Raw genomic sequence first — 48,508 nt, forward strand, 5'->3', positions numbered from 1 at the left:
CCACTTCGAGCAGGTGTGCCGATACTGGACCGCGCGCCACGCCACGCCACGCCGCAACGGCTCGGCGCCACTCTGGTCAGCCGGGTCACCTCGGGCATCGTCAACGACCCGTCCGCCCGCGCCAGCCACCAACTCGACGTCGTCGCCTTCGGCTTTGACGACGACCAGGGGCGGGAACGTCTCCTGACGATCGGCGAGGCAAAATGGGGCGACACGATGGGCCTCGCCCACCTTGGTCGCCTCAGACGAATCCGGGACCTGCTGGGCGCCCAGGACCGCCCTGGCGCAGCCACCGCCCGCCTGGCCTGCTTCAGCGCCGCGGGCTTCAGCGAACCCCTGGTGACGGCGGCCAGCGAGTCACCGGACATCCTGCTCGTCGGTCCAGCCGATCTCTACGCAGCAGGCTGAGGGCATCTTGCGGCGAGAGATCATTCGCCGTGCCGTGCTGGAGCGTTACGAGCGGGCGGGCCTGAGGCCCGGGTGGCGGGCAGCGCGAATCGCATGATTACTCGGTGGGGGGACGTGCTCACTCGCCTGGGTACGGTGTGAATGCTGTCGAATATCTCGACCTGGAGGACCTGCTCGACTTCGTGCGCGGTCTTGGGACTGGCCCGGTTCGGGATGTCGGTCTTCTCGACGCGGCAGCTGCCCGCGCGTCCTCCAGCGCATTCGGTCAGGATGCGTATCAGACTCTGGCGTTGAAGGCGGCCGCGCTCCTGGACTCCGTCGTCCGAAGCCGCCCTCTGGTCGACGGCAACAAGCGCCTGGCCTGGCTCGCAGCCGTGGTGTTCCTCGACATCAACGGCTATACCACCGACCTCGTCAAGGAGGAAGCATTCGCGCTCGTCATGGATGCGGCGCAGGGGATCGCCGACGTCCAGCAATGGGACGCCTGATCGGTCGTCGGGGGTCCGACTCCGTGCTCAGCGTCCCATTGCGAGCTGGCCACCTCCGGCGCAGTCCAGCACGGTGCCGGTGACGTAGCCGTTGGTGGCCAGCGCGACGATCGCCGCCGCGATGTCGCCGGGCCGGCCGACGCGGCCGGCCGGAAGCCAGGTGGCGAAGGACTCGAAGGTCGCCGCCCGCATCTCGGGGCTCTGGCCGTCCCACCACGGGGTGTCGACGACTCCCGGGGAGACGGCGTTGACGCGCAACGGCGCGAGTTCGGCCGCGAGCGGACCGACCATCGCCTCCAACGCCCCGTTGATGGCCGCGAGCCCCGCCGTGCCGGGCAGCGCGACGTGGGCGGATCCGGCGGTGACCAGGACGATCGCGGCGTCGGGAGCCATCGCGTCGAGGCTGCGCTGGAGGGCCGTGAGCTGCGGCCAGAGCTTCCCTTCGAACCCGCCGCGCAGGTCGTCCAGGCCGAGGTGGCGGAACGGGCCGCCGCCCTGACCGCCGCTGAGCGCCAGGACGAGCACGTCGATCGGCGCGAGGCGGCGCGCCGTCGCCTCGACCGCGGCTGCGTCCGTTGCGTCGACGGCCTCGCCCTCGGCGCCGGCACCGAGCCGGGCCAGCGCCCCGTCGAGCCGGGTCTTGTCGCGGCCGGTGATCGTGACGCGGTCACCACGGTCCAGGAAGGCTCGGGCGGTGGCCTCGCCGATGCCGGAACTGCCGCCCATGATCAGAATGTTCATCGCCATCCGTCCCGATGTCGATTCATCGTGTCTCGATAAGGTTATCAGGACAGTCCGTCTCGACAACCATGGGATGATGACGAGATGGTCTCCCGTCCGCACACCGGCCGACGCCGCAACGAGGCCGCCCGCCGCGCCGTCCTCGCCGCCACCATCAGCCTGCTGCGCCGGTCCGAGATGAAGGACGTCACGATCGAGGCCATCGCGCGCGAGGCCCGGGTGGGTCGGCAGACCATTTATCGCTGGTGGCCGTCGCGGGCGGTGATCGTCCTGGAGGCCGCCGAGGACTACGCCGAGGCCACGGTCCCGGATCCGGGCGGCGCGGCCACGGACGACCTACGGACGTTCCTGCGGGCCACCTACGTCGGGGCAGCAAGCGACCGGACGGCGCCGATCCTGCGGGCCATCGCCGCGGAGGCGCTGGTGGACACCCAGTTCGCCGACGTGCTGCACCGATTCACCGCCGCGCGGCGCGCCGTCCTCCGCTCGATTCTGCAGCGGCACGGTGCGTCGCCGGAACTGTCCGAGTACCTGTCCGACGTGACCTACGGCCTGCTGTGGTACCGCCTCCTCGTCGGTCATGCCGCGCTCGACGAGACACTCGCCGACACCACCGCCGCCCTCGTCGTCGAGGCGATCGAGGCCGACCGCGAGCCGCGCCTGGCCCGGATGCCAGAACCGGGGCTCCCGTAGAGCCGGGCCTCCCGTGATCAGGACGGCGGTGTCCGCGCGTCGCCGCCCTCGTCCTGGCGATTGAGACCTGAGGGGGCTTCGCCTCAGCCCGACGGGCGCGCGGGCACCCGCGAGCACGGGGTCGTCCGGGGTCTCACACCGGGTTCGGGTGCCGGCGGGTGATGCGGTAGTGGAGGACGAGAAAAGGGATCCCGAAGAGAAAGAACGAGTGCTCGGCGCGTAGCTCGCCCTCGTTCCGGTAGACGTCGAGCTCCTCGGCGAAGCCGTGGACCGCCAGGGCGGTGAGGCTCCCGTCCGTCGGGTCGCGATAGGCGAGGTAGTGGCCGGGGTGATCCTGAGCGCTACGGCTGGTCAGGGTCAGCCCGCCGTCGGACCGGCCACGGGGCAGGAGCGTCGCCGTGAAACTTGCCTGCGGCAGCGGAAAACCGACGCTGACGTAGCCCCGGTCGTGGTCCCGGTAGGTGGTGTAGATGCCGACGTAGATGGGCTCGTCGGTATCGGCGAACGAGCGGATCCAGCCGCGAACCGCCACCGCCTCGGCGCCCGGCAGGGTGATGGTGTCGATGCGGCTGAGGATGCCGCGCTGGGTTTCCCGCTGGTTCATCGGCACGTTCGCCTGCCCCAGCGGGCGGGCCAGCGCGGTTCGATACAGCAGGTAGCCGGGACGCACCCATAGGCGCCATCGCGGCACGATGTCGAGGGTGAACCGGGTGGTGTGCTCGTAGAACTCGCGGACCAGCGGGTCGACGCCGGCGGGGTCGAGGTCCGGGCCGGCGAGGTCGTCCAGGGAGGCGACGATCCCCACGTCGGCGGCGTCGGCGACGTAGTGGCCGCCGAGCTCCTCGGCCAGCTCCCGGACGTAGCCGGTGCCGACCCGGCGCGAGCGGGCCTGCCGGGGGACGACGAAGGGCAGCTGCTGCGCGGGGACCCGTTCGGCGAGCAGGCTTACCTGCGGATCGCGGAAGACCAGCGGCGAGATACTCCGGTAGGCCGCCATCGTGATGCTGGCCGCCACCGCCGGCGGCACCGGTCGTCCGCGCGCCGCGAGCGCCGTGCCCACCGCCGCTCCGAACAGCGGCCCGAGCAGCACCTTCTGCGGCCTGAGCCCCAGCAGGCCGCCGACGCCTCCGGTCGCCGCGCCGACCGTGATGGGGCCGGCGCCGACCAACCGCCCGGCCGCCCACCCGGCGGGGGCGACGAGCGCCGCGCTGGTCGCTATCCGCTGCCACAGGGCGGGTATCTCGCCCGGTCGCCTAGCACGGGCGACCGCCTCGGAGGCCGCCAGCGCGACCGCTCCCAGGAGACCGCCCAGGCCGACCCCGCGTCGCCCTCGGTGAGCGCCGAGGGCCGCCCCGGCCACGCCCCCGATGACGGCGGCGGACAGGACGGCCGCCCGGACATCCGTGGAGGTCGTGCCCTGGTCCCGCACGCAAACAACCTATCTGTCGACCGGCGCGCCCTCGGCTGCCGGCGGACTCGGCCGGGCGCCGGCGGCTCAACCCGCACCCGCGGGGAATGACTTCGCTGCGTAGTTCTCTGGATGCCGAAAGTCGGTCTCGTCGTCGGGGTCGCAGGGTCCGCCTGACAGTAAACGCCCAGGTTGGCGGGATACGAAGGGGGCGAACGGAGAGGAGACGGGCAGTCGGGCAGTCCGGCAGTTCTGAGGGGAGCGTGGATGGCTGAGCACGGACACGACCCGGAACGCGCAGCGCCCCGCGCCGCAGCGGTGTCGCCCAGGCACTCGGCAGCGGCGGACCGCCGGATGGGCACCCTGCTGGCCGACCCGCCGTCGCGGCTGCCCGGCCAGCCACCGAGTCCCGGCCAGCCGCGGCCGGAGGTCCGGACGTCCGGTCCGACCAGGCCGGCCGCCGCCCAGGTGCGGGCCGCCCGGGCGGGCGGGGCGCCGAAGCGGGGCGGTGCCGGGCGCGGCGGCCGCAACCCCGCGCTGGACGGCGTCCGGGCGCTCGCGGTCCTGTGCGTGCTCGTGTTCCACATGGACTCGCTGCGCGGCGGCTACCTGGGCGTCGACGTGTTCTTCGTGCTCAGCGGTTTCCTGATCACCGGGCAGTTGCTGGCCGAATGGGACCGGACCGGTGGGGTGTCCCTCGCGCGGTTCTACCTGCGACGGGCCTACCGGCTGCTGCCCGCGTTCTGGCTGCTGGCCCTCGTCGGCCTCACGGCGGTCGTCCTGCTGGGGATCGGCACGGCCGGCGAGCGCAGCGAGTTCCTCGACAGCCTCGCCGCCTCGGCGCTGTACGTGAACAACTACTTCCAGGTGGTGCGGCAGAGTACGGGCGCCGGTTGGCTGGGGCGCACCTGGTCGCTGTCGCTGGAGGAGCAGTTTTACCTGCTGTGGCCGCTGGTGCTGGTGGCCCTGTGCCGCCTGCCGTGGCTGGCCCGCCGGCTGCCCGCGGTCCTGCTGGGCGGGGTGGCCGGCGTCGCGCTGTGGCGCAACGCGCTGGTCACGTCCGGGGCCCCGGGGACGCGGACGTACTTCGCCCTGGACACCCGCGCCGACGCGCTGCTGGTCGGCTGCGCGCTCGCTGCCTGGCTGCGGGCGGCGCGCCAGGGAGCGGCCGACGAGAGCGGCGCGGCCGGCGGGGCTGAAACGGCCGGCGGGGCTGGAGCGGCGCTGTGCTGGCGGCGGCGTCTCGACCGCGTCGGGGCCATCCTGCCGGTGGTCGGTCCGACCGCACTCGGGCTGCTGGCGGTGGCGACGGTGACCGCGCCGAGCGGCTGGGGCGAGGGGTCGGCCCTGCTGTCCCGCGGCGGTTACACGATGGTCGCCCTGCTTGCCGGCGCCCTCATCCTTACCCTGGAACAGGGCGCGACGACGAGCTGGCTGTTCCGGGCCCTCGCCGCCCGCCCGCTGGCCTGGCTCGGCCGGGTCTCCTACGGCTTCTACCTCTGGCACTTTCCCGTGGTCGCGCACTGGGGCCACGACCTGACCGCTGCGCTCGGCCGGTGGCCGGCGATCGTGGTGGTCGGCCTGATCTCGGTGGCCCTGGCGGCCGCGTCGTACTACCTGCTCGAACAGCCCATCCAGCGGCGCGCACGGTCGTGGTCTGCTCGGCCGGCCGGCGCGGTCACCGTGATACCCGGTGCGTGAGCACGTCCAGCAGGCGGCGCAGCACCCCCGCAGCATGCTGACGGATCTTCCCGTCCCGAGTGGAACAGCGTCGCACCCAGTGCGAGACCGATGTACAGGACGAAGACCGGCGCCAAGCTGACAACACACACGGTCACGCGAAGGTCGGTCGATGCCGGTCCTGCTCATAGGTCGGTCGGCAGTTGCCGGAAGTTCATGACAGTTTGCGGTGCCCGCAACCGTCATCAGGCTCCAGCAATTCTCGGCGCGACCGCTGGGGGCGGCAGGTTGTAGTGCGTGTGGGGGGGTGACGGCGTGGGCCGGGTCTGGACGGAGCATCGGCATGGGCCATGGATCCGCTCGGACCTGTGGCACGGTTTCGCGGAACATCAAGATCACCGGGGATCGCGGTGCGACGGATCGGATGTTCTTGCCGAGCTCTCCATAGCATGCTCGCATGGCTGGTGGTCGCGACGTGAGGCAGTTCAACGTCTACCTGCCGCCTGATCTGATCCGCGCAGTGAAGCATCACGCAGTCGACACCGAGCAGTCGCTGTCGGCAATCGTTGAGGTGGCGTTGGCCGAGTACCTCGAGCGCGTCGCCCGATCCCGAGGGGAGCGCCCGCATGGCGACTGAGGGAATCGAGGGATTCCACGTCACGACCCGCAACTATGGCGCGACGGCGGCGTTCTGGTCGTCGCTGGGTTTCGCGAACGTGTTCGAGACCGATCACGGATCCGGTCAGTGGGTCCATCCGGCCGGCGGCCCGTACATCCTCATCGTCGAGCGGCATGAGGGCGAGCTGGCGACGTACCCCGTCCTGCGGGTCGCGGACTCCACCGCCTTCGCACCGGACCGGGAACCCGACTTCGCCCAGCCGTTCACTGCCCGGCACTGGGGGGTGGTCGAGGCGCTCGTGCGGGATCCCGACGGCCGGACGGTCAGCCTCGAGGCTCCGCTGCCGGACGGGGTGGCCGCGTCCGACGCGTAGCCGCGACTCACCGCATCGAAAGGACTGGGCACATCATGCTGGATGAGCGGATATCGCAGGCCGACGGCACAGCGGTGCGGGTTGCGCTGTGGCGGGCCATGCATGCCGAGATCGATCCGCCGCCGCATGTGCTCGACGACCGGATCGGCCTGCGGCTGGCGGACCCGGACGTCGGCTGGCAGCGTCGTCCTGACATGGATCCGCAGGCCACCAGCCGGGTCCGGGCCACCGTCGTGGCGAGGGCCCGGTTCGTCGAGGATCTCATCGTGGCGCGGGCCGGCCTCGGGGCCGGCCAGCATGTCCTGCTCGGCGCCGGGCTGGACACCTTCGCTCAGCGTCAGCCGCGGATCGCCGCGGACCTGCGGGTGTTCGAGGTCGACCAGCCCGGCCCGCAGGCATGGAAGCGACGGCGGCTGGGTGAGCTCGGCTATGGCCCGCCGGCGTGGCTGCGGCTCGTGCCGATCGACTTCGAGACGGGCCAGTCCTGGTGGGAGGGGCTGGTCGCAGCCGGTTTCGACGCTGAGCGGCCGGCGGTCGTGGCCGCCAACGGCCTGTCCATGTACCTCACCTGCAGTGCGAACGCGGACCTGCTGCGCCAGGCCGCGGCTCTCGCCCCCGGCTCCACCCTGGTCATGACATTCCAGCTGCCGCTGGAGCTCGTCGACACGGACGAACGCCTGTCCCGTCAGGCGACGGAGCGGGCCGCCCGGACGGCCGGGACACCCTTCGTCAGCTTCTTTGCACCGTCCGAACTGGTGGCGTTGGCCCTCGACGCCGGCTCCGGGACGCCCGGCACGTCTCGGCGGGCGACCTCGCGACGCGCTATTTCGCCGGCCGGGCCGACGGTCTTCGTCCGTCCAGCGCGGAGCATCTGTTGGTGGCGACCACCTGAGCCGGCGCGGGAGCGGGAATCGGTGGCTACGGCGTCCAGGCCTACGCGCGTGCCGTCCGCCTGGCCGTCGGGCACGGCGAGGCGATCAGCCCACGGTGAAACCGGCCGCGAGGGTGCCGCTGAACGTCGGGGGCTGCCCGGTGGGGGAGGCGAGGAGGTAGCTGCCGGGGCGCAGCGTGGTCAAGCCGTAGGCCGGGGCGGATCCGGTGGGTTGGGCCACCGTGACGATGTCGGCGACGCTGCCGAGGTCGGTCTTGCCGGCACTCACGTCGGCCACGGTCGTGCTCTGGTCGGGGTGGAGCTTGCCGAGCAGCAGAATGAAGCCGGCCTTCGAGGCGTCAGCGCCGGTGTTGGTGAACTTCAGGACCATCGGGCCGGCCGGTAGCGTCGATGGCACGCCGGTCAGGACACCGCCGTTGTCGGTCACGTCCAGGGTGGTGTAGCCGCAGAAGTCGTGCACCCAGCCGTTCACCGCGGCGAGCGCGGCGTTCAGCGAGGCGTCGTCGGTGTTCACCGGCTTTCCGCCCTGGGCCCCCCGCACGGCCGCCGCCAGCACCTCGACCTGGCCCGTCAGGCTGGCCGGGACGCCGGCGCGCAGTGCGGTGAGATGGGTCTGGAGCGGTGTCGCCCACGCGGCCAACTGGGCGGCGGAGGCCGGCGGCCCGTCGGGATCGATCCCGGGAATGTTCACCCAGTCGCTGGCCAGCGCGGCGGCGCAGGCCGCGTGGGTGGCGGCGGCCGTGGCGGAGACCCTGACCGTGGCGGCGGGGACCGCCGACGCACCCGCCGCGCCGGCGGACCCGCCCGAGCTGGCGGAGCCGGAGCAGGCGGTGAGCAGAACGGCCGAGGGCGCCGGCGCCGGCGGTCCATCGACGGCGGCTCTGCCCGCCGGTGCTGCGGATCTTCATCGTTGTCTCCCGATCGGATCTCGGCCGGACCGGTCGGGCTGACCGGTCATCGCGGCCCACCGATCGTGCGGTCGCCTCGTTCCCGCTGACCCGGGTCGGGGTTCCCGTCCGGTCCGGGAGACAGTCCTGGCCTCCGCGGGATCTGGATGACCTCGTTTCCCGGGCTGGCCGGGAGGAATTCCCGGGTCGACGGGATCGGGCAGGCGCGACACTGGGCCCGTGCAGGAAAGTGATGTCGGGTCGGCGAACACGTCGCCGCTGGTCCCGGCCGTGCCCCGGTCCCCGTGGCGGATAGTCGCTCACGCCTGGGCGGCGCTCGTCGCGGCCCTGTTCGTCTTCGCCGTCGTGATGATGGTTCTCAACCGCCACACCGTGCTGACGCCGCCCACCGACGCGCGTAGCCAGGCCGCGAGTTCGGGGCCCCCGGCTGGTACCTGGCCGTTCGGCGGCCCGAGGTGCGCTTCGGCTGGCTCGCGCTCGCGGCGGCGCTCGGGCACGCGCTGGGCGCGGCCGGAACCGGCTGGTGCGTCCTGTCGCCGACCACAGGGCCACTGGCTGCCGGGGGCGGCGGTCGCCCTGTGGTCGGCGAGCTGGGGGGCGGCGACCGAGCCGCTGGCCCTCACCCTGATCTGGGCCACCTTCCCGGCCGGTCGCCTGCCCCGGGGCGGCGTGCGTTGGCTGGCGATCGTGAGCATCGGGCTGTGCGCGGTCGGACTGCTCTGGGGCGTGGTCGGCCCGCTCTCGCTGCCCGACAGCCCCGATGCCGACAGACTCGGCCGGCTCGCCAACCCCCTCGGCACCGAGTCGGTCGGCGTCGGCTCCCTGCTGCCGCAGTGGGTGCAGGTGCCGCTGTTCGCCGGCGGCCTGGTGCTCGCCGCGTTCACCATCGTGCTGCGGTGGCTGCGGGCCTCGGGGGAGGAGCGTCAGGTGCTGCGGTGGCTGGCCGTGGTCAACCTGGTCGGCATCGTGATCACTCCGATCGTCGTCGCGGTGCCCGCCGGTGATCTGATCGCCACGGTCGGAACGTTCGTCGAGCTGCTGGTGATCGCGGCCGTCGTACTGGGCTACCAGGTCTACGGCATCGACGTCGTGCTCAACCGCACCCTCGTCTACGTCCTGCTGACCGCGTTCGTCGCCGCCGTCTACGGCGCGGCCGTCGGGGTGATCACGCTGGCGGGGCAGAGCGTGGGCGGCCCGTGGACGGTGCTCGCCGCCCTGGGCGCCGCGTTCAGCCTCGCCCCGGCCCGCCGCCGGGTCCAACGCCTCGTGAACCGCTTCCTCTACAGCGAGCGCGACGAACCGTACGCGGTGGTCACCCAGGTGGCCGCGCGGGTGGAAGCGGCCGCCGACGCCGAGCAGCTGCTGCCGGGCCTGCTCGAGGCCCTCGTCGTGGCCCTGCGGCTGCCGTCGGCCAGCGTCGAGATGCGCGCCGAGGAGGGCAACGACCCGCCGCATCGTCCACCCCCTCTTCCCCGCGCCGGGTATGACGACCACGCCGACCGTCCGCTTCCCGCTCGTGCACCAGGGGCAGGACATCGGCGCCCTCGCCGTCGGCCTGCGCTCCGGCTAGGCCGCGCTGAACCCCCGCGAGACCCGGCTGCTCACCGACATCGCCCGGCAGGTCGCCGTGGCCGCCAGCAACGTCCTGCTCACCGAGGCGCTGGTGCGCTCGCGGGAGAGGATCGTCGCCGCGGCCGAGGAGGAACGCCGCCGCCTGCGCGCGGACCTGCACGACGGACTCGGCCCGGTCCTCACCGCCGCCGCGTCCAAGGTCGACGCCGCCCGCAACCTGACCGAGAAGGACCCGCCGCGGGCCTCCCAGCTGCTGGCCGCCGTCCGCACCGAACTGACCAGCGCGCTGGCCGACCTGCGCCGGCTGGTCTATGCACTGCGACCGCCTGTCCTCGACGAACTGGGGCTGCTGGCCGCCCTGCGCGAGCACCTCGATCACGCCGGGATACCCGTCGTACTCTCGGCGCCCGAGGAACTCCCGCCGCTGCCCGCCGCCGTCGAGATCGCCGCGTACCGGATCATCACGGAGGCCGTGAACAACGTGACGCGTCACTCCCGCGCATCCACCTGCGCCGTCGTCGTGGGCTGCGACAACCGCCTGACCGTCGAGATCCGCGACGACGGGCCGCCGGGCCGAAGCTGGACGCCCGGCGTCGGCCTGACCTCGATGCGTGAACGAGCCACCGCACTCGGCGGTACCTGGATCGCCGGTCCCACGCCCACGGGTGGGCAGGTCCACGTCACCCTGCCGCTCTCGCTGGCCACGGCCGTCCCCGCGCCCGGGGCGCTGCGGTCACCCGCACCGCACCCGACGCCAGCCTGGTCGCCGGTCCCGGTCGCGGGCCGCGCCATAGTCAGCATGATCGCGCCGGCCGGGAACGTGGAATGACCGCGCCGCCGCCTTCACCGCCGGCCGTCCGCGTCGTGGTCGTCGACGACCACCGCATCGTCCTCGAGGGTCTGACCGTGCTGCTCGACTCCGTGGACGGGATTGACGTCGTCGGCGAGGCGACGTCGGGCGAGGAAGCGGTCGAACGCGTCGCCGCCCTGCACCCCGACGTCGTCCTGATGGACATCGAGATGCCCGGCATCGGCGGCGTCGAGGCCACCCGGCGGATCAGCCGCGACCACCCCGACGTCGCCGTCGTCATGCTCACGATGTACGGCGAAGACGAGTTCGTCTTCGCCGCCCTGCGTGCCGGCGCACACGGCTACCTGCTCAAAGGAGCCCAGCAGGAAGACGTCGTACGTACCATCGGCGCCGTCGCTCGCGGCGACGCCGTCTTCGGACCCGACGTCGCCCGCCGCGTGCTACGCGCCTTCACCGACCCCGCCCCGCCGCCCACGCCGTTCCCCCAACTCACCGACCGAGAACGGGAAATCCTCAGCCTGATCGCCAACGGCTGGCCCAACACGCGGATCGCCAGTCACCTCGGCCTCACCACGAAGACCGTCGCCAACAACGTCTCCAGCATCCTGACCAAACTTCAGGTTCCCGACCGCGCGGCCGCCATCATCCACGCCCGCCGGGCCGGCCTCGGCGACATCTGACACCTATCCGCCCGAGCCGGGTCAGCTCTGGAGGAACCGTCTCAGAGCGCCAGGGTGGCGGCGAACTCGATGGTCCGGTCCTGCTCGGCGGCGCAGCCGCAGGGGATGACCTGCAGCTGCGTCACCCCGGCGGCCGCGAACCGGCTGATCTTGCGCTCCAGGGTGGTCTCGTCGCCGGCCAGAACCGTGTCCGCGGGACCGGCGACGCCTTCGCGGTCGAAGACGGCGCGGTAGCTCGGCAGGCACGAAGCCGCGCCGAACCGGTCGTGGACCCAGCTTCGCACCCCGTCGGGGTGGTGGGTGAGGCTCAGACAGACGCCGGCGACCACGGGCGGATAGCTTCGAACGGGAGGTCGGCCTTCGGCTGCTCGATCGTTCGTCGCGTCGAGTGCGGCTCACCCCGGACGGCGAACGGCTGCTGGTCGAGGCGCGGGCGGTGCTCGCAGCGGTGGATCGGGTCACCGCGGTGGCCGCGGAGCTGGCCGCGACGCCGTCCCGCGTCCTGCGGATCGGGATGAGCCCGGGCCTCGGTGCCCGACTCGCACGCGGGCTGGAAATGCTGCGACAGACCAACAGCGACCTCGACATCGAGCTGGAGCTGGTCGCGATACCCGTCGTCGAGCAGCTTGCCGCCGTCGCCCGCGGGGAGATGGACCTGGCGCTGCTGCGGGCAGCCCCCGCGGGCGAGGGTCTGCAGGTCCTCGAGCTGTGGCCGGAACCGGTGGCGGTGGCCCTGCCGGCGTCGCACCCGCTGGCCCGGCGGCCGGCGGTACGGCTGCGCGACCTGACCGACCTGCCGTTGCGCATCCCCGCGCGGGCCTGCGATCCGCCTTTCCATGACTTCGCTCTCGACGCGTGTCGAGCCGAGGGCTTCGAGCCGCGCCTGGGCCGCCCGGCCTGCGACGCGGCGGACACCCTCGTCGAGATCGGGAACGGACCGCCCGCGTGGGCGCTGATCTACGCCGACGCCGGATCCGTCGCCGGCCTCGACACCGAGACCTCGAAGGCGTCGGTCCGCCGGCTCGATCCGCCGCTGACCGCCCGCGGCTGCCTGGTGGTCTCCACCGCGAAGGCGCAGGCCTGCGTCCAGAGCCTCGCTGCCGCGTTCGGTTCGACCGGGCCGAAGGTGGGGGAGTGACGACGCCTCACCGCCCCTTGCGCACTCGCCGCCCGCGGGGGCCCCGGGGGCCACGCGGTCAGCGGGACGCCAGTTCGCCGAGCTCGCCACTGCGCCCGGCCGCCGACTCGGGTCCGGCTCCGGGTCCGGCTGCGCGTGCGGCGGCGCGTGCGGCGGCGCTGCGCGCGACCACCGACTGCAGCAGTTCACCGGCACGGACCGCGACGTTGGACAGCAGCGTCGAGGAGATTCCGTGCGAGTGTTCGGTGGCGCCGAGCACATACAGCTCGGCGCTGGCGGGCGGCCCGGTCATCAGCCGGTAGTCGCGGCCGAGTAGCGGGCGGCCGGCCGCGTCGTCGAGGCAGTGCTCGGACATGGTGCCGAGAATCTGCCGGGTGTCCCGGGAGCGATATCCGGTGGCGAAGACGATGAGGTCGGCCTCGATGGTCTCGCGCCGCCCGGTCGGCATGAACTCGACGTCGGCGGCGATGCCGTCGTCGAGCCGGCGCAGGTCCGTCAGTCGGGAGGCCCGCATGATGTGCAGGCGTTCCCGGCCGTGCACCTTCTCCTGATAGACGCGGCGGTACAGCTCGTCGATGAGGTCGATGTCGACCACCGAGTAGTTCGTGCTCCGGTGGTAGGCGTTGAGCATGTCCTTCACCGGGGGCGGGGAGTCATAGAAGTCGTCGACGGCGGCCGGGTCGAAGATCTGGTTTGCGAACGAGCTGTTGTCCGCCGGGCTGTATCCGTACCGGGCGAAGACGGCCATCACCTCGGCCTGCGGATACCGGGTGTGCAGGAACTCGGTGACCTCGGCAGCGCTCTGGCCGGCGCCGACGACGACGAACCGCTGGCGCACCGCGGGGGGGCATGGCGGCCACCCGGCCCAGCAGGTCGTGGTTGTGCCAGACCCGTTCACTCAGCTCGATGCCGGGTGGCAGGCTTGGTTCGAGCCCGAGGGCGATGACGACGTTGCGGGCACGGCGGACGACCGTCTCGCCGGTGTCGCCCCGCACGCTGACGACGTCGATCAGCGCGATCTCACCGTCGACCAGTACCGGCCGCAGGTCGACCACCCGGGTGTCGTACTCGACCACGTCGCCCACCCGGTGGGCCGCCCATTCAAGGTAGTCGTGGAATTCCTGGCGCAGCGGGAACATGGTTTTGTGGTTGATGAAGTCGACCAGCCGGTCCCGTTCGTGCAGGAAAGACAGATAGCTGAAGTCGCTGGTCGGATTGCGCAGCGTCACCAGGTCCTTGAGATAGGAGACCTGCATGGTGGCTCCCTCGAGGAGCATGCCACGGTGCCAGCCGAAGCGGGGTTGCCGCTCCAGAAACGACACGCGCAGTGCTGCCGCGGGGGGGGGCTCGCGTTGTATTCCCTCGCGGCGATCGCCAGAGCCAGGTTCGAAGGACCGAAACCGACTCCGACGATGTCCAGGGTACCGATGTCCGCGGACGCCGGACGTCTTGCCACAGCCGATCCTCCGGTCTCTGAACGCACCGATTTAACCATCGGTAACAGAGTAGGCGCACTCGGTCTGTTTAAGGAAACATAACTTATCTTCTGGGGGTCGTCCTGGCCTGTCAAGCGACCTGTCCCTGCCTGCTGACCAGAGCCCTGGCTGTCGGTCACCGCGTTGTCGCCGATCGAAGTGGGCGGCTGGCGGTGGCCGCCGGGTGCGCGGGTGGCTTGGACCTGCCCGTACGCGATCCACCTATTGCCTGCTGGCGGTCGGGTCAATAAGCTAAGGCTAGCCTTATCCGGCTATGAATTGCGAGACTGTCCAGTGCACAGTGTGGCGGAGGACGGGTGGTCCGAGCTGGCCCCGGCCGCCGCCGCGACGACCGTGGCGTCGGCTCGGATCGACCCGCGCGGCCGGCGGTCGGGGCGCGTCCGCCTGGCGGGCCTGGCGGTGGCGCTGCTCGCGCTGGTCGGAATGTGCCTGCTCAGCGTGTGGGTGGGGGCGAACCATCTGCCCTTCACCGTGGTCTGGCGGGTCCTGTGGCACAACGACGGATCGCCGCCCGCCCTGGTCGTGCACGACCTGCGGATCCCGCGGACCCTGCTCGGCCTGGCCGTCGGCGCCGCGCTGGGAGTGGCCGGCGCGCTCACTCAGGCGCTGACCCGCAACGACCTGGCCGAACCCGGGCTGCTCGGCGTGAACATCGGCGCCTCCGCCGCCGTGGTCGTGGGGATCTCGGTGTTCGGCGTGACGGATCCGGCCGGCTACGTGTGGTTCGCCTTCGTGGGTGCCGGGATCACCTCGGTCGCCGTCTTCGCGATCGGGTCGGCCGGGCGTGGTGCCGAGACGCCGGCCACCCTGGTGGTCACGGGCGCCGCGGCGACCGCCCTGCTCGGCGCCTTCGTCAACGCCGTCCTGCTGCTCGACACCGCGACGTTCGATCAGATCCGGTTCTGGGATGTCGGCTCGCTGGCCGCGCCGGGCGCCCCCGGGCTCACGGCCACCTGGCCGTTCATCGTGGTCGGCATTCTGCTGGCGGTCAGCCTCGCCCGCCCGTTGAACGCCCTCGCCCTCGGCGAGGAGTCCGCCCGCGGGCTGGGCGTCCACCTGTTCCGAGCGCGGGCGGTCGGCGCGCTGGCCGTGGTCCTGCTGTGCGGGGCGGCGACCACCGCCGCCGGGCCGATCGCCTTCGTCGGCCTGGCCGTCCCGCACGCGGCGCGCGCGATCGCCGGACCGGACCACCGCTGGGTCCTGCCGTACTCCGGCCTGCTCGCCGCGATTCTGCTGATCGGGGCGGACCTGGTCGGTCGGGTCATCATCGCGCAGGGGGAGCTGCGGGTCGGGGTCGTCGCGGCGTTCGTCGGGGCGCCGGTCTTCATCGCGTTGTGTCGCCGCGCCCGGCTGGTCCAGCGGTGACGGGGCCCGTGCTCGACGGCCCGGCGACCGCGTCGGCGCGGTCGCCGGCGTCGGCGGGTGAGCCGCCCCGGCCGACCAGCCGCTACCGCGTCCTGCGCTTCGGCGGGGACGCCGTGTCGATGCGGATCTCCCCGCGGGCCGTGGCGGTCAGTGTCGGGCTCGGCGTGGTGGTGGTTGCGGGCCTCACCGCGCTGACCACGGGGGACTACCCGATCCCGGTCGGGGACGTGGTGCGCGCCCTGCTCGGGCACGCCGACGGCGGGACGGACTTCGTCGTCAACTCGCTGCGGCTGCCCCGTCTGGTCACCGGCCTGCTGGTCGGCGCCGGGCTGGCGCTGAGCGGATCGATCTTCCAGAGCGTGTCGGGCAACCTGCTCGGCAGCCCGGACATCCTCGGCTTCACCTTCGGCTCGGCGACCGGGGCGCTCGTCGTCCTGCTGGTGCTGCGCGGGAACGCGGCGCCGGCGTCGCTGGGCGCGGTCGTCGGCGGCCTGCTCACCGGCGTGCTGGTCTACGCGCTGTCCCGCCGGCACGGGCTGGCCGGGCAGCGCCTGGTCCTCATCGGGATCGCGGTCGGCGCGCTGCTCGCCGCGGTCAACTCCTATCTGATCACCCGGGCGACCCTGGCCGGCGCGGTGGCCGCCCAGGTGTGGCTGATCGGCAGCCTGAACAGCTGGGGCTGGGAACAGGTCTGGCCGCTGGCCGTCGCCCTGGTGGTGCTCGTGCCGGTCGCGCTTTACCACGGCCGGCGGCTGGCCTACCTGGAGATGGGCAGGGAGACCGCGCAGACGCTCGGGGTCGACGTCGAACGGACCCGGGTCATGCTGCTCGCGGTCGGGGCGGTGCTGGCCGCGACGGCGACGGCCGCCGCCGGGCCGGTCGGGTTCGTCGCGCTCACCGCGCCGCCGCTGGCCCGCCGGCTCACCGCCGCGGCGGCGCCGCCGCTGGTGACGACCGCGCTCGCGGGGGCCGCGCTGGTCGCCGTCAGCGACCTGGCGGCGCAGCGCCTGTCCGCCCCGGTCCAATTGCCGGTCGGGGTGGCGACCGGCGCCATCGGCGGGGTGTACCTCGCGGTGCTGCTGGTCCGGCAGCGGCGGGGGACGTGACGGCGCAGGCCGGCGCCGTGCCGCCCGGTCGCATGGGTTGACGGAGCGTGCAGACTTAGGTTAGCTATACCTAAATATCGGGCGGAGGACCGCCGCCCGCCTTCGCCGATCACACGGAAACGCGGGCATCTGATCAGCTGCCCCGCCCCGCGGCTCGCCAGCCCGGATGATCTGTTCGGACGACGCGGGCCCCAGCCCGGTCAGGAGACGGTGCGTGCGTGTGAACAGCTCGACGGGCAGCCGGCTGCTGTGGACGCGGCTGCGCGGGCTGCGGGGGGAGCTGACCCTCGGCGCGCTGGCGACGGTGGTCCAGCAGGGCGCGATGCTGGCCCTTCCCTGGTGCGTCCAGCGCGCCATCGACCACGGCATCACCGCGCGTTCGGTGCACGGCACGGTCACCTGGGTCGTTCCCACGGTGCTCTGGTCGCGGTGGCGTTCATGCTGGGCGGCGCCGGCGGCCTGTGGTGGTCGGGCCGGGCCGCGGCCCGCGTTGCCCACGGGCTGCGCGCCTCGATCGTCGAGCGGGTGGCCGCCTTCGACCGGCCCGCCCTCGCCTGCTACGGCCACGGTGACCTGACGATGCGGGTCACCCGGGACGTCGACCTGGTCCGGCTGTGGGTGCAGAGCCTGGCCATCTGGGTCCGGATCGTGGTGACCGTCGTCGTCGTGCTGCCCGCGTTCGCCTTACTCGACCCGTTGCTGCTGGTCATCGGGGTCGCCACGATCCCGCTGGTGGCATTGGCCAACGCCTACTTCCCCGGCCGGTTCGACGCGGCCAACACCAGCCTGTCCGAGGCGTTCGGCGCCCGGGCCGACGCGGTGGACGACTTGCTCTCCGCCAGCGCGGCGGTGCGCGGCCTCGGCGGCGAGTCGGCGCTGGTGCGCCGCCATCACGACCGTAGCGCCGTCCTCACCGACCACACGATGGCGACGGCGCGGATCTCGGCGGCCTGGTCGGCGGTCCCGCCGGCCGTCCCCCGCCTCGCGATCGCCGCGGGCCTCGCCATCGGGGGGACGGCCGCCCTGCACGGCGACCTCGCGGTCGGCGGCCTGGTCGCCTTCACCTCGTGGATGACAACTCTGACGCTGGCCGTCACGATCGCGGTCGATCTGCTGTCCTCGCGCGGCCAGGCCCGGGTCGCCGCCGCCCGGATCGCCGAGATCCTCGACACCCCGGTCAGCGACGACGACCCGGTGGACGCCGAGACTCCACCGGCGGGCGGCGCGCTGGTGGCCCGGCAGGTCACGGCGGTGCGCGACGCTCGGCGGGTGCTCGGCCCGGTCGACCTGCGCGTCGCTCCCGGGGAGTTCGTCGCGGTGACCGGCCCGACCGGCAGCGGCAAGACGACGCTCACCCGCCTGCTGTGCCGGCTGGAGGATCCGGCCGCGGGCTCGGTCAGCCTCGGTGGCGTGGACCTGCGGCGGGTCGCCCGCGTCGAACTGGCCGGCCGGATCGGTCTGGTGCCGCAGCGGCCGCTGATCCTGGCCGGGACGGTCGCGGACAACCTGCGCGTCGGCCGGCCGGCCGAGCTTGCCGCGCTGCGGGCCGCCTGCGAGATCGCCGTTGTCGACGGGTTCGTCGCGAGCCTGCCCGACGGCTACGACACGGAGCTGGGGGAACGCGGCGCGACGGTGTCCGGCGGCCAGGGCCAGCGCCTCGCCCTGGCCCGCGGCCTGCTCGGCCGGCCGGACGTGCTGATCCTCGACGACGTCACCGCGGCGGTGGACGCCGCGACCGTGGCGATCATCCTCGCCCGGCTGCGGGCGTGGGCACCCGGGGTCGCCCTCGTCGTGATCTCGCACCGTCCGTCGGTACTGGCCGCCGCCGACCGGGTGATCCGACTGGCGCCGGACGGCACCGCCACCGCCGCCAGTACCGCCACCGCCGGCGGGACGGTCACGGGCATCGGGGACGAGCGCAGCGTCGGGGTGGGAGGTTTCGGTGGCTGACATCCGGGTGCTGGCCGAGGAACCGTCGACGGCGGGGGTGTTCCGGCGCTTCTGGCCCTACCTGCGCCCACACCGGGGGATCATGTCCGCCGCGCTGGTGGCCAGCGTCGCCAGCACCGCCGCGGTGGTGGCGATCGCCGCGGCCATCGGCCAGGGCGTCGACGCGGTGACCGCCGGCGATCGGACCCGGCTGTGGTGGGCCGTCGCCCTGCTGGTCGGGGTGGTCCTGGCCCGACTCGTCCTGCTGCGATGGTCCGAGGTCCTGCTGTCCGAGGCCGGTGAACGGGCGATCCGCGGCCTGCGCGACCTCGTCGTCGAACGCCTCGCCCGGGCCCCGCTGCGCTTCATCGAGGCGCACCGCACCGGCGACCTGCTGCGCCGCTCGACCGGGGAGATCGCCGACCTGACGCTGTTCCTGCGCGACCAGTTGCCCAACCTGCTCGGCGTCGGGCTCACCGTGGCACTGACGACGGTGATGCTGCTGGTGTACTCGTGGCTGCTGTCGCTGCTGCTCATCGCCCTGTTCCTGCCGGCCGCGATCGCCGTGCTGGCCTGGTTCAACCGGGCCTCGCCGGCGACGTTCGGCCGGCAGGCGGCGGCCGACGCGGCGATGACCGCGACCTTCACCGAGTCGCTCACCGCGCAGGAGGCGCTGGTCGCGCCGGGGCGACCGGACGAATGGGTCCGGCGGTTCCGGGCCGACAACGACGAGCTGCTGGCGGCGAACGACCGGGCCCTCGCCGTCCAGGGTCGCCTGGAGGTGTTCGGGCTGCTCGAGGGCCTGGCGACGGCGGCGCTGCTGATGCTCAGCGTCTGGCTGGTGCGGGCGGATCAGCTCAGCGTCGGCACCGTCGTCGTGTTCGTGGTCGCGACGCGCAACCTGTTCGAAAGCATGCTCACCCTGTCGGGGCTCGCCGGGCAGGCCCAGCTCGCCCGGGTCGGCCTCGCCCGGCTCGTCGACCTGCTCGACGCGCTACCACCGGCCGACCCGCCACCGGCGTCGGCTCCCGACCTGCCCCCGCGCGGCGACCTGGTCGCCGAAAACCTGCGCTACGCCTACGCCGACGGGGCGGACGTGGTGTGCGGCGTGTCGGTCGCCTTCCCCACCGGGGACCGGGCGAGTCTGGCCGGTGTCACCGGCTCCGGCAAGACCACACTGGCGAAACTCCTCACCGGGCTGTACGAGCCGGACGTCGGCACGGTGCGCTACGGCGGGGTCGACCTGCGGACCGCGTCGCCGGAGCAGGTCCGCGCCCGCATCGTCCTCATCCCGCAGCAGGTCCACATCATCAGCGGCACGCTGGCCGAGAACCTGGCACTCACGCCGGGAGCGCCGGACCGCGCGGCGATGCAGCGCGCGGTCGAGCTGCTCGGCCTGACCGAGTGGGTCGCACGGCTACCCGGCGGGCTGGACGCGGACCTGGGGGCGCGCGGCGAACGGCTGTCCGCCGGTGAACGGCAGATCGTCGGGCTGCTGCGGGCCGCACTGGTCGACCCCTCGGTGCTGGTGCTCGACGAGGCCACCGCCGACCTCGACCCGGAGGTGGCCGGGCGCCTGGAGACCGCCGTCGACCGGCTCCGGTCGGGCCGGACGCTGATCGTGATCGCGCACCGCCCGGCCACCATCGAACGTCTGCCCAGGACCGTCCGGGTCGAGGCCGGTCGCCTGAGGTAGCCGACTGCCCGCCCCACGTGAGCTTGACTCTTTTCCTTCCGACAACGCTGTACTCGTAGCAAGAATTTAGGTAAACCTAACCTGAGTAACGCGATCTCAGGCCGCAGACCCGAGGAGACGGGAACCGCATGTCGACGAACCCGTTCGATGACGAAAACGGCAGCTTCTACGTCCTGGTCAACGCCGAGGGCCAGCATTCGCTCTGGCCAACCTTCGCGCCGGTTCCGGCCGGCTGGCGCACGGTGCACGAGGCCGCCAGCCGGTCGTCCTGCCTGGAGTACGTCGAGGCCAACTGGACGGACCTGCGCCCGGCCAGCCTGGTCGCCCGGATGGCGGCCGACCAGCCCGCCGAGGCCGCGGGGGAACGCCGCGACGGCGCCGAATCCGGCCTGCAACGATGACCGCCTCGCTGGGTTACCACGAGCGGACAGTGCCCTTCACCGGAGATCCGCTCGCGGCGGCGGCCCGCCTCGCGCGCGGCACCGAGGCGCCGTTCACCGTCTACGAGCGGGACGGCGAGTGGTGTTACGGCGCGGGAGCCCTGGCCGAGATCGTGCTGTCCTGGGACGAGATCCGCCACCGGTCCGGTGGCGGCTGGCGCGCCGAGCCGGTCGGCGGCGCCCCGCTGCGTGCCCTGGCCGGCGTGCTGGCGGGCATCCCGGTGGCGGGTTGGCGGGCGTACGGCTGGGCCGGCTTCGAGCTGGGCCCCCGCCTCGGGAGCCTGCTCGACCCGGGGTCGCCCGACCCGCTGGTGCACCTGATCATCTCCGCCCGGGAGGCGCGGCTGACGTCGACGGGGGCGGTGCTGCGCGCCGCGAACCCGGCCGACCTCGACCTGCTCGCCGAGGCGCTGGCCACCGCCGCCCGCACCGCGGCCGCCGACGTAGCCGGCGCCGACGTCGACGACGCGGCGAGAGAGCCGCGCCCGCCGGTGGACCTCGAACACGGTGCCGAGGACTACCGGGCGACCGTCGCCCGAGCCGTCGAGGACATCGGCGCCGGCCGGTTGTGCAAGGTGATCCTGTCTCGGGTCGTGCCGGTCGATGGCGAGATCGACCTGGTCGCGACGTACGAGCGGGGGCGGCGCGGGAACACGCCCGCCCGGTCCTTCCTGTTCGACCTCGGCGGCCTGCGGGCGACCGGTTTCAGCCCGGAGACCGTCGTCGAGGTCGCCGCGGACGGCCGGGTCTCCACCCAGCCGCTCGCCGGCACCGCCGCCCTCGACGGCGGGCGGGCCGACGGCGGCGCGGCCGACCAGGCCCGGCGGGAGGCGCTGCGCACTGACCCGAAGGAGATCTACGAGCACGCGGTGTCGGTCCAGGTCGCCCAGGAGGAGCTGCGGCCGGTGTGCCAACCGGGGACGCTCGTCGTCGACGAGTTCATGGCCGTGCTCGAACGGGGCAGCGTCCAGCATCTCGCGTCGCGGGTCAGCGGCCGGCTGGCCCTCGGCCACGACGGCTGGGACGCGCTGGCCGCGGTCTTCCCGGCGATCACGGCCACCGGCGTCCCGAAGGCCGCCGCGTTCGCCGCGATCAGGAGCTACGAGCCGGAGCCCCGCGGCCTCTACAGCGGCGCCGTGATCAGCGCCGACGCGGACGGGTCGCTCGACGCCGCCCTCGTGCTGCGCACGGCCTTCCAACGCGACGGTCGGACCTGGCTGCGCGCCGGCGCCGGCATCGTCGGCGCGTCGCGCCCGGAGCGGGAGCTGGAGGAGACCCGCGAGAAGCTGCGCAGCGTCAGCCGTTTCCTGGTGCCGGCGGTCGCACCGGCGGTGTCGGTGTCGGTGTCGGCGGCAGGCCCGCAGCGGGAGGCTCTGCGGCGCACCGTCGCCGAGCTGCTGGACGAGGACCCGGCCGACGTCGGCGACGAGGACAACCTGTTCGAACGAGGGCTGGAGTCGATCGCGCTGATCCACGCGGTCGGCGCCTGGCGGCGGGCCGGCCTGCAGGTCAACTTCGCCGAGCTGGCCGAGAACCCGACCCTCGACGCCTGGTTCAAGCTGCTGTCCGGCCGACCCGCGGCTGCCACACCGGCCGCGGAGGTGACCGCGACCGACGACCGGTCGCCGCTGCCGGCCGGGACGGGAGCGGACCGGCAGGACGCCGCGGCGGGCGAAGAGTTCCCGCTGGCGCTCATGCAGCACGCCTACTGGGTCGGGCGAGATCCCGGGCAGCCGCTCGGCGGCGTCGCCGCCCACCTCTACACCGAGTTCGACGGGCGGGGCCTCGAGCCGAACCGGTTGGCCGCCGCGATCGAGCGGCTCGTCGAGCGGCACGAGGCGCTGCGGACCCGGATCACCGACAACGGCGGCCAGGTCGTCGAGGCGCGGTCGGGCTGGCGCGGGCTGACTGTGCACAACCTGCGCGACTTCGACGAGGACGCCGCCGCGACCCGGCTCGCGGCCGTGCGCGCACGGCTGTCCCACCAGATGCTCGACATCGAACGCGGCGAGGTCCTCTCGACCGCGCTGAGCCTGCGGCCGGGCGGCACCACCCGGTTCCACCTCGACGTCGACATGGTCGCTGCGGACGCCGTCAGCTACCGCGTCCTGCTGGCCGACCTGGCGAACCTCTACGGTCGCCCCGACGAGGTGGCACCCGCCCCGGCCTACACCTACCGCCGTTACCGGGCCGAGCACACCGCGGGCCGGCGCGCGGCGGCCGAACGGTCCCGGCTGGCCTGGCGCGACCGCCTGCCCCGCCTGCCCGGGCCGCCCGAACTCGCGCTCGCGTCACCGCTGGCCGCCGTCGGCGGCGCGGCCGAACCCCGGGTGTCCCGGCGCCACTTCCGGCTGCCGGAGCAGGCCCGCGTCGCGCTGGGGCAGGCGGCCCACCGCCGCGGCATCACCCCGGCGATGGCCGTGGCGACCGCGTTCGCCGAGGTCCTCGGCGCCTGGAGCACCCAGTCGCGGTTCCTGCTGAACGTCCCCGTGTTCGACCGCGAGCAGGTGCATCCCGACGTCGACCGGGTGGTGGGCGACTTCACCAGCTCGGTGCTGTTGGAAATCGACCTCACCGACCGGGTCCCGTTCGTCGAGCGGGCCCGCCGGGTCCAGACCCGGCTGCACGCCGACGCCGCCCACGCCGGCTACTCCGGCGTCGAGATCCTGCGCGAGGCGGGCCGTCAGCGCGGCGAGCAGGTGCTGGCCCCGGTCGTGTTCACCAGCGCCCTGGGCCTCGGCGAGCTGTTCGATCCCGCGGTGCGCCGGGAGTTCGGCAACCCGGAGTGGATCATCTCGCAGGGACCGCAGGTCCTCCTCGACGCCCAGGTCACCGAGCTCGACGGGGGCCTGCTGGTCAACTGGGACGTCCGCGAGGACGCCTTCGCGCCCGGCGTCGTCGACGCGATGTTCACCGCCTTTGAACGGCTGGTGCGTGACCTGTCCGCCCCCGCGCCGGCCGTCGGCGATCCGGTCGACCACGACTCCCGCGGGGATGGTGCGATCTGGGACCGGCCCGTCGACGGGCTGCTCGGGGAGTCGGTGCGCGCGGTCCGCCGGCGCGTCGGCGCCGTCGGGGGGCCGGCGTCCACCCGCCTGCTCCACGAGGGGTTCTTCGCACTCGCCGAGCGTCGTCCCGACGCGCCGGCGCTGCTGTGGGGGGCGGGGGCCGAACCGGCCGGCTCGCTGTCCTACGGTGAGCTCGCCGCCCGGGCCAGGGCGGTGGCGGGCAGACTCGTCGCCCGCGGGGTGCGGCCGGGTGACCTGGTCGCCGTCAGCCTGCCCAAGGGGCCGGAGCAGGTCGTCGCCCTGCTCGGCGTGCTGGCGGCGGGTGCCGCCTACGTGCCGGTCGGGGTGGAACAGCCGCCCGCGCGGGTCGCCCGCATCGCGGCGACCGCCGGATTCAGCATTGTGCTCACCTCGTCGTCGCTCGCCTCGTCGTCGCAGACGCGGTGGCCCGACGGGGTGACCCCGCTGACCCTGGACGACCGTCCCGCCGAGTCCGGGCCCGACCGGCTCGTTCTCACCGCGGCGGACGACCCGGGCCGGCTGGACGCGGCGGCCTACGTGCTGTTCACCTCCGGTTCCACCGGTGCGCCGAAGGGGGTCGAGGTCGGGCACCGGGCGGCGATGAACACCGTCGACGACCTGACCGAGCGGCTCGGCCTGGGCCCCGAGGACCGGACGCTGGCCGTCTCCGCCCTCGACTTCGACCTGTCGGTCTTCGACCTGTTCGCGCCGCTGTCCGCCGGTGGCGCCGTGGTGCTGGTCGACGAGGACTCCCGGCGTGAGGCCGCCCGCTGGGTCGAGCTCGTCGCCGGACACCGAGTCACGGTCCTCAACTGCGTCCCGGCCGTGCTGGATCTGATCCTCGCCGCGGCCGGCGGCGGTCCGGGCGGCGCGGCCGGGCTCGGCGACAGCCTGCGGGCGGTGCTCCTCGGCGGCGACCGGGTCGGCGTCGACCTGCCGGCCCGGCTCGACGCGGCCGTTCCCGGCTGCCGGTTCCTGGGCCTCGGCGGCACGACCGAAACCGCGATCCATTCCACCCTGTGCGAGGTCGTCGGCGGCGGGCCGGTGCCGCCGTGGTGGCGGTCGGTGCCGTACGGGACCCCGCTGCGCAACGTGCGGCTCCGGGTCGTCGACGCCCTCGGCCGGGACTGCCCCGATCACGTCGCCGGCGAGCTGTGGATCGGCGGTGCCGGGGTCGCCCTCGGCTACCTGGGCGATCCCGACCGCACCGCCGACCGGTTCGTCACCCATGCGGGCGCCCGGTGGTACCGCACCGGCGGACCTGGCCCGCTACCTGCCCGACGGCACCGTCGAGTTCCTCGGCCGCCGTGACCACCAGGTCAAGATCCGCGGCTTCCGGGTCGAGCTGGGCGAGGTCGAGGCGGCGCTGCGGGCCCTGCCGGGGGTACGGGCCGGCGTCGTGGAGCTGACCGGCGGTGACGGCCGCCCGGCCGCGCTCGGGGCGCTCGTCGTCCTCGGCTCCGGCGCCGACCCGGCGGATGCGCCGCGAGCCGACGCGGGGGTCGAACCGGCGTCGATCCGCGCGGGCCTGCGTGATCTGCTGCCGCCGCAGATGGTGCCCGAGCGCGTCGTCGCGGTGGCCGAACTCCCGCTCAGTGCCAACGGGAAGATCGACCGGCGGGCCGCTGCCGCCCTGCTCCAACGGGAGTCCGGCGGTCCCCGGCCGCGGCCCTCAGCGCCGGGCTCCGACCTGGAAAGGATGATCCTGATGGTCTGGCGGGCGGTGCTGGGCGGCGGCGAGTTCGGGGTGACCGACGAGTTCTTTGCCCTCGGCGGCGACTCCGTGCTGGCCACCCGGGTCGTCGCCGGCCTGCGCGACGAGCTCGACACCGATGAGGTGTCCGTCCGCATGCTGTTCGGCGCGCCGACGGTGGCCGCGCTGGCACAGCGCATGCGCTGCGCCGAGACCGCACCAGGGCGGCTTGACCGCGTCGCGTCGATCGCCTGGGAGATCGCCGGTCTGCCCGACGACGAGGTCGCGCGGCTGGTCGACGGGTCCGACGCGGGCCTCGTGGCCGACGACGCCGGCACCGTCGGGGCCGAGCGATGAGCCACCCGTCGCTCACCGACCCGGCCGTGCCTGCCTCGCTCGCCGTGCCGGACCCGCCGGACGGGGCGGACGGCTGGGTGCCCTGGCCGGCCGAGTTCGCCCGCCGATACGCCGCCGAGGGCTACTGGCAGGGTGGGCCGCTCGGCGAGCGGCTGCGAGAGTGGGCCCGGCGGTATGGCCCGTCGACCGCGCTCGTCGCCGGGCCGCCGTCCCAGCCGGTCCGGCTCACCTTCGCCGAGCTCGACCGGGCCGTCGACGATCTGGCGGCCGGGCTGGCCGGGCTCGGCCTCGCCGCCGACGACCGCGTCCTGGTTCACCTGCCGAACCGGGTCGAGTTCGTGACGTTGCTGTTCGCGCTGCTGCGGCTGGGCGCGATCCCGGTGCTGGCGCTGCCCGCCCACCGCCGGGTCGAGATCGAGCACCTGGCCCGGCTGTCCGGCGCGGTGGCCTACGCGATCGCGGACACGTTCGAGGGTTTCGACCATCGCGCGCTCGCCGGGGAGATCGTGGCGGCGGTCCCGGCGGTGCGCCACGTGCTGGTGGCCGGCGACGCCGGGCCGTTCACCGGGATCGACGCGCTCACGGCAGCCGGCGCCACCGCCCGTGCCGGCCGACCGCCCGACCGGCCGGACCTCTCCGGCGTCCCAAACCTCTCCGGCATCCCGGACCCGGCCGGGATCGCGGTGCTGCTCATCTCGGGCGGCACGACCGGCAAGCCCAAGCTGATCCCGCGCACCCACCTCGACTACGCCTACAACGCCGACGCCAGCGCCCGGCTGTGCGGGCTGACCGGCGCGGACACCTATCTGGTCGCGCTGCCGGCCGCGCACAACTTCCCGCTGGCCTGCCCGGGCTCCTCGGTGCCCTCGGCGTCGGCGCGACGGTGGTCCTGGCGCCGTCGCCCAGCCCGGAGACCGCCTTCGAGCTGATCGCCCGCGAACGGGTGACGGTCACGGCGCTGGTGCCGGCGCTGGCCCGGATCTGGGTGGACGCCGCGGCGTGGGAACGCCCGGACACCACGAGCCTGCGCCTGTTCCAGGTCGGCGGCGCCCGGCTCGACGTCGAGCTCGCCCGGCGCATCCGGCCGACCCTCGGCGCCACTGTCCAGCAGGTGTTCGGCATGGCCGAGGGCCTGCTGAACTTCACCCGCCTCGATGACGGCGACGAGGTCGCCTGCACCACCCAGGGCCGGCCGCTCGCGGCGGCCGATGAGATCCGCATCGTCGATCGCGACGGGGCGGACGTCGCCCCGGGGAGCATCGGCGAACTGTGGACCCGCGGCCCCTACACGGCGCGCGGCTACCACCGGGCCGCCGAGCACAACACGACCGCGTTCAGTCCGGACGGCTTCTACCGCACCGGCGACCTGGTCCGGCTCACCGCGAGCGGCAACCTCGTTGTCGAGGGGCGGATCAAGGATGTGATCAACCGGGGTGGGGAGAACGTCTCTGCGAGCGAGCTCGAGGAGCATCTGCTCACCCATCCCGCGGTCGTCCAGGCGGCCGTCGTCGCGGCGGCGGACGAGTAGGTCGGCGAGAGCGTCCGCGCGGTGATCGTGCCGGTGCCGGGGGCGGCGGTGACCCTGCGCGCCCTCAAGACGTACCTGCGGGGTCGAGGGCTGGCCCGATTCATGCTCCCGGACCTGCTCACGGTCCTCGACGAGCTCCCTCTCACTTCCGTCGGCAAGATCGACAAGCGCGAGCTGCGCCGCCGCCTCGGCTAACGCCTCGCCGCGCCTCCCGTGCGAGCCCGTGCGAGCCCCGGGATATCCAGCCGCACCACCGAAGCCGCAACACCGGAAGGACGTGCACCGTGGCCAGTCCCGACTCCGCGCAGCGCAAGCGTGAGCTGCTCCGTCGCCGGTTGGCGGCACAGCGACTCACGCATGAGCCGGCGCTGGGCGGTGCCCGACGCCCGGCGCGGATCCCCGGTGTGGGCTACCCGGTCACTGCGGGTCAGCGCCGGATGTGGTTCCTGCAGCAACTGCGTCCCGGTAGCTCCGCCTACACGGTCTCGGCGGCGTTCGAACTGACCGGGCCGCTGGACGTCGGCGCGCTGCGCGGCGCTCTGCTCGCCGTCGCCCGCCGCCACGAGATCCTTCGCACCACCTACCGGGTCACCGCCGACGGCGGGCTCGAACAGGTCGTCCGCGACGATGTCACGCCCGCCTGGCTCAGCGTGGATGTGTCCGCCGAACCCGACGGGGACCATGAGTCGCGCGCCCGCCAGGTCGCACAGCGGGCCGCGCGCCGGCCGTTCGACCTGACCGCCGAGTCACCGTTGCGGGTCACCGTGCTGCGCCACGGACCGGACCGGCACACGCTCGCGCTGGCCGCCCACCACATCGCCTGGGACGACGCCTGCTGGGACGTCTTCTTCGGTGACCTGCTCACCGCCTACGACCGTCGCGGCACCGGCACCGGCGACCAGCCCGGCGTCCGCGCCGGGGGCCAGTTCCTCGACGCCGCCGCGCCGGACGCGGCCCGTCCCACCATGGGCGACCTGGCCTACTGGCGCCGACGGCTGACCCCGCCGGCCGAACCGGTGCGCCTGCCCGTCGCGGCCGACGACACCCCGGGCGGCGGCGGCGAGCCCGACGCGGGCCGGCAGGCCGTCCACCGGGCGTCCCCCGACCTGGCCGGTGAGGTCCGGGCGTTCGCCGCCCGACACGGCGCGACGCCGTTCATGGTGCTGCTCGCCGCCTACGGCGCCCTGCTGCACCGGGTCACCGGTGCTACCGTCGGCTCGCCGGTGGTCAACCGGGACCGCGCGGAAACCGACGGCGTTCTCGGCTACTTCGGCAACACCGTCTGCCTGCGGCTGGCGGTCGGACCGGCCGACACGTTCACCGACCTGCTCGAGCGGACCCGGGAGGTGTGCCGGGGCGCGTTCGCCCACGCCGACGTCGACCTCGCCGACGTCGTCCGCAACCTCAACCCGGATCGCGCCGACGGCGTCTCCAGCCTGTTCGCGACGATGTTCGCCGTCCGCGCTCCGGCCGCTGCCGCGCTGCACGGCCGGGACCTGCGCGGCGAACGTCGCCCGGCGCACAACGGCACCGCCCAGTTCCCGCTGACGGTCGTGGCCGAGCTCGGCGGCGACGGCGGCGGCCTCGACACGCTCGAACTGGAGACGACCTACCAGGTCGGCGCGGTGTCGCCGCCGTTCGCGCAGGCCGTCGGCCCGCGCCTGGAACGGCTGCTGGCGGCGGCGCTGGCCCGGCCGGACGCGCCGATCGGCGCCGCCGATCTGCTCACCGGCGCGGAACGCGAGCGCGTCCTGACCGCCTGGAACGACACCGCCTGGAACGACACCGCCGGGCCCAGCCCGGCCGGCCCGTGGACGGCGCTGTTCGCCGCCCGGGCCGAGGCCGCCCCGCAGCGTACGGCGCTGGTCACCACGGCGGGGACGGTGACCTACGGCGAACTCGCCGTCCGGGCCGACGCCTTCGCTCGGGTCCTGGCCGGCCGCGGAGTCGGGCCGGGAACCGTCGTCGGCGTCGCGCTGCCCCGCTCGGCCGACCTGGTCGTGGCGCTGGCCGGCACCGGCCGCGCCGGCGCCGCCTACCTTCCCATCGACCCCGACCACCCGGCCGACCGGATCAGTTTCATGATCGAGGACGCGTCCCCGGCGGTCGTGGTGACCACGCGCGCGCTCGCCGCGCGACTCCCGTTCGCACCCGGCACCGGCCTGCTGCTGATCGACGAACTCGAACTCGGATCCGGATCCGAGCCGGTCGCGGTCGCGACCGAAGCCTGGCCGCCGGCCGTCGATCCGGACAGCCCGGTGTACCTGATCTACACGTCGGGTTCGACCGGGCGGCCCAAGGGCGTCGTCGTCGGCCACCGGGCGCTGACGAACTTTCTGGCGTCGATCGTCGAGGCCGTCGGCATCACCCCGGCGGACCGGCTGCTCGCCGCGACGACGCTGGCCTTCGACCCGAGTACCGTCGAGCTGCTCGCGCCGCTGACCGTCGGCGCGTCGATCCACCTCGCCGAGGGCGACCAGGGCCGCGATCCGGCGGCGCTGGCCGGGTTGCTGGGCGGGGGCGCGGTCACGTTGGCGCAGGCGACCCCGTCGCGCTGGCGTTCCATCCTCGATGCGAGCCCGGGGCCCTACCCGGCGGTACGCGCCCTGAGCGGCGGCGAGCCGCTGCCGCCCGACCTCGCCCGGGAGCTGCTCACCCGCGCGGACAGCCTGACCAACCTGTACGGGCCGACGGAGACGACGGTCTGGGTGACGACGAGCCGGGTGCGCGCCGCCGAGACCGCCGGGGACCGGCTGACCATCGGCCGGCCGTTGCGCAACACCCGCGCCTATGTCCTGGACGGCGCGCTCATGCCGGTGCCGGCCGGGGTCGGCGGCGAGCTGTACCTCGCCGGCGACTGCGTCGCCCACGGCTACCTGCACCGGCCGGCGCTGACCGCGTCCCGGTACGTCGCCAGCCCGTTCGCCGCTGGCGAGCGGATGTACCGCACCGGCGACCTGGCGCGCTGGACCGCCACCGGCGAGCTCGTCGTCGCTGGCCGTTCCGACGACCAGGTCAAGGTCCGCGGTGTGCGGATCGAACCCGGCGAGATCGAGGCGGTGCTCGAAGGCCGCCCGGGCGTCGGGCGTTGCGCCGTCGTCGTCCGCGCGGACGGCCCGGCCGGGCCGGCGCTGGTCGCCTACATCGTTCCGGCGGCCGGCGCCGCCACCAAGCCGGCGGACCCGGCGGACCCGGCGGACTTGGCGGATCTGGCGGGCAGCAGGGCGCTCGTCGGCGAGTTGCGGGCGCACGCGGCAAGTGTCCTGCCCCGTGCCCTGGTGCCGGCGGCTTTCGTGACGTTGCCCGCGCTGCCCACCACCCCCGCCGGCAAGCTCGACCGTCGGGCGCTGCCCGCGCCCGACTTCGCCGCCGCCACCCGGCCCGGCCGGGCCCCGGCGACCCGGGCCGAGACGGTTCTGCGGGACGTGTTCGCCGAGGTGCTCGGCCAGCCGGGCGTCGGCGTCGACGACTCGTTCTTCCACCTCGGCGGCGACAGCATCCTGGCCTTCGCCGTGGTCACCCGGGCGGCCGCCGCCGGGGTCACCGTCGCGCTGGCCGATGTGTTCGCCAGCCCGACCGTCGCCGGCCTGGCCGCCGCCGCACAGGTGGCCGCGACCGCGCAGCCCGCCGTCGAACTGCCCGTCGACCCGGAGGACCTGGCACGCTGGCGGGCCCGGCTGCCGGCGCTGCACGAGGTGTGGCCGCTGTCGCCGGCGCAGGCGGGGCTGCTGTTCCACCGGCTGCTCGACGGCGACGACACGCCCGACATCTATGTCATCCAGTTCGTCCTGGACCTCGCGGGGGAGAAGCTCGAACCCGAGCGCCTGCGGGCGGCGTCACGGGCCCTGATCGCCTGGCACGCCGTCCTGCGTGCCGCCGTCCTGTCCGACGGCCGCGAGCCGGCCCAGGTGATCCTGCCCGTGGTCGAGCCGCCGTGGACCATCGTCGGCCTGTCCGCCTGGCCGGCCGCCGAGGCGGCGGCCGAGACGAGCCGACTGGTCGAGGCCGACCGGGCCGTGCGGTTCGACCTGGCGGCCCCACCGCTCATCCGGTTCCTGTGGATCCGCACCGGGGCGAACAGCGCCCGGCTGGCGGTCTGTGCCCATCACATCGTCGTCGACGGCTGGTCGCTGCCGCTGGTGCTGCGTGAGCTGTTCACCCTGGCAGCCGGCGCCGACGCCGACGTGGCTGCGTCGCGGCTGCCCGCCGTCCGCCCGTACGCGGACCATCTGCGCTGGCTGCGGACCCGGGACTCCGACGCGGCGCGGGCGGCCTGGCGGGCGGAACTCGCCGGCGTCGAGGGTCCGACCCTGCTCGCCGGCGGCGGGCACCGGATCTCGTCGGCGGCGGGAGCGGCGGGGACGGTTGGAGCCGGCCGGCCGGCCGGCGCGGCCGCCGTCGACCGGGAGGTCGGCCCGGCGCTGACGGCCCGGCTGGCCGCGTTCGGCCGCGAGCGCGGTGTGACGCTGAGTACCGTCCTGCGGGCGGCCCACGCGGTGCTGCTCGCCCGGGCAGTCGGCCGCGACGACGTGGTCTTCGGCACCGTGACGTCCGGCCGGTCGCCGGAGCTGCCCGGGGTCGATTCCATGATCGGCATGTTCGTCACCACCGTGCCTGTCCGTGTCACGGTGCGCGCCGACGGCACGTTCGTCGAGCTGGCGGCGGCGGTCCAGGCCGCCCAGGGCGCGCTGTTCGCCCATCATCACCTCGGCCTCGCCGAGATCCAGGCGCTGGCCGGCGGCGGGGACCTGTTCGACACGCTGCTCGTCGTCGAGTCCTACCCGTTCGACACCTCGGCGCTGATCCCCCCGGGTGGGCCCCGCCTGGTCGGCATCGACGGACACGACGCCACCAACTACGCGCTCACCATCCGGGTGATCCCCGGCGAGCGGCTGCGGCTGACCTTCGGCTACCAGCGTGACGTCCTCGACGACGCGACCGTCGCGGGCCTCGCCGACCGCCTGCTCGCCCTGCTGGCGCAGATCGCCGCCGACCCGGACCGGCCCGTCGGTGCCCTCGACGCCGTGCCCGTGGCCGAGCGCGAGCGGGCCGACCTCCAGCCCGCCCCCCAAGCCGCCTACGCCGTCGATGCCGCCTACGCCGTCGATGCCGCCTACGCCGTCGATGCGGTCAGCGCGGGCGACTCCGTCGGCGTGCCGGGCACCCTGCCCGAGCTGTTCGAGGCGCAGGTCCGCCGCGCGCCGTCGGCGGTGGCGCTGCGCTGGCGTGACGTCGAGCTCACCTATGCCGAGCTCGACGCGCGGGCCAACCAGCTCGCGCGCCTGCTCGCCCGGCGCGGGGTGGGGCCGGAGTCGCTCGTGGCGGTCGCGCTGCCCCGATCGGCCGACCTCGTCGTCGCCCTGCTCGCCGTGCAGAAGGCCGGCGGCGCCTGCCTGCCCGTCGATCCGACGTACCCGGCGGAGCGGATCGCGTTCATGCTGCGCGACGCGGCGCCGGTGCGCGCGGTGACGACCGTCGCCGGCCGCGCGACGCTGCCCGCGGGCGTCGGGGTGCCGCTGATCGCGCTGGACGACCCGCTGGTCGTCGCCGCGCTGGCCGACCAGCCGCCCACGGCGCCGGACCCGGACGGCCGGGCGCGCCCGGACAACCTCGCCTACGTCATCTACGCCTCCGGCTCGACCGGCCGGCCCAAGGGCACCGGAGTCCCGCACCGCAACGTGGTGCGCCTGTTCGACGACACCCGGTCCTGGTTCCGGTTCGACGCCACCGACGTCTGGACGCTGTTCCACTCGGCGTCGTTCGACTTCTCCGTCTGGGAGCTGTGGGGTCCGCTGCTGCACGGCGGCCGGCTCGTCGTCGTCGACCACGAGGTCTCCCGTTCGCCGGAGCAGTTCCGCGAGCTGCTGGCCCGGGAGTCCGTCACCGTCCTCAACCAGACCCCGTCCGCGTTCGGCGCGCGACCGGGACGGCGGCCCGTCCGACCTCGACCTCCGGTTGGTGATCTTCGGCGGTGAGGCGCTGGACACCGGCCGGCTGACCGGGTGGTACGAGCGGCACCCCGACGACGCGCCGCGGCTGGTCAACATGTACGGGATTACCGAGACCAGGGTGCATGTCACCTACCTGCCGCTGGACCGGGCCGCCGCCGCGGGCGCCGCCGCCGCCGACGGCGCGGGCGCGGGCGCGGGCCGCGGGACGATCGGCGAGCCGATCCCCGGCCTGCGCACCCGACTGCTCGACCGTCACCTCACCCCGGTGCCACCCGGGATGCCGGGGGAGATCTACGTCAGCGGCGCCCAGCTCGCCCGCGGCTACCTGGGTCGCCCTGGTCTGACCGCCACCCGCTTCGTCGCCGACCCCTACGGCGACCTCGGTGACCGGATGTACCGCACGGGCGACCTGGCCCGGGTCGCCGCCGACGGCTCGCTGGAATACCTTGGCCGGGCCGACGACCAGGTCAAGATCCGAGGCTTCCGGATCGAGCCGGGTGAAATCGAGGCGGTCCTGGCCGCCGACCCGACGGTGCGCCACGCCGTCGTCATCGCCCGCGCGGACGACGCCGGCCGGCAGCGGCTCGTCGCCTACATCGTCCCGAGCGGGTCCGGCGTCGACGGGCCGGCGCTGCGCGCCCGGGTCGCGGCGGCGCTGCCCGACTTCATGGTCCCTGCGGCGGTCGTCGTGCTGGAGGCGCTGCCGCTAACCGGGAACGGCAAGCTCGACCGGGCCGCGCTGCCCGCCCCCGACCTCGGCGTCTCGATGTCGGCCCGGACCGGCCGCACGGACCTCGAACGCGTGCTGTGCGCGGTGTTCGCCGTCGTGCTGGGGGTCGACCGGGTCGGCATCGACGACGACTTCCTCGCCCTCGGCGGCGACAGCATCATCGCGATTCAGCTCGTCAACCGGGCCCGCCGGGAAGGCGTCCGGGTCACCCCGCGCGAGGTCTTCGTCCAGCGGACACCGGCCGCGCTCGCGGCCCTCGTCGCCGCCCGCGCCGACCCCCAGCCGGTACCGGCTGACGCTGCGGTCGCGACCACCTCGGCCATCCCGGGCACGGCGGGCGTCGGGGTGCTGGCCCCGCTGCCGATCGTCGCCCGACTCGCCGAGTGGGGTGGCCAGATCCGGCGCTTCAACCAGGCGTTCCTCGCCCGCACGCCGGCCGGCGTCGACGAGGCGAGCCTGCGGGCGGCGCTGGCCGCGGTCCTCGCGCACCACGACGGCCTGCGCGCCCGCCTGCTGCGTCCCGCCCCGCAGGTGTGGCTGCTCCAGCTCGACCCGGCCGACCCGGCCGACGCCGAGCTGCTCGTCCGCATCGACGTCGCCGGGCTCGACCCGGCGGCACTGCGCGCGGTGATCGCGGCCGCGTCGGGTTCGGCGGCCGGTCACCTCGACCCCGACGCCGGGGCCATGCTCCGCGCGGTCTGGCTCGACGCCGGCCCGACCGAGCCGGGCCGGCTGGTGATCGTGGCCCACCACCTCGTCGTGGACGGCGTGTCGTGGCGGATCCTGCTGGCCGACCTCGCCGACGCGCACGTGGCGGTGCGCGCCGGGCGCCGGCCCGTCCTCGACCCGGTCGGCACCTCGCTGCGCGCCTTCAGCCGGGTCTTCGGGGAACGTGCCGCCGACCCCGCCCGGCTCGGCGAGCTGAGTCACTGGCTGGAGACCCTCGGGCCGGGCGGGCGCCCGTTCGCCGAGCCGCCCCGCCCGCTCGCCGACCCCACAGCGGCCCCGCTCGGGCCGGCCGCCGTCGGCACGGTCGCCGACACCGGGCGCCTGCGCGTCGAGTTGCCGGCCATGACCACGACGGCCCTGCTCACCGGCGTGCCGGCCGCGACCGGCGCCGAGATCACCGACGTGCTGCTCGCGGGCCTGCGTCACGCCATCCCGCCGCGGCCGGCCACCGGCAGCGCCGACAGCGACCTTCTCGTCGACCTGGAGCGGCACGGGCGGGAGGAGATCGTTCCCGGGGTCGACCTCGCCCGGACGGTCGGCTGGTTCACCAGCATCGCCCCGGTGCGGCTCGCCCCGCCCCGGGCGCGGCCGCGGGCGACGCTGCCCGACGTCACGGCCGCGCTGCGCGCGACGCCCGAGGGCGGCATCGGCTTCGGCATGCTGCGCCACGCCAATCCGCTGACCGGTCCCGTCCTCGCCCGCGCCGGGCAGCCCCAGGTGCTGTTCAACTATCTGGGCCGGTTCGGCGCCGACCGGCGCGCCGACTGGGGTCCGGCCGACGAGTTCGACGCGCTCGCCGCCGAACCGGACCCCGGCCTCGGCGTCGGATACCCGCTGACCGTCGACGTCGTCAGCGTCGAATCCGCCGACGGCCCGCGGCTGCGCGCCACCTTCACCTACCTGACGGCCACGATGTCGGCGGACGAGGCCGCCCGCATCGCCGAGGCGTTCCTTGACGCCCTGCGGGACCTGGTCGCCGACACGCTCCCGCCCGCGGCACCGCCGGCACCCCGGCCGCCGGCCGAACTGCTCACGCTGTCGGCCGCCGAGACGGACCTGATCGCCCGAGCCTTTCCGGCGCCGGTCGAGGAGGTCTGGCCGCTCTCTCCGTTGCAGGAGGGCCTGCACTTCCATTCGGTGCTCGACCGGAGCAGCGACGCCTACACCGCCCAGTTCTCCCTGGATTTCGGCCATCGGCTCGATGCCGACCAGCTGCGGCGGGCCACCGTGACCCTGATGGCCCGCAACCCGACGCTGCGCGCCGGTTTCCTCAGCGACGGCCTGTACCGGCCGGTGCAGCTCATCGCGGTTGAACTGGCCGCGCCGGTCGAGGAGATCGACCTGACCGCGCTGGCCGAGCCGCAGCGCACGGCCCGCGCCGAGCGGATCGCGGCCGACGAGCGGGGGGCGTCCCTTCGACCTCGCCCACCCCCCGCTGTTCCGCCTGCTCCTTATCCACCTGGCCGACGGCCACGACCGGCTCGTCATCAACCGGCAGGTGCTGCTGTGGGACGGCTGGTCGGGTGCGCTCGTCGTCGAGGGGCTGCTCGGGCTGTACGCCGCCGACGGCGAGGACGCCGCCCCGGCGGCGGCCGGCTCGTTCCGGGACTACCTGCTCTGGCTGCGCGAGTGGGACACCGCCGCGGCGGTGCAGGCCTGGCGCTCGGCGCTGGCCGGTCTCGACGGCCCGACGCTGGTGGTGCCGGCCGCGCGGGGACTGCCGCCGGTCGCGCCGGCGCGGATCACCGTCGAGCTGCCCGAGGCCACGGCGAGCGCGCTGCGGGCGGCCTCCCGGGCCCACGGTGTCACCCTGAACACGATCTTCAACGCCGCGCTGGCGCTGGTGCTGGCGGCCACGACCGGTTCGGACGACGTCGTGTTCGGCACGACCGTCGCCGGCCGCCCGACCGAGCTCGACGGGATGGACGAGGTCATCGGCCTGTTCCTGAACACCGTCTCCGTCCGGGTCCGCCTCGACCCGCGGGAGACGGTCGGGGAGCTGCTGCGCCGCGTCGCCGCCGACCGCCTCGACCTGCTCGACCACGAGTACCTCGGGCTCGGCGAGATCCAGCGGGCACCCGGTGCTGTTCGACACGCTCTACGTCCTGCAGAACTTCATCGACGAGGTGGCGAACGACCAGACCAGCGCCCGCCATGGGATCATCGGCGGCAGCAGCCTCGACCACACCCACTATCCGCTGACGTTCGTGCTGTTCCCCGGTGCGCGGATCACCGTCCGCCTGGAGCACCGCCCGGACGTCGTCGCGCCGGGCTTGGCCGAGGGGCTGTTCGCCCGGCTCCTGGCCATGGTCGGCTCGCTGGTCGCCCACCTCGACGCGCCGGTGGGCTCCCTTGACCCGCTGCTGCCGGCCGAGCGGGCGCGGCTGGACCGGGTGGCGTCCCCGCCGCTGCCGATCGGCACGGACAGCATCGCCGACCTGCTCGCCGCGCGGGCCGCGCGCAGCGGCGAGTCGGTCGCGCTGGTCCTCGGCGAGCAGCGGCTGACCTACCGCGACCTCGACGCCTGGGTGAACCGCCTGGCGCGGCTGCTGATCGCCCGCGGCGCCGGCCCGGAGACGGCGGTGGCGCTCGGCCTCGGCCGGACGGTCGACATGGTCGTCGCGCTGTTCGCCGTTCTGCGCACCGGCGTCGCCTACCTGCCGCTCGAGCTGGATCATCCGCCGGCACGGCTGATGGAGATGGTGGCCGACGCAGGGGCCGCGTTGCTGGTCACGACCCGGGCGACCGGCCGCTACCTGGCCGCGGGCTCGCAGGCGCCTGGTACGCCCGACACGCCTGGCACATCGGGGGCCCTCGGCGGCCCGACCTGGCTCGCGCTGGACACCGACGCCGTCGTCGCTGAGCTGGCCGCGACCCCGGCCGGCCCGCTGACGGACGCGGAGCTCGGCGTCTTCGCCCGCGACCGCGCGGACCGCCTCGACCACCCGGCGTACGTGATCTACACGTCGGGTTCGGCCGGGCGGCCCAAGGGCGTCGTCACGCCCTACCGCGGGCTGACGAACATGTGGCTCAACCACCGGGACGAGATCTTCACCCCGACGGTGGCGGCGGCCGGGGGCCGACGGCTGCGGATCGCGCACACCGTCTCCTTCGCCTTCGACATGTCGTGGGAGGAACTGCTCTGGCTCGTCGAGGGCCACGAGGTGCACGTCTGCGACGAGAACCTCCGCCGGGACACCGAGGGGCTTGTCGCCTACTGCGACCGCCACCGGATCGACGTCGTCAACGTCACCCCGACCTACGCGGCCCACCTGTTCGAGGCCGGGCCCGACCCCGACGGCGACCCCGGGGAGGGGCACCGGCACCGGCCGGCCCTGGTCATGCTGGGCGGCGAGGCCGTGCCCGACTCCCTCTGGACCCGGCTGCGGACCACCGACGCCACCGCCGGCTACAACCTGTACGGGCCGACCGAGTACACGATCAACACCCTCGGCGCCGCGACGGCCGACAGCCCGACCCCGACCGTCGGGCGGCCGATCCGCAACACCTCCGTCCACGTGCTCGACCGCTGGTTGCGCCCGGTCCCGGACGGAGTGGCCGGCGAGCTGTACATCTCCGGCGACGGCCTGGCCCGCGGCTACCTCGACCAGCCGGGCCTGACCGCGACCCGCTTCGTCGCCGACCCGCTGAGTCCCGGCGGGCGGATGTACCGCACCGGCGACCTGGTGATCCGCCGGCCCGACGACGGCAACCTCGACTTCCTCGGCCGCACCGACGACCAGGTCAAGATCCGCGGCCATCGGATCGAGCTCGGCGAGGTCACCGCCGCCCTCGACGGGCACGAGGCGGTCAGCCAGTCCGCCGTGATCGCGGCGGCGGACCCCACGACGCCGGGCGCGAAGCGGCTCGTCGCCTACGTCGTGCCGGCCGAGCCCTCGGCCGCCGAGGTCGCTGCCACCGAGTCCGAGCAGGTCGGCGAGTGGCGTCAGATCTACAGCGACGAGTACGAGCGGATTCCGACCGCCGCGCTCGTCGAGGACTTCGCCGGCTGGGACTCCAGCTACGACGGGCAGCCGATCCCGCTGGAGCACATGCGCCAGTGGCGGGCGGCCACCGTCGACCGGGTCCGGGCGCTCGCGCCCCGCCGCGTGCTGGAGATCGGCGTCGGCACCGGCCTGCTGCTCGGCCCGCTCGCGCCGGAGTGCGAGGCGTACTGGGGGAGCGACTTCGCCGCCCCGGTCATCGCGAAGCTGCGCGCAGAGCTCGCCACCGACCCGGCGCGCTTCGGCCGGGTCGAGCTGCGCCACCAACCGGCCCACGTCATCGACGGGCTGCCCACCGGCTACTTCGACACGATCGTCATCAACTCGGTGATCCAGTACTTCCCGAGCGCCGACTACCTGCGCACGGTGCTGCTCGGCGCGCTCGACCTGCTGGTCCCGGGCGGATCGCTGCTCGTCGGCGACGTCCGTGACCTGGGCCGGCTGCGAGTGTTCCACACCGCGATCGAGCTCGCCCGGTCCGGTGCCGGTGCCGGTGCCGACCCGGCCCGGCTCGCGGCGGCCGTCGACCGGCGCCTGCTGTTGGAGAAGGAACTCGTCGTCGCGCCCGCGTTCTTCCACGCCCTGGCCGCCGACGCCGGCGCCGAGGTGTGCGTGCGGGTCAAGCGGGGTCGCCACCGCAACGAACTCACCCGGCACCGCTACGACGTCGTGCTGCGCCGCGCGTCGGCGGACCGCCCGACCCCGACCTCGACTCCGGCCGGCGCCGGTGCCGATCTCCGTCTGAGCTGGGGGGCTGATGTACGCAGCCTCGACGAGCTCGGTGCGATCGTCGGCGCCCGCCGGCCGGCCCGGTTGCGCCTGAGCGCCGTCCCCGACGCCCGCATCGCCGCCGAACTCACCGCGGTCGCCGCCGCCAGTGACTCGACAGCCACCCGCGGTGGCTCCATCGCCGCCGGCGGCTCGGCCGCCGGGGCCGAGGCGCAGGCCGGCACCGTCGAGCCCGAGGACATCTACGCCCTGGCCGACACCCTCGGTTACGAGGCAGCCCTCGCGCCGCGGCCCGACGACCCCGGGCTGCTCGACGCCGTGCTCGTGCGCGGCTCGGGGACCACGGCACTCCCGGTCGTCGCCCCCGGCGACTTCGGCTTCCGGCCGGGCGACCGGGTGGGCGACCGGGTGGCGCCCACGAACGACCCGACGGCCGCCCGGGCCGCGGGGGCGCTGGTCACGCGCCTGCGCACTGACCTTTCGGCGGTGCTTGCGGACTACCTGGTGCCCGGCGGCGTTCGTGCCGCTGCCGGCGATCCCCCGCAACGCCAACGGCAAGCTCGACGTGTCCGCCCTGCCGCCGGCCGAGCCGGTGGCGGCGGCGAGTTCCGGCCGGGCGCCGGCCACGCGGCTGGAACGCACCCTGGCCGAGCTGTTCGCCGACGTTCTCGGCCTGCCCGAGGTCGGGGCAGAGGACAACTTCTTCGCCCTGGGCGGCCATTCCCTGCTCGCGACCCGCGTGGTCAGCCGGGCCCGGGGTGCGCTCGAGGTCGACCTGGCCATCCGCGACCTGTTCGACGCACCGACGGTGGAGGCGCTGGCGGCACGACTGGCCGACCGCGTCAAGGCCGCGCCAACCGCCGGACGTCCGGCGCTGGTCGCGGGGGAGCGGCCCGAACGGATCCCGCTCTCGCCGGCGCAGCGTCGGCTGTGGTTCGTCGAGGCGCTGGCCGGCGGGAGCGACGCCTACAACTATCCGATCGCGTTCCGCGTCGGCGCCCGCCTCGACGTCGACGCGCTGCGCGCCGCCGTCATCGACCTGCTCGGGCGGCACGAGGTTCTGCGGACGGTCGTCGCCGCCGTCGACGGCCAGCCTTACCAGCGGATCCTCGACCCGGCCGCGGTAACGCCCGCCGTCGACGTCGTCGAGTGTGCCCCCGACGAGGTGACCGGTCGGATCACCCAGGTGGCCGCCCGCCCGTTCGACCTTGCCGCGCAGGCGCCGCTGCGGCTGACCGTGCTGCGCGGCCCCGATGACGACGTTCTGGTCGTCGTCCTGCACCACATCGCGACCGACGAATGGTCGGACCGGCCGTTCCTGCTCGACCTCGACGCGGCCTACGCCGCCCGCCGCGCCGGGCACGCGCCGGAGTGGGCGCCGCTGGCGGTGCAGTACGCCGACTACACGCTCTGGCAGCGCGACCTGCTCGGCGATCCGGCCGACGAGGGCAGCCCGGCCGCCCGCCAGCTCGCCTTCTGGCGCGACGCCCTGCGGGGGCTGGCCGACGAGATCGTGCTGCCGCTGGACCGGCCGCGCCCCGCCGTCCGCGACGGCGTCTCGGGGCGGGCGGTCCGGGTCCTGCCCGGATCGGTCGCGACCGGGCTGCGGGCGCTGTGCGCGGCGACCGGGACTTCCATGTCGATGCTCGCCCACGCGGCGATCGCGACCCTGCTGCACCGGTTGGGTTCCGGCGACGACATCCCGATCGGCGTGCCCATCTCCGGTCGGACCGACGACGCACTCGAAGGGCTGGTCGGCTTCCTGGTCAACACCCTGGTGATCCGGTCCGACCTGGCCGGTGACCCGACGTTCCGGGACCTGCTGGGCCGGACCCGCCGCACGGACCTGGCCGCCTTCGACCACCAGGACCTCCCGTTCTCCGACGTGGTCGCGGCGGTCAACCCGCGCCGGACGCCGGGGGTCAACCCGCTGTTCCAGGTGATGGCCGGCTACCACCATCTGGCCGACGACGACCGCGAGCTGTTCGGCGGCCCGGTGACCTGGATCAACCTCGAGGTCGGGGCGGCCAAGTTCGACCTGGACGTGACGTTCGTCGACCGGGCCGCGCGGGGCGAGATCACCATGCTGGTCGATTTCGCCACCGACGTCATCTCCCCGGCCGGCGGCGCCCGGCTGGCCGACCGGCTGCTCCGCCTGCTGGCCGAGATCGTCCGTGACCCCGACGGACCGGTGAACCGGCTGGAGATCTCCGACGCCGAGGAGCGGGTGGCCGCCCTGCGCGCGGCCACCGGCCCGCAGCGGGCGCTGCCGGGACCGGGGACGACCGTGGTGGACCTGCTCGCCCGGGCCGTGGCCGCGAATCCCGACCGGATCGCGCTGGTCACCGCCGGCGGCCGGACGACCTACGCCGAGCTCGCGGGGGAGGTGGACCGGATCGCGGGCCGCCTGTCCCGGCTGGGCGCCGGCCCGGAAGCGGTGGTGGCGCTCGCCCTGCCCAGGGCGCTGACGGTGCCGGCGATCTTCGGCGTGCTGGCGGCGGGCGCGAGCTACCTGCCGATCGACGTCGAGCAGCCGGCCGACCGGCTCGCGTTCCTGCTGGCCGACGCGGCCCCGACCGCCGTCCTCACCACCCGGGCCGTCGCCGACCGGCTACCGGCCGTCCCCGCGCCCGTCCTACCGCTCGACGATCCGGCGTTCGACGATGCGGACCTCAGCGGTCCGGCCGGTCCCGCGGCCGCTCGGCCGGACCCGGTCGGCGCGGCCAGCGTGATCTACACCTCGGGGTCGACCGGCATCCCGAAGGCGGTCGTCGGCACCCACCGGGGCCTGGTCAACCTGTTCGCCTCGCACACGGTCGACCTCATCGCCCCTACCGAGCGCGCCGCTGGCCCCGCCCGGGATCCGCAGCGGGTTCTGCACGCCGCCTCCTTCAGCTTCGACGGATCGTGGGAGCCGTTGCTGTGGCTGCTGGCCGGGCACGAGGTCCATGTCGTCGACGAGCGGATCGCCCGGGATGCGGCCGCGCTCGTCGAGTACATCGAGCGGGTCCGCATCGACGTGCTCGACCTGACTCCGACCTACCTCCAGGAGCTGATGAGCCAGGGGTTCCTCCGCGCGGGCGGCCACCGGCCGGGCGTGCTGCTCGTCGGGGGTGAGGCCACCCCGGCGCCGCTGTGGGAGCGGCTGCGCGCGATCCCCGCAATGGTGGCGCACGACCTGTACGGGCCCACCGAGTACTCGGTCGACGCCTACGGCTGGCACAGCGCCGGCGCCGGGACCGGGACTGGGACTGGGACTGGGACCGGGACCGACCCGTCGGCCGCCGCCGCGGGCACGGACCCGGGCTGGGCCGCACCGATCGCCAACACCCGGGCCTACCTGCTGGACGTTGCGCTGGCACCGGTCCCGGACGGGGTGGCCGGCGAGTTGTACCTGTCCGGCCCCGGGCTGGCCCGGGGCTACCTTGGCCGTCCCGGCCTGACAGCCGGCCGGTTCGTACCCGACCCGTTCGGGGCGCCGGGGGAGCGGATGTACCGCACCGGCGACCTCGCCCGCCGCCGGCCCGACGGCGCGCTCGTCTTCCTCGGGCGCGCGGACGACCAGATCAAGCTGCGCGGCTTGCGGGTCGAGCTCGGCGAGATCGAACGGGCCCTGGAGGCGGCGCCCGGCGTCGGGACGGCGGCGGTCGTCTTCCGCCCGGACGCTCCGCCCGCGCTTCAGCTCGTCGCCTATCTGGTGCCCGAATCGGCGACCGGGACCGACCAGGCGGCTGGGGCCGACCCTGCGACCGGGACCGACCCGGAGCCGGTCGAGTCGGCCCGCGCCCACACGGCCCGGGTGCTGGCGGCGTACATGGTCCCGCAGGCGTTCGTCGTGCTGGACCGGCTGCCCCGCACGGTCAACGGCAAGCTGGACCGGGCGGCGCTGCCCGAACCGGTCGCCCCGGCGCCGGCCGCCGGCCGGCGGCCTCGCGACGCCCGCGAGGAGCTGCTCGCCGAGCGGTTCGCGGCCGTGCTCGGCGTCGACCGGGTCGGCCTCGACGACGACTTCTTCGCCCTTGGCGGCCACTCCCTGCTCGTCATGCGGCTGTGCGCGGTCATCCGGTCGACGTTCGGCGTGGAGATCACGCCCCGGACGGTCTTCGAGGACCCGACGGTGACCCGGCTCGCCCGGCGGCTGGACTCCGCCGGCGTCGCCCGTGCGGCGCTCCGCCGTCGGCGGCGTCCGCAGCACCCGCCGCTGTCGTACGCGCAGCGACGCCTGTGGGTCGTCGGGCAGGTGGAGGGACCCAGCCCGACCTACAACATTCCGATCACCTGGCGGCTGGTCGGGCCGCTGGACGCCAGCGCCCTGCGCGCCGCGGTACACGACGTGGTGGCCCGGCACGAAGCGCTGCGGACCGTGTTCCCCGCCTTCGACGGCGAGCCGGTGCAGCGCATCCTCGACCCGGCCGAGGTGACGATCCCGTTCGAGGCGGTCGAGTGGGCGGCCGCGGCCGGCGGCGCCCGGCCCGAACCGGAGCCGGGTGAACCGGAGCCGGGTGAGCTGGGGCTGGCGGACCTGCTCACCGAGGCCGCGGCCTACCCGTTCGGCCTCGAGCGCGAACCGCCGATGCGGGTGCGGGTCGTTCGGTGCTCGCCGGAGCTGCACCTCGCGCAGTTCCTGGTCCACCACATCGCGGCCGACGAAGGCTCCGACGGGCCGCTGGCCCGTGACCTGTCCGTCGCCTACCGGGCGCGGGTCGCCGGCGTCGCGCCGGACTGGGCGCCGCTGCCCGTCCAGTACGTCGACTACACGCTGTGGCAACGTGAGCTGCTCGGCGACGAGACCGACCCGTCTTCTCCCGCCGCCAGATCGCGGGAGTTCTGGCGGCGGACACTGGCCGGCCTGCCCGCCGAGCTGGCACTGCCGACCGACCGACCGGCCGCGGCCGGCCGAGCCGAGCCACACCGGCGGGATCGTCGAGACGTCGATCGATGCCGACGCGGTCGCCGCGCTGCGCGCCGTCGGGCGAGCGCACAACGTCAGCATGTTCATGGTGCTGCGGGCCGCCGTCGCGACGCTGCTGCACCGGCTGGGCGCGGGTGAGGACGTTCCCCTCGGCAGCCCGGTCTCCGGCCGGGTCGACGAGACCGTCGACGACCTTGTCGGCTTCTTCCTCAACACGCGGGTCCTGCGGACCGACCTGTCGGGTGACCCGTCGTTCGGCGAGCTGCTGGGCTGGGTCCGCGACAGCGACCTCGCCGCCTTCGACCACCAGGACACCCCGTTCGACCGGGTGGTGGACGCCGTCAACCCGCCGCGTCTGCTGGCCCGCCATCCGCTGTTCCAGGTCATGGTCGTGTACCTGGCGGCGTCCGACGCCGTCGACGAACTGGCCCTCGACGCGGTCAGCGGCCGTCCCGAACCGGTGCGGCGGACCAGCGCCAAGTTCGACCTGTCCTTCGACTTCATCGAACGGGCCGGGGCCGACGGCGGCATGACCATCGGCGTCGCCTACAGCGACGACCTGTTCGACCGTCCCAGCGCCCACCGGATCGCCGAGCGGCTGCGGGACGTTCTCGCCGCGGTCGCCGCCGACCCGTCGACGCCGCTGCGTGGGTTGGAGCTGAGCTGGGCGGGCACCTTCGCGGCTGCGGCGAGCGTCGACCGGGAGGCGGAGATCCCGGCTGTGCCCGCCGGCAACGCGGACCCGACCGTGGCCGGGCGCGCTCCCGCGAACGACATCGAGGCGTCCCTGGTCGCCGCGTTCGCCGCGGTGCTCGGGATCGAGGCGGTCGGCGTCGAGGACGACTTCTTCGCCCTCGGCGGCGACAGCATCGTCGCCATGCGGCTGGTCACCCGGATCCGGGCTGCCGGCCTCACCGTGACGCCGCGGCTGCTGTTCGGCCACCGCACGCCCGAGACGCTCGCCACCGTCGTCACGCGCCGAACGCCGGCACCTGCGCCCGCTCCGGCTCCGGCGCCGTCCGCCGCCGAGGGCAGCGCCCACCCGCCCGTCGGCGCCGTGGCGAAGGCGGGTACCGGGCCGGCCGGGATCGTCGGTGTCCCGCCGACCCCCGCTCTGCAGGCGGCGCGCGGCCGCGGAGCGTCGTTTGCGTCTTTCTCCTCGCCGGTGCTGCTGCGCACCCCGGCCGGGCTGGACCTGGCCACGCTCCACGCGATGATCACAGCGGTCGTGGACCAGCACGACGTTCTGCGGGCCCGGCTCGTCCGCTCGGACCATCCCGGCCCGCTCCCGTCGAGCCTGCTCCCGTCCGGCGCGGCGACGGCGGGCGCGGACGGCGGCCCCGCCTGGTCGCTGGCGATCGCGCCGGCCGGCGGCGTCGATGTCCGTCCCTGGGTCCGCCGGATCGACGCCGCCGACCTCGCCGCGGCCGACGGCTTCGACAGCGGGCGCGGGCGGGCGCTGATCTCGGGGCTGGCGGCGGCGGCCAACGCCGAACTCGATCCGGACAGCGGGCAGGTCATCCGCTGCGTCTGGTTGGACGCGGGTGACTCACGTCCGGGCCGGCTGCTGTTGATCATCCATCATGCGCTGATCGACGGCGTCTCCTGGCCGATCGTGCTGTCGGATCTCGCCGCCGCGGCGGCCGCGCTGACGGCGGGCGGGCAGCCCCAGCTCGCGCCCGTTGCGGTCTCGTACGCCCAATGGGCGCGCCGCCTCGACGAGGTGGCGCGCACGAGCGAGACGGAGGCGCGGCTGCCGTTCTGGACGGACCTGCTGGGCCGGGCCACGCCCGTGGCCTGGACGGCGGACTCGGCCGGCCCGGCCGGCTCGGGCGAGCCGGGCCGGGGGGACCAGCCGGGCACGGTCACCGTGAAACTGCCGCCGGAGCGGGCGACCGCCCTGCTGTCGACGGTTCCCACCGCGTTCGGTATCGGCGCCGACGAGCTCCTGCTTGCCGCGCTGTCCCTGGCGGTGGCCGCCCAGACCCGGCCCGGCGAGGCCGGCTCGTCGGGGATGGTCGTGGCCGTGCAGGCCCACGGCCGGCAGGAGCAGGTCGTCGACCACCTGGACCTGTCCCGGACGGTCGGTTGGATGGCCGAGATCTTCCCATTTCTGCTCGAGCGGACGGCCGACGACGGCGCCGCGTTCGGCGAGTGCGCCGTGGACGCCGCCGTGGCGCGGGTACGCGCGCTCATGGCCCAGATCCCCGACGGCGGAACCGACTACAGCATGTTGCGCTTCCTCAACCCGCGAACCGCGCCGATCCTCTCGGCGGCTCCCATGCCGACGATCTACCTGAACTACGTGGGTCGACTGACCCGGGGCGAGGTGGCGGACTGGTCGGTCGCCGCCGAGGACTCCGAGCTCTTCGCCGACTGGAACGCCGACGTGCCCGATCCGTTCCCGCTGAGCCTGATCGTGTGAACCGTCGACGGCCCGGACGGTCCCGAGCTGAGCGCGCGGTGGAGCAGCGGTCCGGATGGGCCGGGCGCGGCGGTGGTGGGCAGCCTCGTGGCCGCGTGGCTGCGGGCGCTCGCCGCGCTCGCCGCCCGCGCCGCCCGCGCCGCGCACCTGGGGGCGGCGACATCACCGGCAACCGCTTCGGCCGGCCGGAACTGAGTCCACACCACGACCGCGGGTCGGGACCGGCCCGCGGCTGAGCAGAGAGAGAAGCAACAGTGCGAGACACGCCGACACCTGGTGGGCTGAGTATGGCCGGCACGACCGACGCGTTCCGCGAGGAGATCCTGGACCTGGCCATCGGCCCGATGCCGGGCTGGGGTGCCACCTGCGCGCGGGATATCATGGCGACGCTGACGTCCGATACCGAGCCTTTCCCCTGCGTTTTCGCGGTGGCTGCGGCCCATAAGGGCGGGCTGCGCTTTGGTTTCGTCGACGACCTGCACGACGAGCGGACCTGGTCCGTCCTGCCGGACATCCTGGCCACCTATCTGTCGGTCTACCAGTCGATATCGCGGGACACCTCCCTCGTCGTGTTCTTCGGATCCGGCGGCGGGACGGCGGGGCAGGAGACCGACGGCGTCCTCTCCTACGAACAGCGATTCTGGTCGCTGCTGAGCTACCTGCACGACAGCGACGGCGAGCCCTGGCCGTCGGACATCCCGACCGACACCGACGATCCCGGCTGGGAGTTCAGTTTCCGCGGCACCCCTATCTTCGTCGTCTGCAACACGCCGGCGCACCGGCGGCTACGCAGCCGCAGCAACCCGGTCTTCACCATCACGTTCCAACCCCGCTGGGTCTTCACCGGGCTGGAGCCGACCAGTCCGCGGGGCGCCGCCGCGCGAAAAATAATTCGCGAGCGCCTCGCCCGGATGGACGAGGTCGATTCGACACCGCTGCTGGGCTCGTACGGAGATCCGGTCAACCGGGAATGGAAGCAGTATTTTCTGCGCGACGACGCCTCGGTCGCCGACAAATGCCCGTTCCACGCCGCATCCGGCCGCCAGACCGCCGGAAAAACCGCCGGAAAAACCGCCGGAAGGCGTCCGTGGAAACCTCCGGGGCGGTCGCGGGGAAAGCAGGGGTCGGGGAAGCGGTGCCGTTGCGGGCCGACCCGGCCGCGACGGTTCACTTCAAGGTGGTCGTCAACCAGGAACAGCAGTACTCGGTGTGGCCGCACGGGCGACTCAACGCGCTCGGCTGGTTCGACACGGCCGTCAGGGGAACCCGGCAGCACTGCCTGGACAGCATCGAGCTGAGCTGGACCGATATGCGGCCACGCAGCCTGCGTCGGCGGATGTCGGGACGCGGCGGCGGCGACTCGTCCAGCGGCGTCACGCCGGTGCGCACCGGCCGGTATGGCGTGGTCGGCGCCCCGGATCCGGCGCCGGGCCGCGGGCCGGTTGCCACGAGTTCCGTCTGAATGGAAGGGAAAAACGTGGTCACGAGCCAGCCTTCCAGCTCCACTTCGGGTCCATCCGGCGACGATGCCCAGGGCGGGACCGACCTCGCCCGGCGGGGAACGGACGCGGACGACTTCTCCAGCGGGCGGGTGGACCCGCTCGTCGGACGCTCGCTCACCGCTCTGGTGGCGGAGGCGACCCGGCGCACACCGGACGCGACCGCCGTCGTCGATCTGGCGGACCGGGAGGCGGGCCCAGCCGTCACCCTCGCCTACGCCGACCTCGAACGACGGGCCGAGGCCCTCGCCGCGTCGTTGCGCGCGGCCGGGGTCGGCCCGGAGGTGACCGTCGGCGTGTGCCTGCCACGCTCGGCCGCCCAGGTGGTGGCCCTGCTCGGCGTGCTGCGAGCCGGCGGCGCGTTCGTCCCCTTGGAGGCATCCTGGCCGGCCCGGCGCATCAGCGCGGTGGCCGACGAGGCCGGGATCGGCGCGGTGGTGGCCGGGGTGACCGGCCCCCCGCCCGAGCTGTCGGCCGGC

General features: G+C 74.3%; 26 protein-coding genes and 5 pseudogenes. 24 read left to right on the plus strand and 7 right to left on the minus strand.

Going from position 1 to position 48,508, the window contains the following annotated elements; genetic code table 11:
• Both G6R25_RS02490 and G6R25_RS02495 read left to right on the plus strand, forming a co-directional pair.
• Window positions 1-408: pseudogene (locus G6R25_RS02490) on the plus strand (hypothetical protein); the annotation flags it as partial.
• Window positions 409-545: 137 nt separating this feature from the next.
• Window positions 546-896, plus strand: coding sequence for a type II toxin-antitoxin system death-on-curing family toxin (locus G6R25_RS02495; protein WP_163551511.1), 351 nt, complete (start codon window positions 546-548; stop codon window positions 894-896).
• Window positions 897-923: 27 nt separating this feature from the next.
• Here G6R25_RS02495 and G6R25_RS02500 read toward each other — a convergent pair whose 3' ends face one another.
• Window positions 924-1,637, minus strand: a complete 714-nt coding sequence (locus G6R25_RS02500) for an SDR family oxidoreductase (RefSeq protein WP_235947181.1) — start codon at window positions 1,635-1,637, stop codon at window positions 924-926.
• An 84-nt stretch (window positions 1,638-1,721) separates the two neighbouring features.
• On the opposite strand from G6R25_RS02500, the gene G6R25_RS02505 reads away from it, so the two are divergent.
• Window positions 1,722-2,330 (plus strand): TetR/AcrR family transcriptional regulator, encoded by a 609-nt coding sequence (locus G6R25_RS02505; RefSeq protein WP_136449503.1) that lies wholly within the window; start codon window positions 1,722-1,724, stop codon window positions 2,328-2,330.
• A 133-nt stretch (window positions 2,331-2,463) separates the two neighbouring features.
• Here G6R25_RS02505 and G6R25_RS02510 read toward each other — a convergent pair whose 3' ends face one another.
• On the minus strand, window positions 2,464-3,759 hold the full coding sequence (locus G6R25_RS02510) for a hypothetical protein (protein WP_163551513.1): 1,296 nt from the start codon (window positions 3,757-3,759) through the stop codon (window positions 2,464-2,466).
• 246 nt (window positions 3,760-4,005) lie between these two features.
• Here G6R25_RS02510 and G6R25_RS02515 point away from each other — a divergent pair, with 246 nt between their 5' ends.
• From G6R25_RS02515 to G6R25_RS02530, 4 genes and pseudogenes are all read left to right on the plus strand, one after another.
• Window positions 4,006-5,439, plus strand: a complete 1,434-nt coding sequence (locus G6R25_RS02515; RefSeq protein ID WP_163551514.1) for an acyltransferase family protein — start codon at window positions 4,006-4,008, stop codon at window positions 5,437-5,439.
• A 454-nt stretch (window positions 5,440-5,893) separates the two neighbouring features.
• Window positions 5,894-6,055: a ribbon-helix-helix domain-containing protein gene (locus tag G6R25_RS02520; protein ID WP_235826530.1), complete on the plus strand. Its 162-nt coding sequence runs from the start codon at window positions 5,894-5,896 to the stop codon at window positions 6,053-6,055.
• Window positions 6,045-6,410 (plus strand): VOC family protein, encoded by a 366-nt coding sequence (locus G6R25_RS02525; protein ID WP_136449559.1) that lies wholly within the window; start codon window positions 6,045-6,047, stop codon window positions 6,408-6,410. The genes G6R25_RS02520 and G6R25_RS02525 overlap by 11 nt, the downstream gene beginning before the upstream one ends.
• A gap of 98 nt (window positions 6,411-6,508) precedes the next feature.
• Window positions 6,509-7,102: pseudogene (locus G6R25_RS02530) on the plus strand (class I SAM-dependent methyltransferase); the annotation flags it as partial.
• A 285-nt stretch (window positions 7,103-7,387) separates the two neighbouring features.
• Here G6R25_RS02530 and G6R25_RS02535 read toward each other — a convergent pair.
• Window positions 7,388-7,993 (minus strand): hypothetical protein, encoded by a 606-nt coding sequence (locus G6R25_RS02535; RefSeq protein WP_235947183.1) that lies wholly within the window; start codon window positions 7,991-7,993, stop codon window positions 7,388-7,390.
• Between G6R25_RS02535 and G6R25_RS25965 the strand changes: the two genes are divergently transcribed.
• The gene (locus G6R25_RS25965; RefSeq protein WP_235947185.1) at window positions 7,986-8,252 is read left to right on the plus strand and encodes a hypothetical protein; all 267 of its coding nucleotides are present in this window, start codon (window positions 7,986-7,988) and stop codon (window positions 8,250-8,252) included. The genes G6R25_RS02535 and G6R25_RS25965 overlap by 8 nt on opposite strands.
• 257 nt (window positions 8,253-8,509) lie before the next feature.
• Here G6R25_RS25965 and G6R25_RS25970 read toward each other — a convergent pair whose 3' ends face one another.
• Window positions 8,510-8,833: a hypothetical protein gene (locus G6R25_RS25970; protein WP_235947187.1), complete on the minus strand. Its 324-nt coding sequence runs from the start codon at window positions 8,831-8,833 to the stop codon at window positions 8,510-8,512.
• A 1,004-nt stretch (window positions 8,834-9,837) separates the two neighbouring features.
• On the opposite strand from G6R25_RS25970, the gene G6R25_RS25975 reads away from it, so the two are divergent.
• Complete coding sequence (locus G6R25_RS25975) at window positions 9,838-10,611, plus strand: sensor histidine kinase (protein ID WP_235947189.1); 774 nt, start codon at window positions 9,838-9,840, stop codon at window positions 10,609-10,611.
• On the plus strand, window positions 10,608-11,273 hold the full coding sequence (locus G6R25_RS02545) for a response regulator (protein ID WP_163551516.1): 666 nt from the start codon (window positions 10,608-10,610) through the stop codon (window positions 11,271-11,273). Before G6R25_RS25975 ends, G6R25_RS02545 begins: the two co-directional genes overlap by 4 nt.
• Window positions 11,274-11,314: 41 nt before the next feature.
• Here the strand turns inward: G6R25_RS02545 and G6R25_RS02550 are convergent, their stop codons facing one another.
• Window positions 11,315-11,602: an LLM class oxidoreductase gene (locus tag G6R25_RS02550; RefSeq protein ID WP_163551517.1), complete on the minus strand. Its 288-nt coding sequence runs from the start codon at window positions 11,600-11,602 to the stop codon at window positions 11,315-11,317.
• 59 nt (window positions 11,603-11,661) lie between these two features.
• On the opposite strand from G6R25_RS02550, the gene G6R25_RS02555 reads away from it, so the two are divergent.
• Entirely contained in the window at window positions 11,662-12,411 is a 750-nt protein-coding gene (locus tag G6R25_RS02555; RefSeq protein WP_163551518.1) for a LysR family substrate-binding domain-containing protein, read from the plus strand.
• Between the two features lie 58 nt (window positions 12,412-12,469).
• Here G6R25_RS02555 and G6R25_RS31190 read toward each other — a convergent pair whose 3' ends face one another.
• Together G6R25_RS31190 and G6R25_RS31195 are read right to left on the minus strand one after the other, a co-directional pair.
• Window positions 12,470-13,309: a SidA/IucD/PvdA family monooxygenase gene (locus G6R25_RS31190; RefSeq protein WP_336500395.1), complete on the minus strand. Its 840-nt coding sequence runs from the start codon at window positions 13,307-13,309 to the stop codon at window positions 12,470-12,472.
• Window positions 13,310-13,328: 19 nt separating this feature from the next.
• Window positions 13,329-13,688 (minus strand): annotated as a pseudogene (locus G6R25_RS31195) (SidA/IucD/PvdA family monooxygenase); the annotation flags it as partial.
• Window positions 13,689-14,189: 501 nt separating this feature from the next.
• Between G6R25_RS31195 and G6R25_RS02565 the strand changes: the two are divergent.
• The 13 genes and pseudogenes from G6R25_RS02565 to G6R25_RS02620 all read left to right on the plus strand — a co-directional run.
• Window positions 14,190-15,272: a FecCD family ABC transporter permease gene (locus G6R25_RS02565; protein ID WP_336500397.1), complete on the plus strand. Its 1,083-nt coding sequence runs from the start codon at window positions 14,190-14,192 to the stop codon at window positions 15,270-15,272.
• Complete coding sequence (locus tag G6R25_RS02570) at window positions 15,269-16,378, plus strand: FecCD family ABC transporter permease (RefSeq protein WP_163551523.1); 1,110 nt, start codon at window positions 15,269-15,271, stop codon at window positions 16,376-16,378. The genes G6R25_RS02565 and G6R25_RS02570 overlap by 4 nt, the downstream gene beginning before the upstream one ends.
• 214 nt (window positions 16,379-16,592) lie before the next feature.
• Window positions 16,593-16,955 (plus strand): hypothetical protein, encoded by a 363-nt coding sequence (locus tag G6R25_RS25980; protein ID WP_235947192.1) that lies wholly within the window; start codon window positions 16,593-16,595, stop codon window positions 16,953-16,955.
• Complete coding sequence (locus tag G6R25_RS02575; protein WP_235947205.1) at window positions 16,838-18,328, plus strand: ABC transporter ATP-binding protein; 1,491 nt, start codon at window positions 16,838-16,840, stop codon at window positions 18,326-18,328. The genes G6R25_RS25980 and G6R25_RS02575 overlap by 118 nt, the downstream gene beginning before the upstream one ends.
• Window positions 18,321-20,003, plus strand: coding sequence for an ABC transporter ATP-binding protein (locus tag G6R25_RS02580; protein WP_163551524.1), 1,683 nt, complete (start codon window positions 18,321-18,323; stop codon window positions 20,001-20,003). The genes G6R25_RS02575 and G6R25_RS02580 overlap by 8 nt, the downstream gene beginning before the upstream one ends.
• A gap of 128 nt (window positions 20,004-20,131) precedes the next feature.
• Window positions 20,132-20,404, plus strand: coding sequence for an MbtH family protein (locus G6R25_RS02585; RefSeq protein ID WP_136449762.1), 273 nt, complete (start codon window positions 20,132-20,134; stop codon window positions 20,402-20,404).
• On the plus strand, window positions 20,401-24,783 hold the full coding sequence (locus G6R25_RS02595) for a salicylate synthase (RefSeq protein WP_235947194.1): 4,383 nt from the start codon (window positions 20,401-20,403) through the stop codon (window positions 24,781-24,783). The genes G6R25_RS02585 and G6R25_RS02595 overlap by 4 nt, the downstream gene beginning before the upstream one ends.
• Complete coding sequence (locus tag G6R25_RS31200) at window positions 24,701-25,522, plus strand: phosphopantetheine-binding protein (protein WP_235947196.1); 822 nt, start codon at window positions 24,701-24,703, stop codon at window positions 25,520-25,522. Before G6R25_RS02595 ends, G6R25_RS31200 begins: the two co-directional genes overlap by 83 nt.
• Window positions 25,519-27,245 (plus strand): annotated as a pseudogene (locus G6R25_RS30060) ((2,3-dihydroxybenzoyl)adenylate synthase). Before G6R25_RS31200 ends, G6R25_RS30060 begins: the two are co-directional and overlap by 4 nt.
• An 89-nt stretch (window positions 27,246-27,334) precedes the next feature.
• Window positions 27,335-46,725 (plus strand): annotated as a pseudogene (locus G6R25_RS31205) (amino acid adenylation domain-containing protein).
• Window positions 46,726-46,784: 59 nt separating this feature from the next.
• Window positions 46,785-47,828: a YqcI/YcgG family protein gene (locus G6R25_RS24895; RefSeq protein WP_235947197.1), complete on the plus strand. Its 1,044-nt coding sequence runs from the start codon at window positions 46,785-46,787 to the stop codon at window positions 47,826-47,828.
• Complete coding sequence (locus G6R25_RS26010) at window positions 47,738-47,992, plus strand: hypothetical protein (RefSeq protein ID WP_235947199.1); 255 nt, start codon at window positions 47,738-47,740, stop codon at window positions 47,990-47,992. The genes G6R25_RS24895 and G6R25_RS26010 overlap by 91 nt, the downstream gene beginning before the upstream one ends.
• A gap of 15 nt (window positions 47,993-48,007) precedes the next feature.
• The coding region (locus G6R25_RS02620; RefSeq protein ID WP_235947202.1) for an AMP-binding protein at window positions 48,008-48,508 on the plus strand (501 nt) is incomplete at its 3' end.

Origin of the sequence: Candidatus Frankia alpina, from assembly GCF_902806485.1 — a bacterium.
GTDB classification, from domain to species: Bacteria; Actinomycetota; Actinomycetes; order Frankiales; family Frankiaceae; genus Frankia; species Frankia alpina.

What these genes read in the sequence shown, in the direction of transcription:
- G6R25_RS02500 (WP_235947181.1), bottom strand. Translation starts at nt 1,637, where the DNA reads ATGAACATTCTGATCATGGGCGGCAGTTCCGGCATCGGCGAGGCCACC.
- G6R25_RS02505 (WP_136449503.1), top strand. Translation starts at nt 1,722, where the DNA reads ATGGTCTCCCGTCCGCACACCGGCCGACGCCGCAACGAGGCCGCCCGC.
- G6R25_RS02515 (WP_163551514.1), top strand. Translation starts at nt 4,006, where the DNA reads ATGGCTGAGCACGGACACGACCCGGAACGCGCAGCGCCCCGCGCCGCA.
- G6R25_RS02525 (WP_136449559.1), top strand. Translation starts at nt 6,045, where the DNA reads ATGGCGACTGAGGGAATCGAGGGATTCCACGTCACGACCCGCAACTAT.
- G6R25_RS25965 (WP_235947185.1), top strand. Translation starts at nt 7,986, where the DNA reads ATGTTCACCCAGTCGCTGGCCAGCGCGGCGGCGCAGGCCGCGTGGGTG.
- G6R25_RS02545 (WP_163551516.1), top strand. Translation starts at nt 10,608, where the DNA reads ATGACCGCGCCGCCGCCTTCACCGCCGGCCGTCCGCGTCGTGGTCGTC.
- G6R25_RS02585 (WP_136449762.1), top strand. Translation starts at nt 20,132, where the DNA reads ATGTCGACGAACCCGTTCGATGACGAAAACGGCAGCTTCTACGTCCTG.
- G6R25_RS02595 (WP_235947194.1), top strand. Translation starts at nt 20,401, where the DNA reads ATGACCGCCTCGCTGGGTTACCACGAGCGGACAGTGCCCTTCACCGGA.
- G6R25_RS31200 (WP_235947196.1), top strand. Translation starts at nt 24,701, where the DNA reads ATGCGGGCGCCCGGTGGTACCGCACCGGCGGACCTGGCCCGCTACCTG.